The 55558-nt window shown below is 65.4% G+C and carries 54 protein-coding genes, 2 tRNA genes and 1 pseudogene (1 of these 57 only partly in view); 35 read left to right on the top strand and 22 right to left on the bottom strand.

From position 1 onward, the window contains the following. Nucleotides 1-277: 277 nt before the first annotated feature. From VOI27_RS07530 to VOI27_RS07520, 3 genes are all read right to left on the bottom strand, one after another. Entirely contained in the window at nucleotides 278-2242 is a 1965-nt protein-coding gene (locus VOI27_RS07530; protein WP_323764699.1) for a hypothetical protein, read from the bottom strand. Between the two features lie 131 nt (nucleotides 2243-2373). Further along, a tRNA-Asn gene (locus VOI27_RS07525) sits at nucleotides 2374-2448 on the bottom strand. Nucleotides 2449-2518: 70 nt separating this feature from the next. Then, complete coding sequence (locus tag VOI27_RS07520; RefSeq protein WP_323764698.1) at nucleotides 2519-3436, bottom strand: MBL fold metallo-hydrolase; 918 nt, start codon at nucleotides 3434-3436, stop codon at nucleotides 2519-2521. A gap of 46 nt (nucleotides 3437-3482) precedes the next feature. On the opposite strand from VOI27_RS07520, the gene VOI27_RS07515 reads away from it, so the two are divergent. Beyond that, the gene (locus tag VOI27_RS07515) at nucleotides 3483-4799 is read left to right on the top strand and encodes an ATP-binding protein (protein WP_323764697.1); all 1317 of its coding nucleotides are present in this window, start codon (nucleotides 3483-3485) and stop codon (nucleotides 4797-4799) included. Between the two features lie 193 nt (nucleotides 4800-4992). On the opposite strand, the gene VOI27_RS07510 is transcribed toward VOI27_RS07515, so the two are convergent. Further along, nucleotides 4993-5069 (bottom strand) — tRNA-Ile (locus tag VOI27_RS07510). A gap of 111 nt (nucleotides 5070-5180) precedes the next feature. On the opposite strand from VOI27_RS07510, the gene purM reads away from it, so the two are divergent. The 3 genes from purM (at nucleotide 5181) to rnd (ending at nucleotide 8052) form a co-directional block, all read left to right on the top strand. After that, nucleotides 5181-6233, top strand: coding sequence for a phosphoribosylformylglycinamidine cyclo-ligase (purM, locus tag VOI27_RS07505; RefSeq protein WP_323764696.1), 1053 nt, complete (start codon nucleotides 5181-5183; stop codon nucleotides 6231-6233). Continuing rightward, nucleotides 6230-6811, top strand: coding sequence for a phosphoribosylglycinamide formyltransferase (gene purN, locus VOI27_RS07500; RefSeq protein ID WP_323764695.1), 582 nt, complete (start codon nucleotides 6230-6232; stop codon nucleotides 6809-6811). Before purM ends, purN begins: the two co-directional genes overlap by 4 nt. An 83-nt stretch (nucleotides 6812-6894) precedes the next feature. Further along, the gene (gene rnd, locus VOI27_RS07495; RefSeq protein WP_323764694.1) at nucleotides 6895-8052 is read left to right on the top strand and encodes a ribonuclease D; all 1158 of its coding nucleotides are present in this window, start codon (nucleotides 6895-6897) and stop codon (nucleotides 8050-8052) included. A 7-nt stretch (nucleotides 8053-8059) separates the two neighbouring features. Here the strand turns inward: rnd and VOI27_RS07490 are convergent, their stop codons facing one another. Beyond that, nucleotides 8060-8566, bottom strand: coding sequence for a hypothetical protein (locus tag VOI27_RS07490; RefSeq protein ID WP_323764693.1), 507 nt, complete (start codon nucleotides 8564-8566; stop codon nucleotides 8060-8062). Nucleotides 8567-8684: 118 nt separating this feature from the next. Between VOI27_RS07490 and VOI27_RS07485 the strand changes: the two genes are divergently transcribed. After that, the gene (locus tag VOI27_RS07485) at nucleotides 8685-9095 is read left to right on the top strand and encodes a SufE family protein (protein WP_323764692.1); all 411 of its coding nucleotides are present in this window, start codon (nucleotides 8685-8687) and stop codon (nucleotides 9093-9095) included. A 261-nt stretch (nucleotides 9096-9356) separates the two neighbouring features. On the opposite strand, the gene VOI27_RS07480 is transcribed toward VOI27_RS07485, so the two are convergent. After that, nucleotides 9357-9884: a single-stranded DNA-binding protein gene (locus tag VOI27_RS07480; RefSeq protein ID WP_323764691.1), complete on the bottom strand. Its 528-nt coding sequence runs from the start codon at nucleotides 9882-9884 to the stop codon at nucleotides 9357-9359. A 169-nt stretch (nucleotides 9885-10053) separates the two neighbouring features. Here VOI27_RS07480 and VOI27_RS07475 point away from each other — a divergent pair, with 169 nt between their 5' ends. Next, nucleotides 10054-10653: a lytic transglycosylase domain-containing protein gene (locus VOI27_RS07475; protein ID WP_323764690.1), complete on the top strand. Its 600-nt coding sequence runs from the start codon at nucleotides 10054-10056 to the stop codon at nucleotides 10651-10653. 4 nt (nucleotides 10654-10657) lie between these two features. Here VOI27_RS07475 and thpR read toward each other — a convergent pair whose 3' ends face one another. From thpR to miaA, 3 genes are all read right to left on the bottom strand, one after another. After that, nucleotides 10658-11227 carry an RNA 2',3'-cyclic phosphodiesterase gene (gene thpR / locus VOI27_RS07470; protein WP_323764689.1) on the bottom strand — a complete coding sequence of 190 codons (570 nt, stop codon included), beginning with the start codon at nucleotides 11225-11227 and terminating at the stop codon, nucleotides 10658-10660. Nucleotides 11228-11231: 4 nt separating this feature from the next. Then, the gene (locus VOI27_RS07465) at nucleotides 11232-12140 is read right to left on the bottom strand and encodes an AraC family transcriptional regulator (RefSeq protein WP_323764688.1); all 909 of its coding nucleotides are present in this window, start codon (nucleotides 12138-12140) and stop codon (nucleotides 11232-11234) included. Nucleotides 12141-12265: 125 nt separating this feature from the next. Beyond that, the gene (gene miaA / locus VOI27_RS07460; RefSeq protein ID WP_416374653.1) at nucleotides 12266-13150 is read right to left on the bottom strand and encodes a tRNA (adenosine(37)-N6)-dimethylallyltransferase MiaA; all 885 of its coding nucleotides are present in this window, start codon (nucleotides 13148-13150) and stop codon (nucleotides 12266-12268) included. A 118-nt stretch (nucleotides 13151-13268) separates the two neighbouring features. On the opposite strand from miaA, the gene pyrH reads away from it, so the two are divergent. Further along, nucleotides 13269-14009, top strand: coding sequence for a UMP kinase (gene pyrH / locus VOI27_RS07455; RefSeq protein ID WP_323764686.1), 741 nt, complete (start codon nucleotides 13269-13271; stop codon nucleotides 14007-14009). 109 nt (nucleotides 14010-14118) lie between these two features. On the opposite strand, the gene VOI27_RS07450 is transcribed toward pyrH, so the two are convergent. The 4 genes and pseudogenes from VOI27_RS07450 to VOI27_RS07435 form a co-directional block, all read right to left on the bottom strand. Further along, complete coding sequence (locus tag VOI27_RS07450) at nucleotides 14119-15540, bottom strand: calcium-binding protein (protein ID WP_323764685.1); 1422 nt, start codon at nucleotides 15538-15540, stop codon at nucleotides 14119-14121. 308 nt (nucleotides 15541-15848) lie between these two features. Further along, nucleotides 15849-16220, bottom strand: a pseudogene (locus VOI27_RS07445) (calcium-binding protein); the annotation flags it as partial. A 12-nt stretch (nucleotides 16221-16232) separates the two neighbouring features. Beyond that, nucleotides 16233-17177: a calcium-binding protein gene (locus VOI27_RS07440; RefSeq protein ID WP_323764684.1), complete on the bottom strand. Its 945-nt coding sequence runs from the start codon at nucleotides 17175-17177 to the stop codon at nucleotides 16233-16235. Nucleotides 17178-17267: 90 nt separating this feature from the next. Continuing rightward, entirely contained in the window at nucleotides 17268-18350 is a 1083-nt protein-coding gene (locus tag VOI27_RS07435) for a calcium-binding protein (RefSeq protein ID WP_323764683.1), read from the bottom strand. Nucleotides 18351-18698: 348 nt separating this feature from the next. Here VOI27_RS07435 and frr point away from each other — a divergent pair, with 348 nt between their 5' ends. From frr to lpxB, 12 genes are all read left to right on the top strand, one after another. After that, the gene (frr, locus tag VOI27_RS07430; protein WP_323764682.1) at nucleotides 18699-19262 is read left to right on the top strand and encodes a ribosome recycling factor; all 564 of its coding nucleotides are present in this window, start codon (nucleotides 18699-18701) and stop codon (nucleotides 19260-19262) included. A 46-nt stretch (nucleotides 19263-19308) separates the two neighbouring features. Then, a complete protein-coding gene (locus VOI27_RS07425; RefSeq protein WP_323764681.1) occupies nucleotides 19309-20043 on the top strand; it encodes an isoprenyl transferase in 735 nt (244 codons plus the stop codon). Between the two features lie 4 nt (nucleotides 20044-20047). Continuing rightward, complete coding sequence (locus VOI27_RS07420; protein ID WP_323764680.1) at nucleotides 20048-20842, top strand: phosphatidate cytidylyltransferase; 795 nt, start codon at nucleotides 20048-20050, stop codon at nucleotides 20840-20842. Further along, nucleotides 20839-22011: a 1-deoxy-D-xylulose-5-phosphate reductoisomerase gene (dxr, locus tag VOI27_RS07415; RefSeq protein WP_323764679.1), complete on the top strand. Its 1173-nt coding sequence runs from the start codon at nucleotides 20839-20841 to the stop codon at nucleotides 22009-22011. Before VOI27_RS07420 ends, dxr begins: the two co-directional genes overlap by 4 nt. Nucleotides 22012-22025: 14 nt before the next feature. Next, nucleotides 22026-23375, top strand: coding sequence for an RIP metalloprotease RseP (gene rseP / locus VOI27_RS07410; RefSeq protein WP_323764678.1), 1350 nt, complete (start codon nucleotides 22026-22028; stop codon nucleotides 23373-23375). Between the two features lie 156 nt (nucleotides 23376-23531). Next, nucleotides 23532-23660, top strand: a complete 129-nt coding sequence (locus VOI27_RS07405; protein WP_323764677.1) for a hypothetical protein — start codon at nucleotides 23532-23534, stop codon at nucleotides 23658-23660. A gap of 119 nt (nucleotides 23661-23779) precedes the next feature. Then, nucleotides 23780-26137 (top strand): outer membrane protein assembly factor BamA, encoded by a 2358-nt coding sequence (bamA, locus tag VOI27_RS07400; RefSeq protein WP_323764676.1) that lies wholly within the window; start codon nucleotides 23780-23782, stop codon nucleotides 26135-26137. Next, the gene (locus tag VOI27_RS07395; protein WP_323764675.1) at nucleotides 26121-26789 is read left to right on the top strand and encodes an OmpH family outer membrane protein; all 669 of its coding nucleotides are present in this window, start codon (nucleotides 26121-26123) and stop codon (nucleotides 26787-26789) included. Before bamA ends, VOI27_RS07395 begins: the two co-directional genes overlap by 17 nt. Nucleotides 26790-26889: 100 nt before the next feature. Beyond that, nucleotides 26890-27345, top strand: coding sequence for a 3-hydroxyacyl-ACP dehydratase FabZ (fabZ, locus tag VOI27_RS07390; RefSeq protein WP_323764674.1), 456 nt, complete (start codon nucleotides 26890-26892; stop codon nucleotides 27343-27345). Continuing rightward, nucleotides 27345-28136, top strand: coding sequence for an acyl-ACP--UDP-N-acetylglucosamine O-acyltransferase (gene lpxA, locus VOI27_RS07385; protein ID WP_323764673.1), 792 nt, complete (start codon nucleotides 27345-27347; stop codon nucleotides 28134-28136). Before fabZ ends, lpxA begins: the two co-directional genes overlap by 1 nt. 6 nt (nucleotides 28137-28142) lie before the next feature. Beyond that, on the top strand, nucleotides 28143-28946 hold the full coding sequence (locus tag VOI27_RS07380) for an LpxI family protein (protein ID WP_323764672.1): 804 nt from the start codon (nucleotides 28143-28145) through the stop codon (nucleotides 28944-28946). After that, on the top strand, nucleotides 28946-30103 hold the full coding sequence (gene lpxB / locus VOI27_RS07375) for a lipid-A-disaccharide synthase (protein WP_323764671.1): 1158 nt from the start codon (nucleotides 28946-28948) through the stop codon (nucleotides 30101-30103). Before VOI27_RS07380 ends, lpxB begins: the two co-directional genes overlap by 1 nt. A 66-nt stretch (nucleotides 30104-30169) precedes the next feature. Here the strand turns inward: lpxB and VOI27_RS07370 are convergent, their stop codons facing one another. Continuing rightward, the gene (locus VOI27_RS07370) at nucleotides 30170-30862 is read right to left on the bottom strand and encodes an invasion associated locus B family protein (RefSeq protein ID WP_323764670.1); all 693 of its coding nucleotides are present in this window, start codon (nucleotides 30860-30862) and stop codon (nucleotides 30170-30172) included. Between the two features lie 523 nt (nucleotides 30863-31385). Here VOI27_RS07370 and VOI27_RS07365 point away from each other — a divergent pair. Continuing rightward, the gene (locus VOI27_RS07365) at nucleotides 31386-32924 is read left to right on the top strand and encodes a helicase HerA-like domain-containing protein (protein ID WP_323764669.1); all 1539 of its coding nucleotides are present in this window, start codon (nucleotides 31386-31388) and stop codon (nucleotides 32922-32924) included. Nucleotide 32925: 1 nt separating this feature from the next. Next, complete coding sequence (locus tag VOI27_RS07360; protein ID WP_323764668.1) at nucleotides 32926-33885, top strand: MrcB family domain-containing protein; 960 nt, start codon at nucleotides 32926-32928, stop codon at nucleotides 33883-33885. Here VOI27_RS07360 and VOI27_RS07355 read toward each other — a convergent pair whose 3' ends face one another. From VOI27_RS07355 to VOI27_RS07330, 6 genes are all read right to left on the bottom strand, one after another. Further along, the gene (locus tag VOI27_RS07355; RefSeq protein WP_323764667.1) at nucleotides 33886-35190 is read right to left on the bottom strand and encodes a branched-chain amino acid ABC transporter permease; all 1305 of its coding nucleotides are present in this window, start codon (nucleotides 35188-35190) and stop codon (nucleotides 33886-33888) included. Beyond that, nucleotides 35187-36197: a branched-chain amino acid ABC transporter permease gene (locus VOI27_RS07350; protein ID WP_323764666.1), complete on the bottom strand. Its 1011-nt coding sequence runs from the start codon at nucleotides 36195-36197 to the stop codon at nucleotides 35187-35189. The genes VOI27_RS07355 and VOI27_RS07350 overlap by 4 nt, the downstream gene beginning before the upstream one ends. A gap of 3 nt (nucleotides 36198-36200) precedes the next feature. Beyond that, complete coding sequence (locus tag VOI27_RS07345) at nucleotides 36201-36572, bottom strand: hypothetical protein (protein ID WP_323764665.1); 372 nt, start codon at nucleotides 36570-36572, stop codon at nucleotides 36201-36203. A gap of 1 nt (nucleotide 36573) precedes the next feature. Beyond that, complete coding sequence (locus VOI27_RS07340; RefSeq protein WP_323764664.1) at nucleotides 36574-37287, bottom strand: ABC transporter ATP-binding protein; 714 nt, start codon at nucleotides 37285-37287, stop codon at nucleotides 36574-36576. Between the two features lie 144 nt (nucleotides 37288-37431). Next, nucleotides 37432-38208, bottom strand: coding sequence for an ABC transporter ATP-binding protein (locus VOI27_RS07335; protein ID WP_323764663.1), 777 nt, complete (start codon nucleotides 38206-38208; stop codon nucleotides 37432-37434). Nucleotides 38209-38282: 74 nt separating this feature from the next. Further along, nucleotides 38283-39479: an ABC transporter substrate-binding protein gene (locus VOI27_RS07330; protein ID WP_323764662.1), complete on the bottom strand. Its 1197-nt coding sequence runs from the start codon at nucleotides 39477-39479 to the stop codon at nucleotides 38283-38285. Nucleotides 39480-39650: 171 nt separating this feature from the next. On the opposite strand from VOI27_RS07330, the gene VOI27_RS07325 reads away from it, so the two are divergent. Next, the gene (locus tag VOI27_RS07325) at nucleotides 39651-40742 is read left to right on the top strand and encodes a PQQ-dependent sugar dehydrogenase (RefSeq protein WP_323764661.1); all 1092 of its coding nucleotides are present in this window, start codon (nucleotides 39651-39653) and stop codon (nucleotides 40740-40742) included. Nucleotides 40743-40803: 61 nt separating this feature from the next. Beyond that, nucleotides 40804-41217: a hypothetical protein gene (locus VOI27_RS07320; protein WP_323764660.1), complete on the top strand. Its 414-nt coding sequence runs from the start codon at nucleotides 40804-40806 to the stop codon at nucleotides 41215-41217. Between the two features lie 7 nt (nucleotides 41218-41224). Here the strand turns inward: VOI27_RS07320 and VOI27_RS07315 are convergent, their stop codons facing one another. Then, entirely contained in the window at nucleotides 41225-42226 is a 1002-nt protein-coding gene (locus VOI27_RS07315; RefSeq protein ID WP_323764659.1) for a GlxA family transcriptional regulator, read from the bottom strand. 185 nt (nucleotides 42227-42411) lie between these two features. On the opposite strand from VOI27_RS07315, the gene VOI27_RS07310 reads away from it, so the two are divergent. Next, nucleotides 42412-43782, top strand: coding sequence for a class II 3-deoxy-7-phosphoheptulonate synthase (locus tag VOI27_RS07310; protein WP_323764658.1), 1371 nt, complete (start codon nucleotides 42412-42414; stop codon nucleotides 43780-43782). A gap of 255 nt (nucleotides 43783-44037) precedes the next feature. On the opposite strand, the gene VOI27_RS07305 is transcribed toward VOI27_RS07310, so the two are convergent. Next, nucleotides 44038-44742, bottom strand: coding sequence for a PAS domain-containing protein (locus VOI27_RS07305; protein WP_323764657.1), 705 nt, complete (start codon nucleotides 44740-44742; stop codon nucleotides 44038-44040). 265 nt (nucleotides 44743-45007) lie between these two features. Here VOI27_RS07305 and VOI27_RS07300 point away from each other — a divergent pair, with 265 nt between their 5' ends. From VOI27_RS07300 to phoB, 11 genes are all read left to right on the top strand, one after another. Next, the gene (locus VOI27_RS07300; protein ID WP_323764656.1) at nucleotides 45008-45898 is read left to right on the top strand and encodes a YicC/YloC family endoribonuclease; all 891 of its coding nucleotides are present in this window, start codon (nucleotides 45008-45010) and stop codon (nucleotides 45896-45898) included. A 5-nt stretch (nucleotides 45899-45903) separates the two neighbouring features. Beyond that, a complete protein-coding gene (gene gmk, locus VOI27_RS07295) occupies nucleotides 45904-46551 on the top strand; it encodes a guanylate kinase (protein ID WP_323764655.1) in 648 nt (215 codons plus the stop codon). Next, on the top strand, nucleotides 46548-47069 hold the full coding sequence (locus tag VOI27_RS07290; protein WP_323764654.1) for a gamma carbonic anhydrase family protein: 522 nt from the start codon (nucleotides 46548-46550) through the stop codon (nucleotides 47067-47069). The genes gmk and VOI27_RS07290 overlap by 4 nt, the downstream gene beginning before the upstream one ends. A 1-nt stretch (nucleotide 47070) precedes the next feature. Beyond that, the gene (locus tag VOI27_RS07285; RefSeq protein ID WP_323764653.1) at nucleotides 47071-48252 is read left to right on the top strand and encodes a trans-sulfuration enzyme family protein; all 1182 of its coding nucleotides are present in this window, start codon (nucleotides 47071-47073) and stop codon (nucleotides 48250-48252) included. 3 nt (nucleotides 48253-48255) lie between these two features. Then, entirely contained in the window at nucleotides 48256-49302 is a 1047-nt protein-coding gene (locus VOI27_RS07280; protein WP_323764652.1) for a sensor histidine kinase, read from the top strand. A gap of 326 nt (nucleotides 49303-49628) precedes the next feature. Continuing rightward, nucleotides 49629-50609, top strand: a complete 981-nt coding sequence (locus VOI27_RS07275; RefSeq protein ID WP_323764651.1) for a substrate-binding domain-containing protein — start codon at nucleotides 49629-49631, stop codon at nucleotides 50607-50609. A 116-nt stretch (nucleotides 50610-50725) separates the two neighbouring features. After that, entirely contained in the window at nucleotides 50726-52102 is a 1377-nt protein-coding gene (gene pstC, locus VOI27_RS07270; protein WP_323764650.1) for a phosphate ABC transporter permease subunit PstC, read from the top strand. Between the two features lie 14 nt (nucleotides 52103-52116). Continuing rightward, nucleotides 52117-53916, top strand: coding sequence for a phosphate ABC transporter permease PstA (gene pstA, locus VOI27_RS23155; protein ID WP_416374649.1), 1800 nt, complete (start codon nucleotides 52117-52119; stop codon nucleotides 53914-53916). 14 nt (nucleotides 53917-53930) lie between these two features. After that, a complete protein-coding gene (gene pstB, locus VOI27_RS07255; RefSeq protein WP_323764649.1) occupies nucleotides 53931-54728 on the top strand; it encodes a phosphate ABC transporter ATP-binding protein PstB in 798 nt (265 codons plus the stop codon). Nucleotides 54729-54738: 10 nt separating this feature from the next. Continuing rightward, nucleotides 54739-55458, top strand: a complete 720-nt coding sequence (gene phoU, locus VOI27_RS07250) for a phosphate signaling complex protein PhoU (protein ID WP_323764648.1) — start codon at nucleotides 54739-54741, stop codon at nucleotides 55456-55458. 3 nt (nucleotides 55459-55461) lie between these two features. Next, nucleotides 55462-55558, top strand: partial view of a phosphate regulon transcriptional regulator PhoB gene (phoB, locus tag VOI27_RS07245; protein ID WP_323764647.1) — the beginning only. 593 nt of this gene lie beyond the right edge of the window; the window shows 97 of its 690 coding nt (coding positions 1-97); its start codon is at nucleotides 55462-55464; its stop codon lies beyond the right edge, outside the window.

Raw genomic sequence — 55558 nt, 5'->3', positions numbered from 1 at the left:
GCAGTCCTGATGCTTCGTCCGACCGTATGGAGAACCCGGGCAACGGGCTTCGCACGCGCGAGGGGTCGAACCAGATTTTTTTCACGTGCTCGAAGAGGCTCGGAATACTAATCCCTTTCTGGGCGTAGGACCGTTCGCCTTCATCGAGCGGCTCGTGCCCCATCAGCTTGCGCCTGTGCGAGCCTGGACAGGACACGTCCAAAAGACGGTGGTGAAACGTGGTTCGCAGGGCGTGGAAATCAAGGCCGTGCCAGTAGACGTCGTTCGTTCGTCGGTATTAGCCGAAGGCCTTGGTGAAGTTCTCGGTGTATGTGCCCTTGTTCGCGCCACGGGTGAGAGAGGGGAACAGGCGGCGATCACCTCTCTTCCTGGCGCGCTCCACGAGCTCGAGGAATCCCAGTTCGATCAGGGCCGGATGCACCGGGAGCCTGCGAGAAGCATTGTCCGACTTGAGGGTGTCCCCCAGACCCTGGCGCACAATGACGTAGGCGATCCCCTGATCGCGCTGGACATCCATTGGACCGATTTGGGCAGCTTCTTCACTCCGGAAGCCCATGAGGAGGGCCATCAAGGGCATCCAGAAAAGAGGATCGGCCTCGTCCTCGGCCTTGCCTTGGAAGACCGGGGACGCCAGAAACTCTTCGAGCCGGTCATCCCACGGCTCCCGTTCCAGGGTTGCTTCCGTCGCCCTCAGGCTTTTCTCCTCCCTGGTCGTAAACGTGCACATGTCGAAAGGATTGGTGTCAACGACGCCGAGCTTCTTCAACATGGTGCCAACCCTGTTTGCCGAGCGAACGAGACGCAGGAATGAGGTGACGCGAAGCCGCGGCTCCGCCTTGGCCAGGCGCGCATCGCGTATTTGAGCTTCGTTGGTGCAGCCCTTCTGCCGAAACTCACGTTCGGCCGCATCCATGGCGATCGCCTCACGCTTTTCGACTTTCTCGACGAGCGCCCGGTAGCTGGATGCCGTGTTTCTTTTGCCCTTTCCGTGATGTTTTGGCAGTTTTCGGATCAATCCGATTGTTGCCTCAATGTCATCGGGAGACATACGCCCGAATTCTGTCAGTCCGCATTCTTCGCCCCAAATTTTACTCGCAACTTTCAACGCTGGGAGCGAAGAGCCTACCCATTTCGCTCCCGTTTTTTCGTCCGGTTTCTGGTGCTTCTGCCATTCCTCGCCGAAACCGGAGGACTTGAACGCACAATAGACCGTGAAGCCTTCAGCGACTGTCATGGCGTCGCGCTTCTCCAGGATCGCAAGAATCTCAGGGGAGCAGGATTGCAATACGCCCCGTGTCCTCAAAAGTTCGGGGATATCTTTATGCCTGGGGGGCGCGGAAGGAGCGGATGTCTCGACGGTTGCAGCGGGAAGCGTGGTTGTTGTCGTCCTCTGGGTGAACCAGGATGGAGGGAACAGTTTCATGGCTTCGTCCTGTTCGATAGGGGCCTCGACGCTCACCGTGGTAGCTGTTTGCGCGTCCATGCCGGGGTGTGTTCCCTCGGCCATCGCACGCGCGAAGTAAGGGCTGGGCCCACAGAACCCGCCCTGATCGCGACGGACCTTCTCCTGGCTGGCGTCCAGCAGCACGCGTGTGGCCTCATAGGCCAGAAGACGCGCCTGTTCGCTGCCGGCTTCGGGGAGGTCGATGCCCAGCTGATCGGCGACATGCCGGAGCGGCTCCTGCACGACCGAGTAGTCCCGCAGCAGGAAGGCCCGCCGCAGAACGGCTTGTCGGGCCACCTCACGTTCAAGGGCTGCCTGCGCGACATGGATGGACCGCGGGTCGGCCAATGCACGTTCGCGATCCGCCGCTTCGATTTCGAAGCGGGCGAGCGCGGTAAGCAGAGCTGTGATGGCGGCAGGCGGGTAGCACATGGAGGAAGCGGCATAGAGGAAAATTTGGTCACTGAGGGTGCTGAGCCTGCGGGCAAGCTCGGCAGCCACCGAAAAGCCATGTGTTTTCAGGGAAAGACATATGGGGATTTCCGCAAAGTGGGTTCGACTCGGCGAATTCTCCGCTTGCAGTTTCTGGATGAGGCCAGAACGCCCCGAGCCGTCGTGCAGATCCCGCGCCGAGCTCCCGGGATTGGCTCGTATCGAGGAGAAAACCGGTGTTCCCGGAGTCTTCGATTCCTGGCCGAGTCGCAGAACTGATCGGGGGAGGCGCCGCCGCCAGACATAGCCTTGGGCGCGCAGTTCAAGATGGGGAATTCGGGCGTGTCTGGGAACGGCCTGTGGCACCGGTTCTGACTCCTTGTGACTCCGGTGTGTCCGGAGTGTGTAAGGCGGTGTGTCAAAGCCTGTGTCCGAAACGCGAAAAGCGCCCCCAAGGGAGCGCTTTTTCGTTTGTTTCCAAAACCTTCAGGAGATTTTGGCTCCGGCGGTAGGGATCGAACCTACGACCAATTGATTAACAGTCAACTGCTCTACCGCTGAGCTACGCCGGAACACGAGGGGTGATATAGCGATGCCGGTTGGGGGCGTCCAGAGGGTTTTGGCAGAAAATTGCAGAAAAATTCATGACCCCGCGACAAGCGAAAATGTCTCGTCGATACCCAATACGGACAGCGGCGCGACGCGTCCCCGGCCGGTCAAATCGACGAGATGCGCAAAGACGTTGCGGCGCGCTGCCGGCAGCAGGGCGGGCGGAACGTCATGGTAGATTCGGGCCGCCAGGGCGGCGGCGGTCAAGGGCCCGGATGTCAGCCCGGCAAGGATCTCCGCTTCGCGCGACAACCGGTGCGAGATCAGCCAGTCGAGGCGCGCGCCGGGGGTCTCGATCGGCGCGCCGTGGCCGGGGTAGAAACGGTGCCAGGGGTGGGCCGCGAGGCGGGTGCAGGAGGCCATGAAATCGGTCAGGTCGCCATCGGGGGGCGAGACCAGCGACGAGGCCCAGCCCATCACGTGATCGCCGGAAAACAGCGCGTCGCCCCAGGCCAGGCAGATGTGGTTGCCCATGTGGCCGGGGGTGTGCAGCGCGGTGAGGCGCCAGTCGGCGGTCTCCAGGGTCGCGCCATCGGCCAAGAGGACATCGGGCGAGAAACCCCGGTCGACCCCTTTGCCGCCGCCGCCAAGGCCGCTCTTGGCGAGGGCGGTCATCACCGCGCTGCGCCCGGCGGTCGCGTCGCCGAAACCCAGCACCGGCGCGCCGGTGGCCCGGGCCAGCGGGCGGGCCAGCGGCGCATGATCGAGATGCGCATGGGTGACGATGATATGGCTGACGCGCGCGCCGGCGGGCAGGGCGGCCAGAATCGCCTCGAGATGCACCGGATCCTCGGGCCCGGGATCGATCACCGCAATATCGCGCGTGCCCAGCAGATAGGTGTTGGTGCCCCAGAACGTCATCGGCGAGGGATTGGGCGCGAGAATTCGGCGCAGCCCAGGGGCAAGGGTCTCTGCAAGCCCCGGAACGGGCGGGTTTTCCTCGGCGACCATGCGGGTTTTCCTTCTATGCGGCAGAGCGACCGGCTAAGCCTTACCCATGTCCTTCGAATGGCTCAAACGATATATGCCGCGCAGCCTTTACGGCCGGGCCGCCCTGATCCTGGTGCTGCCGGTGGTGACCCTGCAGCTGGTGGTGACGGTGATCTTTGTCCAACGCCACTTCGAGGGCGTGACCGAGCAACTCACCCGCTCGGTCCGCGATGAGGTGCGTCTGATCACTGCTCAGGTTGCTCCCGGTGATGACCGCGCGGCGGCGACGGCGGCGATGGCGCCGCTGGCCGAGGCGCTGGATTACACCCTGAGCTGGCAGAGCGTCGCGCCGCAGGGCGACACCCGGCGCTGGTTCGACCTCTCGGGGCTGGTGGTGATCCGGGAGCTGCGCAGCGATCTCGCTGGGATCGCCGCCATCGCGCTGCCCAATGACCGCGACACGCTGGTCTATCTCGACCTGCCGCAGGGGGTGTTGCAGCTGCGCTTCGATCGCAAGGGGGTCTCGGCATCGAACCCCCACCAGCTGATCCTCAACATGTTCCTGTTCAGCCTGATCATGACGCCGATCGCCTATATCTACCTGCGCAACCAGCTGCGGCCGATCACCCGGCTGGCGGATGCGGCCACCGCCTTTGGACGCGGGCGGGTGGTGCCCTATACGCCGTCCGGCGCGGTCGAGGTGCGGGCGGCGGGGCATGCGTTTCTTGACATGCGGGCGCGGATCGAGCGGCAGATCGAACAGCGCACGCTGCTGCTTTCGGGGGTGAGCCACGACCTGCGGACACCGCTGACCCGGCTCAAGCTCGGGCTGTCGATGCTGGACGACGACGAGGTCATCGACCTGCAGCGCGACGTGCGCGAGATGGAGCGGATGCTCGGCGAGTTTCTCGATTTCGTGCGCGGCAATGCCGAGGAGCAATCGCCAGACCTGGTGGACCCGATGGCGCTGGTTCGCCAGATCGTCGAGGATGCGCAGCGGGCGGAGCGGCCGGTCACGCTGCTCGACGTCGAGGGTGCAGGGATGATCGCCCTGCGGCCTCTGGCAATTCGCAGGGCTGTCGAAAATCTGATAGAGAATGCAACGCGCTACGGGACGAACTGCGAGCTGAGCGTGAAGTTGTCCGAGAGCTCGCTGCGGATCCGGGTCGAGGATGACGGGCCGGGCATTCCCGAAGAGATGCGCTCGACCGCGACCAAGGCCTTTGTTCGGCTCGACACCTCTCGCAACCAGAGCCGCACGCCCGGCGTGGGGCTGGGGCTGGCGATTGCCACCGATATTGCCAGGGCTCACGGCGGGGTGCTGCGATTGGGGCAGTCTGATCGGCTGGGCGGATTGCGGGCGGATATCGTTCTGGCCAAATAATGACCAGGTAGCAGTTGGTTGAACGCAGACTTCAAAGCACCGTATGAACACTATTGCGCGCCGTCGCGGGGGCGCGATGACGGATCAGATGCGGCGGAGAGCTGTTGCACGATCTTGCGCTGAGTTGCTGAGAACTCCCCGGCAATCGGCTTGGACAGAAGCGCCTGGCGGTGGCCGAATGGAAGCTGGCGGTTGGTAGGCCCGGCAGGACTTGAACCCGCAACCAAAGCGTTATGAGCGCTCTGCTCTAACCAATTGAGCTACAGGCCCGCCTGCCGCTTGGAGTAGCCAGACGCGCCGCCGGGGTCAAGGCTTTCAGATTGCGCCTCTCGGCGCGATGTTCTAACCGGTCTCAGACCAAACGACAGGACGGAGCGGGCGATGAGCGCTGAGACGGGCAAGAGCGGGCTGACCTACAGCCAGGCCGGTGTGGATATCGACGCGGGCAATGCCCTTGTCGAGCGGATCAAGCCGGCGGCCAAGCGCACGGCGCGCCCCGGGGTGATGTCGGGGCTGGGCGGCTTCGGCGCGCTCTTCGATCTCAAGGCCGCGGGCTACGAAGACCCGATCCTCGTGGGGGCCACCGATGGCGTCGGCACTAAGCTGCGCATCGCGATCGACACCGGCGAGGTGGACGGCGTGGGCATTGACCTCGTGGCGATGTGCGTCAACGACCTTGTCTGCCAGGGCGCCGAGCCGCTGTTCTTTCTCGACTACTTCGCCACCGGCAAGCTCGAGACCGAGACCGCCGCGCGGATCATCGAAGGCATTGCCGAGGGCTGCCACCGCTCCGGCTGTGCGCTGATCGGCGGCGAGACGGCAGAGATGCCCGGCATGTACCCAGAGGGCGATTTCGACCTGGCGGGCTTTGCCGTGGGCGCGATGGAGCGGGGCACGGCGCTGCCGAAGGGGGTGCAGGTCGGCGACGTGCTGCTGGGCCTTGCCAGCGACGGGGTGCATTCCAACGGCTATTCGCTGGTGCGCAGGATCGTCGAGCTCTCGGGCCTTGGCTGGGACGACGACTGCCCGTGGGAGGACGGCACTCTGGGTGCGGCGCTGCTGACGCCGACCCGGCTCTACGTGAAACAGGCCTTAGCGGCGGTGCGCGCCGGCGGCGTGCATGCGCTGGCTCATATCACCGGTGGCGGTCTGACCGAGAACCTGCCGCGGGTGCTGGGCGAGGAGCAGGGCGCCGAGATCGATCTCGATGCCTGGGAGCTGCCGCCGGTGTTCCGCTGGCTGGCCGAGACCGGCGAACTGGCCGAGGCCGAGATGCTCAAGACCTTCAACTCCGGCATCGGCATGGTGCTGGTGGTCGAGGCCGCGCGTGCCCGCGAGGTCATCCAGGTGCTGATCGAGGCCGGTGAAAAGGTCCACGCGCTCGGCCATGTGACCGAAGGTGACGGCGTCACCTATCGCGGGGCGCTTGCATGAGCCTGCGGGTCGCCATCCTGATTTCCGGTGGCGGATCGAACATGGTGACCCTCGCCGACAGCATGACGGGCGATCACCCGGGGCGCCCCTGCCTGGTGCTGTCGAACCGGCCAGAGGCCGGCGGGCTGGCCAAGGCCGAGGCCCGCGGCATTCCGACAGCCGTCGTCGATCATCGGAACTATGGCAAGGATCGCAAGGCCTTCGAGGGTGAAGTTCAGGCAGCGCTTGAAGGCGCGCGCGCCGATGTCATCTGTCTGGCCGGTTTCATGCGGGTGTTGACGGCGGAGTTCGTCACCCGCTGGCAGGGCCGGATGCTCAACATCCACCCCTCGCTTCTGCCCAAATACAAGGGCCTCGATACCCATGCGCGCGCGCTTGCCGCCGGTGACGCCGAGGGCGGCTGTTCGGTGCATCTGGTGACGCCAGAGCTTGATGACGGCCCGGTTCTGGGTCAGACACGGGTAGAGATCACCGCCGACGACACGCCCGAGAGCCTTGCGGCCCGGGTGCTTGTGGCGGAACATGAGCTGTACCCGGCGGTCCTGCGCCAATTCTGCATGGACTTTCGACACTTGTAAGTTGTAGCGCGCTCTTTTCATCCCGAAAGTACGCTCCTATGCTGCGGGAGAGCGAGCGCGAAAAGAACGTAAAAAGGGCGCCTATGCGTATCATCACGACGACAGCGGATCTGGCCGAATTCTGCGCAGCCGCACGTCAACATCCCTATGTCACCGTGGACACCGAGTTTCTGCGGGAACGGACCTATTACTCCAAGCTCTGCCTGGTGCAGATGGCCATGCCGGGCAAGGATGACAGCACCGCGGCGCTGATCGATCCGCTGGTCGAGGGGCTGTCGCTCGAGCCGATGTACGAGCTGTTTCGCGACGAGAGCGTGGTCAAGGTGTTCCACGCCGCGCGGCAGGATCTCGAGATCTTCTACGTCGATGCCGGGGTGATCCCGCATCCGCTGTTCGACACCCAGGTTGCCGCCATGGTCTGCGGCTTCGGCGAGCAGGTGGGCTACGAGAAGCTGGTGCGCTCGATCGCGCGGCAGGGGCTCGACAAGACCTCGCGCTTTACCGACTGGTCGCGCCGGCCGCTGACCGAGGCGCAGCAGAAATATGCGCTGGCCGACGTGACCCATCTGCGCACGATCTACGAATTCCTTGCTGCCAAGCTGGAAAAGACCGGCCGCGCGCCTTGGGTCGAAGAAGAAATGTCGATCCTCGAGGACCCGGAAACCTATATCATGCGCCCCGAGGAGGCCTGGCAGCGGGTGCGCACCCGCACCACCACGCCCAAGTTCCTTGCCATCGTGCGCGAGCTTGCCCAGTTCCGCGAATCCTATGCCCAGTCGAAGGACATTCCGCGCAACCGGGTCTACAAGGACGACGCCATGCTCGAGCTGGCCTCGACCAAGCCCGCCTCGGTGGCCGATCTCGGCCGGTCACGGCTTCTGCTGCGCGAGGCGCGGCGGGGCGAGATCGCCGAGGGTATCCTCGAGGCGGTCAAGGCCGGGGTGGCCTGCCCGCCCGAGAAGGCGCCCAAGATCGACCGCTCGCGCGACAAGCTGCAGGTCAACCCGGCGCTGGCCGATCTGTTGCGGGTGCTGCTCAAGGCCAAGACCGAGGCCAGCGACGTGGCCCCGCGGCTGGTGGCGCCTTCGGCTGATCTTGATGCCCTGGCGGCGGGTCTGCGCGACGTGCAGGCTCTGAGCGGCTGGCGCTACGAGGTCTTTGGCCGCGACGCGCTGCGGCTCTGCGACGGCCAGGTGGCGCTGACCGTGCGCGGCAATGACGTGATGATCGTCGAGCTTTGATCCCGGCCTAGCGGGCGGCGGTGCGGATGTTGCCCTGCGCCACCACCCGGATCGTGCGGACCCCGGCAAGCTCCTGGTCCGTCAGGCGGATCGCGGCGGTGACCGTGCGGGCGCGGGCCGGGCCGACACCGGCGCCATAGCGCGGCTGGATGGCGCGGAACTCATAGCTCAGGGTGGCGGGGTCGGCATCCTCGAGCGGCAGCAGCCGGACGTCGTAGCCCTCGATCGAGGTCAGCACGCCGGTGACCTCGACCAGCGCACCGCCGGCCAGTTGGCGGACGTGCATCTCGGTCACCTGTTCGACCAGACCGCCGGGGTAGGGCGGCGCATCGCGCTTGCCAAAGAAGGCCCGGCGTTCGGGGATCAGGGTGTTGACGTCGCTCTCGGCGGGGGCGACCGCGACCGATTGGCTCTGTCCGAACCAGTTGAACGGGTTCGCCCGGGAGTCGCGCACCGAGGCACAGCCCGCCAGCGACGTTGCCACCACCAGTGATGCCAGAACCAGTTTGCGCATGGGCCACTCCCTTTTTCGTTGCCTTGGGTTAGCGCATCGGCCCGGCGTTGAAAAGCGATTGCGGCTGGACCTTTGGCATTTGGCTGCCTAGGTGAGGGGCAGTTGCATCGGAGGGGTTATGGCCAGCGCTGCATTTGAAGAGATTGTCGAGGATTTCGAGTTCCTCGAGGACTGGGAAGACCGGTACCGCTATGTCATCGAGAAGGGCCGCGACATGGACCCGCTCGACGACGCGCTGAAGGTGCCGGCAACCAAGGTGGAGGGCTGTGCCAGCCAGGTCTGGCTGCATATCCGGCCGGATGGCGGGGCGTTCCATTTCGACGGCGACAGCGACGCGATGATCGTGCGCGGCCTGATCGCGGTGCTGCGGGCGCTCTACAACGGGCTGCCGGTGGCTGAGGTGCCAGGGGTCGATGCCGGCGGCGAACTGGCGCGTCTCGGGCTCAACGACCACCTGTCGGCGCAGCGCTCGAACGGGCTGCGGGCGATGGTCGAGCGGATTCGCGACCGGGCGGCCGAGGCGGCCTGACGCGGACTGACCGAAACTGCGCGGGCTTGGCGTTCCGGCCCGAAAAAAGCCGCGCGGCGCCGGGCCAGCGGTGGCCCGCCCCATTGGGCTGCCGCTTTGGCTGAGACTGGCGCTTCGGTCAGAGGGTCTACGGACATTGCGGGGATAAACTGCCCCACGGGCCGTCTCAGAGCGGCACCCCGCGGACCGCCACTGTCCCGGCGCGGCAAGACTGCGCGCGGGCCGGGACGTGAAAAGGGCCGGCGCTGGCCGGCCCTCTTGTCAGAACGGGATTTCGTCGTCGATGTCGCGGCTGGGCGGGTTTCCGCCGCCCTGGCCGCCGCCACCGCTGCCGCCGCCATAGCCCGGATCCTGCGGGCCGCTGTCATACCCGCCGCCATAGCCGCCCTGGCCGCCACCGGCGCCGCCGCCAAAGCCGCCACCACCACCGCCGCCCTCGCGACCGTCGAGCATGGTCAGCGTCGAGCCGAAGCCCTGCAGCACCACCTCGGTGGAATAGCGGTCATTGCCGGACTGGTCCTGCCATTTCCGGGTCTGCAGCTGGCCTTCGATGTAAACCTTTGATCCCTTGCGCAGATATTGCTCTGCCACCCGCACCAGCCCCTCGGTGAAGATCGCCACCGAATGCCATTCGGTGCGCTCGCGCCGCTCGCCGGTGTTGCGGTCCTTCCAGGTCTCGGAGGTGGCAATCCGCAGGTTGCAGACCTTGCCGCCGTTCTGGAACGACCGCACTTCCGGGTCGCGCCCGAGGTTACCGATAAGAATGACTTTGTTGACTGACCCGGCCATAGTGCCCCCAAGTTTCACGTTCTGTTTGCGCCGAATTCCCGAATCCGGCGGCGAAGTTCGGCGGAGACTACCTCACCTGATCAAGATTGAGAATTCGCAAACCGGCGCCGCTCTGGCCTAATCCGGAATTTTGGGTATATTGCGGAAAAACGACGTGGGGACAGTGTGTATGCGCAAGGTGCTGAGCGTAGCTTTGCTGGCAAGCCTTCTGCCAGCCGCCGGCCTGGCCGAGACGATCTCGACCAAGGGCCAGGCCAATCTCTTCAAGTCCAAGACCGGCGTGCTCGACCGCCGCGCCTCGCAGCAATACAACAGCTCGGTCAGGCTGCAGCCGCCCAAGGTGGTGACCCCCACCAAGTGGGATGACGCGCCCGGCGCCGCGAACCCGCGCTATACCGGCAGCTACAAGGGCGTCTACGCCGGCATGGCCCGCGCCGCCGCCCGCGCCCATGGCGTGCCGGAGGACCTGTTCCTGCGGCTGGTGCAGCAGGAAAGCGGTTGGAACCCCAAGGCGTTGAGCCACAAGGGCGCCTATGGTCTGGCGCAGCTGATGCCCGGCACCGCCAAGCGTCTGGGGGTGAACCGCGAGGACCCGGGCCAGAACCTTGCGGGCGGCGCGCGCTACCTCAAGCAGCAATATGACAAGTTCGGCTCCTGGAAGCTGGCGCTGGCGGCCTATAACGCGGGCCCCGGCGCTGTGCAGAAGTACGGCGGCGTGCCGCCCTACAAGGAAACCCGGAACTACGTGAAGGTGATCTGGGGCAGCTGAGCGGTCACGGCACGTCCCAGCCATCGGGCAGGGGCCGGAACGGATAGCGCGCCAGATCGTCATAGACCGGCGCCCCGCCGCCCAGCACCGAGCGGGTGAGGGTGATCGTCTGCGCGGTAAAGCCGGGGATCTCGGCCCGTGCATTTTCAGACAGGTAGCGCTGCACCTCCCCGGCCAGACTGGCGGGGGGCCGCGCGCCAAAACGCGCCAGCGTCACATGCGGTTTGAACTTCTGCCGCTCCGGCTGCAGCCCGGCCAGCCGCGCCGCGCCGTGCACCGCGCGGTGCACGGTGTCGAGCTCTGGCGAGGGCCGCACCATGGCGGCCAGCAGCCGGGGCCGCGCTCCGCCAAAGATGTCGACCCCGGTGAAGGCCACGTCAAAGGGCCAGGCGCGGATCTCCTCGAAGCCTGCGTCAAGTTCGGCGAGCGCCTGAGGCGGCACCTCGGGAAAGAACGCAAGGGTGATGTGGAACTGGTCGGAGGCCACCTGCCGCCCGACGCGCAGCCCGCTTTGCAGGTCGCTAAAGGCATCTCGGGCGGCCTCGGGCACTGGTACGGCCACGAAGAGCCGCATCGGCTCAGCCCCCGCCGCCGTGATGGCGGAACAGCGGGCCGGGGGCCGGGCGCGGCCGCGCCGGCCCGTCGCCAGAGGCCGCCCGGCGCAGCGCCGAGGGGGCATGCCCGGTGTGATGCTGGATGAAGCGCGAGAAATAGGCGGCCGAGCCGAACCCCAGGTGCCGCGCCACCTCCTGCACCGGCGGCTCTGGCCGCAACAACAGCTCTCGTGCCGCGTGCAGCACCCGCTGGGTGATCATCTCGGCGGCGGTCAGCCCGGCATTGTCGCGGCAGACCCGGGTCAGATGGGTCGGCGTCACCTCGAGCATCTCGGCGTAATCGGCCATGTTGCGGCCAGAGCGGTACTCGGCCTCGAGCAGATCGGCAAAGCGCCGCGACAGCCTCTGACCGGCGGTCTCGCGGCCCATGAGCGCCGGCGAGACCTTGTCGCCCGCCTCGAGCATCGCCAGCATCTGCCGCCGCAGCCAGACCGCGGCGAGGTTGAACCGCGCCACCAGCGCCTCGGCCTGAAGCGGCTGGGGGGCGCCGAGCTCGCGCTGCAACATTTCGAAGATGCCGGTGAGCTCGCCTTGGGCCACCACATCGCGCATCCGCAGGTGCTGCGGCTCGTCGGGCAGTAGCGGATAGTCGCCGGCCTCGATCACGATCGCCTGTCCGAAACACTGCGCTCCGGTCTCGAGCGCGAATTGCGTGCCGCGCGGCAGGTAGAGCACGTTGTTGGCGCCGATGCCGCGCCGGATGCCGCGGATCATCGCCCGGCCCTGACCGCGGGTGATCCAGACCAGCAGATGATCGTCGCGGCCATGCGGCAGGCTGGCCTGCCAGGCCCCGCGCGGCGCCAGTTGCGCCAGCGTTGCCACCTGCAGGGGCAGCACCGGAGGCTCCACGGGCTCTGATCCTTGCTTGGTCACGCCGCTCCGGTCCTTTCGGTCACAGGGGCTCTCACCGGGGTTTTCACCGAAATGGTCAGTGGGACTTTGCTCGTCCATCCAGTGATGCCGCGTCGCAGCGTCGTCCGCAAGGGGATTTCCGTCTTTCAGCACAGGGTCGCCGCCTCCACCGATTGCCAGGCTTTCATCCGCGAGCGTAGCCAGGTGCGCTGGCGTTTTGCAAACTGGCAGGTGGCGGTGGTGGCTTGTTCCCGCGCAGTCCCGAGCGGAATGTCGCCGCGCAGGTGTGCAATCAGCTCCGGCGCGCCGATCGCCTTGAAACTGAGCCGCGCCGGATCCCAGCGGCCGAGGTTGGCGCGCGCTTCCTCGAGCGCGCCTAGCGCCAGCATCTGGTCAAAGCGCCGGGCGATGCGGGCGTTGAGCCAGTCGCGCTCCACATCCACCCGCAGCGCATGGGCCCGCGCCAGCGGCAGCAGCGGCGGCGGCGTCGCATCCTGCCAACTGGCCAGACCGCGACCGGTGGCGCGCTGCACCTCCCAGGCGCGCTGCACCCGCATCGGGTTCCGCACGTCGATCCGCGCGCGGGTCTCGGCGTCGATCTCAGGCAACAGGCTGTCATGGCCAGTCTCGCGCCGGCGGGCATCGGCCTCGGTGCGCACCTCTGGCGGGGTGGCGGGGATCTCGGCCAGACCCTCGGTGAGCGCGGCGAAATAGAGCCCGGTGCCGCCGACGATGATCGGCCGCTCGGGGCCCGCGAGCAGCGGCGCCACCTCGCGCAGCCAGTGGCCGACGGAATACTCGGCATTCCAGGCGACATGGCCATAGAGCGCATGCGGCGCGCGGACCAGATCCTCCGGGCCGGGGCGGGCGGTCAGCACCCGCCAGTTGCCGAACACCTGGATCGCGTCGGCATTGACGACCACGCCGCCCTGACGCTCGGCGATCTCCAGCGCCAGGGCGGATTTGCCGCTGGCGGTGGGGCCGGCAATCAGGACCGGCCGCTCCGGCGAGAGATCGCCGAGCGCAAACATCATGCCACGGCCCCCGTGGTGCAGGGGATCTGCCTTTCGCCCGAATGCTGCATTGAACTGCCCCGCGTTTTCCGACATTTTGCCGGCAATTTAGCCAGCCGCCTCACCGGAGTACACCATGTCTGCTGCCACCGACACCGATGCCCGCGCCACCAAGTACAAGCGCGTCCTTCTGAAAATCTCCGGCGAGGCGCTGATGGGCGACCAGGGCTATGGCCTGCACCCGCCGACCGTCGAACGCATCGCCCGCGAGGTGCAGTCGGTCCATGCGCTCGGCGTCGAGATCTGCATGGTGATCGGCGGCGGCAACGTGTTTCGCGGGCTGCAGGGCTCGGCCCAGGGGATGGAGCGGACCACGGCCGACTACATGGGCATGCTGGCCACGGTGATGAACGCGCTGGCGATGCAATCGGCGCTCGAGGGGCTCGGCGTCTTCACCCGCGTGATCAGCGCCATCCCGATGGACCAGGTCTGCGAGCCCTACATCCGCCGCCGCGCCGTGCGCCACCTTGAGAAAAAGCGGGTCTGCATCTTTGCCGCCGGCACCGGCAATCCCTATTTCACCACCGACACCGCCGCCACCCTGCGCGCCAACGAGATGTCCTGCGAGGCGATCTTCAAGGGCACCAAGGTCGATGGCGTCTACGACAAGGATCCGGTCAAACACGCCGACGCGGTGCGCTATACCGAGGTCAGCTATGACGAGGTGCTGCAGAAACATCTCGGCGTGATGGACGCCTCGGCAATTGCGCTGGCGCGCGACAATTCGCTGCCGATCATCGTGTTCTCGCTCGACGAGCCGGGTGGCTTCCGCGGCATCCTGGCGGGAGAGGGCACTTATACCAAGGTCGGACCCTGAGGCGGGCAGGGGGGCTGCAAGCCCCCCGACCAACCTCTATTCCAAATGTTGAGGTCGGTTTCCGAAGGCAGGTCCCGGATTGGAGAGTCTCTCGCGGCATTCGAGGATGTTACCCCGGAAAAATGTCATCGGGATAACAAATGCCGAACAGTCCCTCCGTCGGCAGGTCCTCGAGGAGAAAGTCTTCAAAAATGAATGTCATGGTTTCTATTTCCGGTGGTTCGGGGGAGTACGTGAGTTCCCACCACGGCGCTGAAATGACAACATCGTCGCCAACCTGAGCGAAGTTCGGAGTACCGCGGTCGATGGTGTAGTGAGTACACAGGATAATCTGGTCTTCGTCAGGATCGAAATCGGTGATGACAAACGAGTGGCTGGAGATATCAAAGTGAAACTCGTCTGCCCCGTCGCCGCCTGACAACGTGGAATCGCCTCTGAAGTGCGCATTGAGGACATCGTCGCCGTCCCCCCCGCTGAGGTAGTCATCGCCGTAGCCGGAGTGGAGCGTGTCATTCCCGCTGCCGCCATAAAGCGAGTCGTTGCCGAAGTCGCCCTCCAGAACGTCGTCGCCGTCGCCGCCGTCAATGAAATCGTCGCCGCTCCCGCCCTCCACAGAATCGTTCTGTTCGCCTGCGCTGATCGTGTCATTGCCGACACCGCCAAAGATCGTGTCGTTGCCGGTATGACCGCTGACAAAGTCGTCGCCCGCACCGGCTTCGATCAAGTCGTGGCCGGAGTTGCCGTAGATCGTGTCATCCCCCTCGTTGCCAAATATGAAATCATCGTCGAGCCCGCCCGACATCCAGTCTTCGCCAAGCCCGCCCGAAAGCACATCGTCGCCATCGTCGCCATACAGATGATCGTCGTCTTCCTGACCGTTCAGGGTATCGTTCCCGGTGTCGCCATGCAGTTCGTCATTGCCCGAACCGCCCAGAACAGAGTCGTCATTGGTGCCGCCATTGACGAAATCGTTCAGGCTGCCGGCGTTGATCGTGTCATTACCTGCGTTGCCGTAAATCGTGTCGTGGCCACGCCCACCCAGGATCTCGTCGTCGCCGCTGTGGCCGAACAGGAGATCATGCCCGTAATGGCCGCTGATAAAGTCGTCGCCAGCGCCGCCGCCGATGGTGTCGCGCCCGGTGTTGCCGTAGATCGTGTCATGGCCGAAGGAGCCGAAGATATCGTCATTCTCGGCCCCGCCCGAGAGCCAGTCGTTGCCCGACCCGCCGTCGAGCGTATCGCGGGCATCGCCGCCAAGCAGGGAATCGTCACCGGTATATCCGCTCAGGTAGTCATTGCCATCACCGCCTAGAAGCGTGTCATGCCCGGAATTGCCGTAGAGAAAATCATTGCCGGCCAGCCCGCTCAGGCTGTCGTTGCCGAGACCGCCGTGATGGGTGTCGTTGCCGACACCGCCGCTCCAGACATCATCGCCAGGACTTCTGCCAAGGATGCCGGCGATGGTGGCGGTCGGGGTGTAAAAGGGCGCTGCGCTGCGATCGGAAAACAGCGGGGTAGTGAAAATTTTCATTCTTGAACTCCTTACTAATAACTACGTGCACGACAAGGCGGCAGGCACAGCAAAGCCTCGGGCGGGCGGCTTCCGCGGCATCCTAGCGGGAGAGGGCACTTATACCAAGGTCGGAACCCTGAGGCGGGCAGGGGGCCGGAGACCGGCCCCGCCTGTCGATGCGTAGCCTATACAATCAAAAAGTGATCGTCGGTTAGGTCGGCGAGCGTTTGATCTTCCAGAATGACGGTCTGGATGTAAATCTGCTCCGGCCTGTCCTCAAGGGCAACGACCCATTCGGCAGTAATCACGACGTCGTCGCCAACCTGTTAGGCGCTGTCGAACGGGTCACCGGCAAAGTAATCGAACTGGCCAGAATCAAAGTAATCGAACTGGCCAGAATAGAAATACACCTGATCTTCGTCTGGATCAAAATCGGTGATCGTATCGGTGCCGTTGGCAATGAGAAAGTGGAACTCATCCGCGCCGGTCCCGCCAGAAAGCGTATCGTTGCCGGTGTCACCATATAGCGTGTCGTTGCCTTCTTCGCCGTCGACCCTGTCGTCTCCGTTCCCGCCGTAAACGTAGTCGTCCCCCGAACCCCCGTTGACGCGATCGTCCCCGGCGTCGCCGTGGACCGAGTCATTGCCATCGCCGCCGGACATAAGGTCATTGCCTTCGTCGCCAATCACACGGTCATTGCCGTCGTCGCCTTAAAGTTCGTCGTCGCCTTCGAATCCCCTCACAAAATCATCGCCGTCTCCGCCGCTGATGAAATCGTTGCCAAGGTGGTCCGGGTAAAAATGGGCGCCGCCGAGAATACTGTCATTGCCGTTGCCGCCGTACAGCATGTCACTGCCCATCCAGCCCGTGATTACGTCGTTACCGTCACCGCCGTAGACCGTGTCATCTCCGAAGCCGCTATCCACGACATCTCTCCCGGCGCCGGCATCGATCCAATCCGCGCCGGTATGACCGCTTATGTAGTCGTGGCCGTCGTTGCCCCAGAGCGTGTCATCACCGGAATTGCCGTAAACGGAATCGTCGTCGGCACCGCCAAAGATCTCGTCATTGTCGCGCCCGCCAGAGAGCCAGTCGTCGCCGGCATCGCCATGCAGCACGTCTGCGCCATCGCTGCCTTCGAGTGTATCGTCGCCGTCCTCGCCGTGGATCTCGTCGTTGCCTGTATAACCGCTCAGGGAGTCGTCGCCTTCGCCGCCCCAGAGCGTGTCATTGCCGGAATTGCCATAAAGCGAGTCACTGTCGGCACCGCCGAACATCAGGTCATCGTCGAGACCGCCGGACATCCAGTCGGTGCCCTCGCCGCCATAGAGCTGATCCGCCCCGCGGTCGCCCAGCAGAGTGTCGTCACCGGCATCGCCATGGATCTCGTCCATGCCGGTATAGCCGCTCAGATAATCATTGCCGTCGCCGCCCAAAAGCGTGTCATCGCCGGAATTTCCGTAGAGAAAATCATGGCCGGCAAGGCCGGACAGGCTGTCGTTGCCGAGCCCGCCGTGATGGGTGTTGTTGCCGACACCACCAGTCCAGACATCATCACCAGGACTTCTGCCAAGGATGCCGGCGATGGTGGCGGTCGGGGTGTAAAAGGGCGCTGCGCTGCGATCGGAAAACAGCGGGGCAGTGAAAATTTTCATTCTTGAACTCCGTACTAATAACTACGTGCACGACAAGGCGGCAGGCACAGCAAAGCCACGGGCGGACTGCCACGGCCCCTGCCACCGGTCTCAGACCCAGAGATCGCCGAAGATATCGCTGCTCAGGTCCTCGAGCTGAGTATCGGCCAGGATGATCGTGTGCGTAAACACTTGTCCCGGCTGGAACACGTCCTGCCAGGTCAGTAAGAAGACCACGTCGTCGCCAACCTGCGCCGCCTGGTCCATCGGATCACCGGTATAGGCGGTTTCCTCGTTGTACTTCAGATAAAGCCGGTCCTCGTCAGGATCGAAATCGGTAATCGTCTGGGTGCCGGTGTTGAAATCGAAGAAAAACTCATCGGCACCGGTGCCCCCCGATACGGTGTCATGGCCCGCCGGATAGGTCCCGAGATAGAAATCATCATCGCCGGAAAAGCCGCTGAGATAATCGTTGCCGCCGCCGCCCAACAGCGTGTCATTGCCGCTGTTGCCATAGAGGGAATCATCCCCGAAATCGCCGTGCACCAGATCATCTCCGCGGCCGCCGAGGATAAAATCGTCGCCATGGCCGCCGTTGATCCGGTCATTCTGATCGCCGGCGTTGATCCAGTCATTGCCGGCGTGACCAAAGATGACGTCAAGACCGCTCGCGCCGAGGATGGTGTCGTTGCCGCTGTGCCCCAGCAGCCGGTCGTTGCCGGAGAACCCGCTGATGTAGTCATCGCCAGCGCCGCCTTCGATGGTATCGCGGCCGGAATTGCCATACAGGCTGTCGTTGCCGAAACCGCCGAGCAGCAGGTCATTGTCGCGCCCGCCGGAAAGCCAGTCATTGCCGTCGCCGCCCTCGAGACTGTCAGCGCCGTCAAAACCCAGAAGCGTGTCGTTGCCCGCCTCGCCAAGCAGGCTGTCTTGGCCGGTATAGCCGCTGAGATGATCGTCGCCCGCGCCGCCGAGCAGGGTGTCATCGCCGCGGTTGCCGTAAAGGTGGTCATTGCCGGCCAGCCCGTTCAGGCTGTCGTCGCCGTCTCCGCCGGAATAGGTGTTGTCATAGCCATTGCCGACCCAGATATCGTCGCCGGGAGTGCCCAGAACGGTGGGCGCCGTGGCCGAAAGGGTGGCGAAAGGAATGCGCGCACTGTGACCTGCAAAGGTCTGGCTGAAGGAAAAGAGCATGTCTGAAACCTCTTTGAAAAAAGGAGCACGGCAAAATAAGCAGCAGGGCTCTAATGACGGTCGAAGGATCGCGGATCTGAGGCCCGACCTCGCCCCAAGGCCAGACTGCCCTCTTCGGTGCTAAACCGGAAGCAGAAATCGCGGTATCGCCATACGAGCAGTAACGGCAGCACCCGGCAGCCAAATTCGGGTGCTGGCGTCATCCCGCTCCTGCCGATGAGTCCGGCGGTCCCGCGGCGGCTGGCCGGTGCCGAGGCCTGCGCGCGGCGAGCCAAGAGCGCTATACATCGGCGGTCCAATGTCTTATGACGCGGGAAATATCGCCTGAACCCAAGGGGAATGATCAGAATGTCCGACGATTTCATTCTTGATACCGACGATCTCGAGCGCCGCATGCAGGGCGCGATGGCCAGCCTGAGGACGGAGTTTGCCTCGCTGCGCACCGGCCGGGCCTCGGCCTCGATGCTGGAGCCGGTGATGGTCGATGCCTATGGCAGCCCGACCCCGATCAACCAGGTCGGCACCGTCAACGTGCCCGAACCGCGCATGGTCACCATCAACGTCTGGGACAAGGGCCTTGTGGGCAAGGTCGAAAAGGCGATCCGCGAAAGCGGCCTCGGCATCAACCCGCAGCTCAACGGCACCATCATCATGCTGCCGATCCCCGAACTCAACGAAGAGCGCCGCCGCGACCTCACCAAGGTCGCCGGTCAATATGCCGAACACGCCCGCGTCTCGGTCCGCAATATCCGCCGCGACGGCATGGAGCAGATCAAGAAGGCCAAGGCCGACGGGCTGGGCGAGGACGACCAGAAGTTCTGGGAAGCCGCGGTGCAGGAGCTGACCGACACCTACGTCAAGAAGGTGGACGAAGCGCTCGAGACCAAGCAAGCCGAGATCATGCAGGTCTGAGCGACCCCGGAGGCCGCTTGCCGGTTTCCGCAGTCAGGGAGGTTCCATGGCGCGCGACGTAAACGATCCGCTGGCTCACCGCGGCCCGCGCCATGTGGCGATCATCATGGATGGCAACGGCCGCTGGGCGCAGCTGCGCCACCGGCCGCGGCTGTTCGGCCACCAGGCCGGCGCCCGGCGGGTGCGCGAGATCGTCGAGGCCTGTCCCGAGTTCGGGGTGAAATACGTCACCATCTTTGCCTTCTCGACCGAGAACTGGAAACGCACCCAGTCCGAGGTGGCCGGCCTGATGAGCCTGTTTCGGCGTTACATCCACAAGGAGATGGAGGCGTTCCGGCGCGAGAACGTGCAGGTCCGCTTCATCGGCGATCGGGTCAAGCTTGATGCCAAACTGCGCGCGCTGATGGACGAGGCCGAGGCGCTGACCTCGGGCTGCACCGGCACCAATCTGACCATCGCGCTGAACTACGGCGGACGCGACGAGGTGGCCCGTGCCACCAAGCGGCTGGCCCGCGACGTGCGCGACGGCAAGCTCGATCCCGAGAGCGTCGACGAGGAAACCCTGCCGAAATACCTTGATACCTGCGTGCTGCCGGACCCGGATCTGGTGATCCGCACCAGTGGCGAGGCGCGGGTGTCGAATTTCCTGCTCTGGCAGTCGGCCTATGCAGAATACGAATTCATCGATACCCTGTGGCCGGATTTCACCCGGGAAGAGTTCGGCCGGCTGGTCGGCTCCTACGGCAAACGAGAGCGCCGCTTCGGCGCGGTCAGGGTCTGAACCGATGGCAGTAAACAGTGGCAAATGGGATGATCTCACCGTCCGGCTGGTGTCGGCGGTGGTGATGGTCGGCGTCGGGCTGGTGGCGATCTGGATCGGCGGCTGGGTCTTTGCCGGGCTGGTGGCGCTGATCGGCGGCGCGATGATCTGGGAACTGGTGCGGCTGATCGGCGGCGGCCCGAACCAGGCGCTGATGCTGGCCGGGCTGGCCGGGGTCTGCCTCGCGCTCGGCGCGGTGATCCCGCCGGGTTTTGCCCTGCCGCTGATGATGGCGCCGGCCTTTGTGGGCCTGGGCCAGCTCAAGGCGCATCGCACCGTCTTCATGACCTTCTCGGCCGCGATCCTGCTGGCCTCCTTCGGCATGGTGGCGTTACGACAGGACTACGGCATGGCCTGGCTGATGTGGCTGGTGCTGGTGGTGGTTGTGACGGATGTGGCCGGCTATTTCGCCGGGCGGATGATCGGCGGGCCCAAGTTCTGGCCGCGGGTCAGCCCCAAGAAGACCTGGTCGGGCACCGTCGCCGGCTGGCTCGGGGCCGCGGTGGTCGGCGCGCTCTACTGGCAGGCCGGGGCGTCGGGGGCCAATGTCATCGGCGTCAGCATCGCGGTCTCGATGGCCTCGCAGATGGGCGACATCGCCGAAAGCGCGATCAAGCGGCGGGTCGGCGTCAAGGACGCCTCGACGCTGATCCCGGGCCATGGCGGGCTGCTCGACCGGTTCGACGGCATGCTGGGCGCGGCGCTCTTCCTCCTGCTGGTGGCGCAGTTCCTCGTCTTCCCGGCCGGGGGGGCGCCATGACCCGACGCGTCTCGATCCTTGGCGCGACCGGTTCCATCGGACAGAATACCATCGACCTGATTGCCCGCGATCCGCAGGGCTATCAGGTCGAAGCATTGACCGGCGGTCACAACATCGCGCAACTGGCGGTCGACGCCCGGCGGCTGGGCGCGAAACTGGCGGTCACGGCGCATGACGACCGGCTTGGCGATCTGCGCGATGCACTGGCGGGCTCTGGCGTCGCGGCGGCGGCGGGCGAGACCGCGCTGATCGAGGCGGCAGCACGGCCCGCGGACTGGGTGATGTCGGCGATCGTCGGCGCCGCCGGCCTGGCGCCGGGGCTCAGAGCGCTGGAGCATGGCGCCACGCTGGCGCTGGCCAACAAGGAAAGCATGGTCTGCGCTGGCGCGCTGGTCAGCGCCACGGCAAAGGCCCATGGTGGCCGGGTGCTGCCGGTCGACAGCGAGCATTCGGCGGTGTTTCAGGCGCTGATCGGCGAGGATATCGACGCGGTCGAACGGGTGATCCTCACCGCCTCGGGCGGCGCCTTCCGCGACTGGCCACTGGAGCGGCTGCGCGAGGCCACGCCGGAGCAGGCCGCCACCCATCCCAACTGGGACATGGGCCAGCGGATCACCATCGACAGCGCTTCGATGTTCAACAAGGCTCTGGAAGTCATTGAAACCCGGGAGTTCTTTGGATTGTCACCTGACAAGATCGAGGTGCTGGTGCATCCCGAGAGCCTGGTGCATGCCCTCGTGGGCTTCTGCGATGGCGGGCTGATGGCGCATGTGGGTCCGGCCGACATGCGCCACGCCATCGGATTTGCGCTGCATTACCCCGAGCGCGGCGATGTGCCGGTCGAGCGGCTCGACCTGGCGCAGGTCGCCACGCTGAGCTTTCGCGCGCCGGACGAGCAGCGCTGGCCGGCACTGCGGCTGGCGCGCGAGGTGATGGCGGCGGGCGGGCTGGCGGGCGCGGCCTTCAACGCCGCCAAGGAGCGCAGCCTCGACCGCTTCCTCGCGCATGACATCGGCTTTACCGAGATGGCCGAGGTGGTCGAGGAGGTGCTCACCAGATTGTCAGGGCAGGCGGGTCTCATTGACGCCGCAATGACCCTTGATAACGTCGCCCGCGTGGACCATGTGGCACGCAAAGAAGCAGACCGGGTCATCCGGGACAGAACATAAAAAGGTAGGGCGGCTTGGATATCTCGCAGTTGATTCCGCAGTTTGGCGGCACGTTGTTCACATTGGCGGCCTTCGTGCTGGCGCTGTCGATCATCGTCGCCATCCACGAATACGGCCATTACATCGTGGGCCGGTGGTCGGGGATCAAGGCGGATGTCTTCTCGCTGGGCTTCGGCCCGGTGCTGTTCAAGCGCACCGACAAGCATGGCACCGTCTGGCAGGTGGCCGCGTTGCCGCTGGGTGGCTACGTCAAGTTCCGCGGCGATGCCGATGCGGCCTCGGCCGGCAAGGACGCGGCGGCGATCAGCGCGCTGTCCGACGAGGAGAAACGCACCACCATGGCCGGTGCCCCGCTCTGGGCGCGCACCGCCACCGTGGCGGCCGGGCCGATCTTCAACTTCGTGCTGGCCTTCGTGCTGTTCTCGGCGCTGTTCCTGACCCGCGGGGTGATCTCAGAGCCGCTGACCGTGGGCGAGCTGCGGCCGATGCCCAGCGTGCAGGAGCTGCAGCAGGGCGACGTGCTGCTTTCGGTCGCCGGGCAGGACGTGCCGGATTTCAGCGACAGCGCGGGCTTCGCCGCCTTTGCCGAGGCGCTGCCGCCCGAGAACGGCCTCGACTACCGCATCCTGCGCGACGGGGCCGAGCTGACCGTCACTGGCCCCTATCCCTATCCGCCCAACATCACCCGGCTGGTGCCGCGCTCGGCCGCCTATGACGTCGGGCTCGCGCCCGGTGACGTGATCCTGCGGGTCGACGGCGAAGAGATCGCCACCTTCGAGCAGATCAAGGCGGCGGTCGAGGGCTCTGACGGCCGGGCGCTGCTGCTTGACGTCTGGCGCGATGGCGAGGTTCTGGAGTTCGCGCTGGCGCCGCGCCGGGTGGACGAGCCGGGCCCCGAGGGCGGCTTCGTCACCCATTGGCGCGTCGGCGTGGTTGGCGGGCTGTTCTTCGAGCCGGCCACCTCGGCGCCGGGCGTCGGTGCGGCGCTGCAGGGCGGGGTGCGCCAGACCTGGGCGATCATGGAAGGCTCGGTCTCGGGCTTGTGGCATATCATCACCGGCCAGATCTCGAGCTGCAACCTCTCTGGCCCGGTGGGCATCGCCGAGACCTCGGGGCAGATGGCGGCGCAGGGCACTTCGAACTTCCTGTGGTTCGTGGCAGTGCTCTCGGCAGCCGTGGGCCTGCTCAACCTGTTCCCGATCCCGGTGCTCGATGGCGGCCACCTGGTGTTCTATGCCTATGAGGCCGTGGTCGGCCGCCCGCCGCATGACAAGGTGCTCGGCGTGCTGATGACGCTTGGGCTGGGCATCGTGCTCGCGGTGATGGTGTTCTCGCTCTCCAACGACCTGATCCTCTGCCCCTGATCCCTTGACCGGGTTCCTTTGCCCCTGAGCAGAGGTTCGCCGATCCGCCCGGCCGCGGTTTCGGGCCGGGCAGGGCGGGGCTGCGCGAGGCCGCCCCATTGTTGCCCCATTCCCCTGATAGCCTTGTCTGCGTAACGCCCGAGAAAGAGCGAGAAAATGCAGACATTGACCCATGGATACCGCGGATTGCGCCTGATCGCGCACCTCAACACCGACCGGATTCTGTTTGTCGGCACGATGGCGGGTGCCTTGGTGCTGAGCGGATATCTGGCGACTTTTCTCTGATCCCATCCATATTTTGTGGCAACACAGCGTGATTTCCTGCTGCGGCGGGGCCGCTTGCTTTTGACAACCCGGCATGATCCCGATACTCACCAAGACGTGGGAAGTTAACGGATTGGCTCATGAAAACTCGAGTGGGAACGCGCGCCAACGAACGCGCGGTAGCGAAAACGGTCAAATCTGTCCTCTTCGCCGGCGCGGCGGTACTGGCCGGCGGGACGATGCTGATGCCGCAGCCGGCAGTGGCGCAGAATTACACCTTTACCGAGGTCTCGATCGAGGGCGCCGGGCGGATCGAGCCGGCGACGATCCTGAGCTATGCCGGCATCGCCCGTGGCCAGACGGTCTCCGCGGCCGAGTTGAACGACGCCTATCAGCGTATCCTGGCCTCCGGTCTGTTCGAGACAGTCGAGATCGTGCCGGTGGGCAACAAGCTGGTGATCCGGGTTGCGGAATACCCGACGATCAACCGCGTGGTCTTTGAAGGCAACCGCCGGATCAACGACGACGACCTGGCCAACCTGGTGACTTCGGAATCGCGCCGGGTGTTCAATGCCGCCACCGCCGAGCGTGACGCCCAGACCATCGTCCAGGCTTATGCCGAGCAGGGCCGTGTCGCGGCGCGGGTGACCCCCAAGCTGATCCGTCGCTCCGACAACCGCGTCGATCTGGCGTTCGAGATCCTCGAGGGCGGGGTGGTCGAGGTCGAGCGGATTTCGATCGTCGGCAACGATGTCTATTCAGACCGTCGGCTGCGCCGGGTGCTGGGCACAAAGCAGGCCGGCCTGTTCCGCGCCATCATCCGCCGCGACAGTTTCGTCGAGGACCGGATCGAGTTTGACAAGCAGGTGCTGACCGATTTCTACCAGTCGCGCGGCTATGTCGATTTCCGTGTCAACGCGGTCAATGCCGAGATCGCCGAGGAGCGTGACGGCTATTTCGTCACCTTCAACGTGCAGGAAGGCCAGCAGTTCACCTTTGGCCAGGTGAGTGCCTCCTCCGATCTGCCCGATGTCGACCCCGCCGCCTTCAACGAGATCCTGCGGGTCCGCCCCGGCGTGGTCTATTCGCCGGCACTGGTCGAGAACGAGATCGCCCGCATGGAGCGGCTGGCCAACCGCATGGGGCTGAACTTCATCCGCGTCGACCCGCGGATCACCCGCAACGACCGCACGCTCGAGCTTGACGTCGATTTCGTGCTGTCGCGCGGGCCGCGGATCTTCATCGAGCGGATCGACATCGAGGGCAACACCACCACGCTCGACCGCGTCGTGCGGCGGCAGTTCAAGGTGGTCGAGGGCGACCCGTTCAACCCGCGCGAGATCCGCGAGAGCGCCGACCGCATTCGCGCGCTGGGGTTCTTCGGCAATGCCGATGTCAACGCCCGCGAAGGCTCGACCCCGCAGCAGGTGGTGATCGACGTCGATGTCGAGGAGGCACCCACCGGCTCGATCGGTTTCGGCGGCACCTATTCCACCGATGGCGGCTTTGGCGTCAACCTGTCGTTCAACGAGCGCAACTTCCTCGGCCGCGGCCAGGCGCTCGGGGTCGAGGTCTCGACCGCGTCGGGCACCACCAGCTATGGCTTCAACTTCGCCGAGCCGGCGTTTCTCAACCGCGACCTGCGCTTTGGCATCGGGCTGCGCTATTCCGAGACCGACAACCAGTACGACGACAGCTATGACACCGCGATCGGCCAGTTCAGCACCAGCCTGACCTTCCCGGTGGCGGAATACAGCACCTTCCAGACCCGCTATACCGCGCGCTATTCCGAGATGTTGAACGCCGGCACCGACCTCGGCGATATCCTCACCTCCGAAGTGGAGCAGGGGGCGCTGTTCTCGAGCGGGCTGGGCTATACCTACACCTTCGACACGATCGACACCGGACTCGATCCGACCGCCGGCGTTCGGCTGCAGTTCAGCCAGGATTTCAACGGGTTGGGCGGCGATGTCACCTCGGTATCCACGGTGGCGCGGGCGATCGGCCAGAAGAAGGTGCGCAACGAGGACGTGACCCTGCGGGCGGTGTTCGAGGGCGGCGCGCTCTGGACCGGCAACAACGACAGCCGGGTGATCGACCGCTTCAGCCTCGGCTCTTCGCGGATGCGCGGCTTCGAGCCCGGCGGCATCGGCCCGCGCGAGATCGGCGCCGGCGATGTCAATGACGCGCTCGGCGGCAACTACTACGCAGTGGCGCGGCTCGAGGCCGAGTTCCCGCTGGGCCTGCCCGAGGAATACGGTCTGAGCGGCGGCGTCTTCTATGACGTGGGCTCGCTCTGGGGTCTCGACAACACGTCGACCACCACCGCCGGCAACTCCGTGGTGCACGACGAACCGGCGGCGCGTCACGTGATCGGCGCCTCGCTGTTCTGGACCACGGCGATCGGGCCGCTGCGCTTCAACTTCACCAAGACGTTGAAGAAAGAAGAGTATGACGAAGACCGCTTCTTCGAATTCACGCTTGCGACGGATTTCTGATCCGCTTGTCTGGCTGCTGACGCGCGGGGCGCTGGCCCTTCTGCTGGCGCTGCCTGCCATGCTGGCGGCGCAGGAGGCGCCGCGCAGCCCGGTGCTGGTGGTCGATTTCGACGAGGTCTTTCGCCTGTCAGAGCGCGGCCAGGAGATCTTGCAGGAGCTTGACAGCCGCAGCCGTGAGCTGGCCGACGAGATCGCCCGCATCGATATCGAGATGGCGGCCGAGGAAAAGGAACTGACCGAGCGGCGTGCCGGCCTGTCGGCCATCGAGTTCCGCAAGCTGGCCGATGCCTTCGACGCCAAGGTGCAGGCAATGCGCGCCGCACAGGACGCCCGCGCCGAGGCGCTGAGCCGCGATCAGGCCAGCGCGCGGTTCGAGTTCCGCCAGACCGCCTTTCCGATCCTCGGCCAGCTGATGCTCGACGCCGGCGCGGTGCTGGTGGTGGAAAAGCGCAACGTGCTGGTGTTCAACGACGCCATCGACGTCAGCGAGATCACCGCTCGGCGGCTCGACGCCGCCTATGCCGGGCGCCAGCCCGCCGAAGAAGCGCAACCCGCCGAGGCCGCACCTGAGACAGCACCCGAGACCGACCCCGAGGGTGCCGCTCCGGTGGCCGGTGGCGCGCTGGTCGAAGACCCCGACGCGGCCGAGTGATCGCCCCGGAACGCTTGCCGCGACGCGCGCCGGTTGCTAGGGACAAGACAGGAGCCGCGCGCCCTCGGGCACCGCACGGGACGGAACAAGGACAAGACCAATGACCGAGACACTGAAAACCGCGGATATCCAGCTGATTCAGCGTATTCTGCCGCACCGCTATCCGTTCCTGCTGGTCGACAAGGTGGTCGATATCGACGGCTACACCTCGGCCAAGGGCATCAAGAACGTTTCCATGAACGAGCCGCATTTTCAGGGCCATTTCCCCGGCACCCCGATCATGCCCGGCGTCACCATCGTCGAGGCGATGGCGCAGACCTCTGGCGTGATGATCGGCGTGGCGATGGATCTGGCCGACAAGGACCTGCTGATCTATTTCATGGCGATCGACAAGTGCAAGTTCCGCCGCAAGGTGATCCCCGGCGACGTGCTCGAGATGAACGTCAAGACCACCCGCGGCAAGCCCGGCGGCAAGGTCTGGAAGTTCTCGGGCGTGGCCACCGTCGAGGGCGAGATGGCCGCGGAATGCGAGTTCACCGCGATGATGGACATCTGATGACCGAGAGCTTCATCCATCCCAGCGCCGTGATCGAGGATGGCGCCGAGATCGGCATCGGCTGTCGCATCGGCCCGTTCTGCCATGTCGGCCCCAAGGTGGTGCTGGGCCCGCGGGTCGAGCTGAAAAGCCACGTGGTGGTGACCGGCCAGACCGAGATCGGCGAGGAGACGGTGATCTTTCCCTTCGCGGTGATCGGCGAGATCCCGCAGGACTTGAAGTTCGCCGGCGAAGAGACCCGTCTGGTGATCGGCAAACGCAACCGGATCCGCGAGCATGTGACGATGAACACCGGCACCGCCGGTGGTGGCGGGGTGACCCGGGTGGGCGATGACGGTCTGTTCATGGCCGGCTGTCACGTCGCCCATGACGTGCAGGTCGGCAACAAGGTGATCGTGGTCAATTCCGCCGCGCTGGCCGGCCATTGCATCATCGAGGACGAAGTGATCATCGGCGGGCTGTCGGGCGTGCACCAGTTCGTGCGTATCGGCCATGGCGCAATCATCGGCGCGGTGACCATGGTGACCAACGACGTGATCCCGCATGGGCTGGTACAGGCGCCGCGCGGCAAGCTCGACGGGCTCAACCTCGTCGGTCTCAAGCGCCGCGGCGTGGCCCGCAGCGACATCACCGCGCTGCGCGCCGCGTTTCAGATGCTGGCGCAGGGCGAGGGCGCCTTTGTCGAACGCGCCCGCCGGCTGGGTGCCGAAACCCAGAGCGACTACGTGCGCGAGATCGTCGATTTCATCCTCGGCGACAGCGACCGTCACTACCTGACCCCCGGGGCTTGAGGCCGCATGACCGGCTCTCTGGCGATTCTGGCCGGGCGCGGCGCGATGCCCAGCGCGCTGGCCGAGGCCTACCCGCAGGCGACCTGCGTCACCTTCGAGGGCGTCGAGACCCCGGTGCCGCGGGTCGATGCCCATCACCGGTTCGAGGCCTTCGGCGCATTGCTTGCCGACCTCAAGGCGCGGGGCGTCGCGCGTCTGGTGCTGGCCGGCGGTGTCGGCCGTCCGCCGCTCGATCCCGGCCGTTTCGATCCCTTCATGCAGGCGCTGGCGCCGCGGCTGCTCTCGGCGCTGCAGGGCGGCGACGACGCGCTGGTGCGGCTGGTGATCTCGGTCTTCGAAGAGGCCGGTTTCGCGGTGGTGGGGGCGCATGAGCTGCTGCCCGAGCTGACCGCCACACCCGGCCTGCTGGCCGGCAGCGCGCCGGACGAGGCGGCGCAGGCCGACATCGCCCGGGCCCGCGCCATCCTCGCCGCGCTCTCGCCGCTCGACGTCGGCCAGGCAGCGGTGGTCGACACCGGCATCGCGCTCGGGATCGAGACCCAACAGGGCACCGACGCCATGCTGCGCTTTGTCGCCGGGGCCTCTGACACCCTGCGCGGCACCGGCGGCGTGCTGGTCAAACGCCCCAAGCTGGGTCAGGACCTGCGCGTCGACATGCCCGCCATCGGCCCCGAGACCGTGCGCGGCGCGGCGCGGGCGGGCCTTAAGGGCATTGCCATCGCGGCCGGTCAGGTGGTGCTGATCGAACGCCAAGCGCTGATTTCCGCGGCGGAAGAGGCCGGGCTGTTCCTGCTGGCCGAGGCCGGCTGATGCGGGTCTTCCTCATCGCCGGCGAGCCCTCGGGCGACAAGCTCGGCGCGGCGCTGATGGCGGGGTTTCGCAGCCTGATGCCTGACACCGAGGTCGAATTCATCGGTGTCGGCGGGCCGCGGATGGAGGAGGCGGGGCTCTCCAGCCTCTTTCCGATGGACGATATCAGCATCATGGGGCTGACCGAGATCCTGTCGCAATACCCGGCGCTGAAACGCCGGGTGAACGAGGCCGCCGAGGCGGCGATCGCGGCGCAGCCTGATGTGCTGATCACCATCGACTTGCCGGAGTTCTGCCTGCGGGTGGCCAAGATCGTCAAGGCGCGCAGCACCATCCGCACGGTGCATTACGTCGCGCCCACGGTCTGGGCCTGGCGGCCGGGGCGTGCGGCCAAGATGGCGAAACACATCGATCAGGTGCTGGCGCTGCTGCCCTTCGAGCCGCCCTACATGGAGGCCGCCGGCATGCGCTGCGATTTCGTCGGCCACCCGGTGGTGACCGATCCGCTGGCCAGCGCCACTGAGGCAGAGGCGTTCCGCGACCGTCACGGGCTGGGCGCGGCGCCGCTGCTCTTGGTGCTGCCGGGCTCGCGGCGCAGCGAGGTGACGCGCATGGGGCCGGTCTTTGGCGCGGTGCTGGCCGAGGTCTGCGCCCGAAGGCCCGAGATGCGCATCGTGGTGCCCGCCGCCGGCCCGGTGGTGGACATGGTGCAGGCAGCGGTCGCGGGCTGGCCCGGCGCGCCGCTGGTCCTCGACGGCAAGGCCCCGGATGCGCAGGCCGAAAAGCGCGCCGCCTTCCGCGCCGGCGATCTGGCGCTGGCGGCTTCGGGGACGGTGTCGCTGGAGCTGGCGGCGGCGGGCACGCCGATGGTGATCGCCTATGACATGAACTGGCTGTCGCGGCAGATCATCGGCCGGATGCTGCGGATCGACACAGTGACACTGGTCAATCTGGTGTCAGAGACCCGGGCGGTTCCGGAGTTCGTGGGCGCTGCCTGCGTGCCCTCCGACATCGCCGCGGCGGTGCTGGCGCTGGCCGAAGCGCCGCAGAGCCAGCAGGAGGCCATGGCGCTGACCATGGCGCGGCTGGGGCAGGGGCAGGAGCCGCCCGGCATCCGCGCCGCCCGCGCCGTGCTCGACGGTCTGGGCCGTCTCTGAACCTTGTCCGAAACGACAAACGCCGCCCCTCGGGGCGGCGTTCACCGTTTGGGAACCGGTCGTGGTTTACTGGTTGATCACGCTGGCCTTGTCATAGCCGGCGGTAAAGCCGGCCAGCGACATGGTCGAGGTCACCACCTGGTCGGGGGCGGCGAAGGGGCGGATCATCACCTTGGCCTCGGCACCGCGTTTGAACGACGCGATGTCCTCGGCGGTCAGGCCGATCCGCGCATAGCAGCCCTGACGGTTGCAAAAGGAGAACGGATAGCTCTTGGGCTGGCTGCCATCGACCGAAATGCCGAGCTGGCCGGTGAGCAGGGTCTCGAGCGGCACGATGATCGTCGCGCCGGCCGGCAGCTTGGACTCCTCGGGCAGCCGGAACAGCGAGATCTCGGCCAGCGGGTTTCCATCGCCTTCCTTGAGCAGCTGGTAGAGCTGGCAGGGGTCGTCTCCCGGCGTCTCGGTGCGGATGCAGCGCAGCTCCCAGTCGCCCACCGGCTCCTTGATGTAGGTCTGGCCCAGCACCGGCTCGCCATCAGCGGCCTCTGCCACAACCCCATCGGCAGGCTCCGCGGCAGGCGCCTCGGTCTCATCGGCCTCGTCAGCCATGTCCTCGGCCGGGGTCTCGGTTTCGGTTTCGGTTGCGGTCTCTTCACTTGCGGCGGGTGCTGCATCGTCTTCTGCGGCGTCCTGCGCCGTGACCGGCGCGGCGAGCGCCAGCAGCGCGATCAAAGGCACGAAGGAAAGAATTCTGGGCATCTTGCCCCCCTCTGGTTGAGATGTCGTCGGTTGGATGGGTCAGCTTAATCCTGGGTGCAGCGCTTAGCATGGCCGCGCCCGCCTGTCAGGCGGTCTTGGCCACGCGCTTGGCCGCAATGGTGCATATATCCGTGAACAGATGTCAACGCACCGGCTGCAAGCCTTTGCTCCAAAAAGAAAAGAGGCCGTTGAACCGGCCTCTTTCCCAATTTTTTGCTCCCCGTCGGACTGGCCGACTTAGTCATTGCCGGGACGCTACGAAGTATTTTGCCATCGGTCAACAGGCAAGTTTTCACTTTTTTCGCAGCCTCTCTCCAAGCGGTTTGGTTTCCTGCCGTCGCGGGGCCTGAAAAAAAGGCCGTACCTTCGCAGGCACGGCCAGTCTGACAGGGAGGAAGTCAATCCGGCACTTGGCCTGAGCCGCATGCCGGACATTGCCGAGACTGACACGGAGAGGTTAAGTTAAGGTTGCCCGGGCGTTTTTTCGCACCCCGGGCGGAATTTTGTCAGGAGAATGCAGCGTATGTCGGAGATCTTCATTGGCGGCGGCGGGCCGGAGTACGGTGCGCCACAGGAGCTCAAGCTGGGCTATGCCAACCGCCACGGGCTGATCGCCGGCGCCACCGGCACCGGCAAGACGGTGACGCTGCAGATCCTCGCCGAGGGGTTTTCCGCCGCCGGGGTGCCGGTGTTCCTGTCGGACGTGAAAGGCGACCTCTCGGGGCTGGCGGTGGCCGGGCGCGACGATTTCAAGCTGCATCAGGCCTTCACCGAACGGGCGGCAAAGATCGGCTTTGACGACTACCGCTATGAAAACTTCCCGGTCACCTTCTGGGACCTCTTCGGCGATCAGGGCCACCCGGTGCGCACCACCGTGTCTGAGATGGGCCCACTGCTGCTGGCGCGCCTGCTCGAGCTGTCGGAGGCACAGGAGGGTATCCTCAACATCGCCTTTCGCCTGGCCGACGAGCAGGGCCTGCCGCTGCTCGACCTCAAGGACCTGCAGGCGCTGCTGGTCTGGGTCGGCGAGAATCGCAAGGACCTGTCGCTGCGCTACGGCAATGTCTCCACCGCCTCGATCGGCGCGATCCAGCGCCGGCTTCTGGTGCTCGAGAACCAGGGCGGTGCGCGGCTGTTCGGCGAGCCGGCGCTGGCGCTCGGCGACCTGATGACCTGCGACAGCGACGGCCGGGGGCGGATCAACATCCTCGCCGCCGACAGGCTGATGGCCGCGCCGCGGCTTTATGCGACCTTCCTGCTCTGGCTCCTGTCAGAGCTTTTCGAAGAGCTGCCCGAGGTCGGCGACCCCGAGAAGCCGCGGCTGGTGTTCTTCTTCGACGAGGCGCATCTGCTGTTCGACGGTGCGCCGCCGGCGCTGGTCGACAAGGTCGAGCAGGTGGCGCGGCTGATCCGCTCCAAGGGGGTGGGCGTGTTCTTCATCACCCAGAACCCCGACGACGTGCCGGAGGACATTCTCGGCCAGCTCGGCAACCGCATCCAGCACGCCCTGCGCGCCTTTACCGCCCGCGACCGCAAGGCGCTGCGGCTGGCGGCCGAGACCTATCGCGACAACCCGCGCTTCGACATCGAAGCGGCGATCCGCGAGGTCGGCGTCGGCGAGGCGGTGACCTCTCTGCTGGAGAAGAAGGGCGTGCCGGGGATGGCCGAGCGGACGCTGATCCGGCCGCCGTCGTCGCAACTGGGCCCGATCGATGCCGGCACGCGGGCGCAACTGATCGCCGGATCGCCGCTGGCCGGGAAGTACGAGACTTTGCAGGACCGGCATTCGGCCTATGAGATCCTCGCCAAACGGGCCGAGGCGGCGGCGCAGGCGGCCGAGGAGGCGGAGCGGCAGGAGGAAGAGGCGGAGGTGGCCGAGCGCGAGTACCGCGCGGGGCGGCGCTATTCGGGGACGCGGGTGACCCGCTCGACTTCGCGACGGGTGTCGCGTGGTGGCGGGATCGGCGAGGCAATGACCCAGGCAGTGATCAAGGAGCTCAAGGGCACCACCGGCCGCCGCATCGTTCGCGGCATTCTTGGCGGGTTGTTCAAAGGGCGGTAAAATGTTGTCAGAGAAGTTAGTTCGTTTAGCGAAGAGCTACGTTTATGAACGCGGAAAGCCGTTTGCTGGCAGCGCTTTCGGTGCATTTGTACGCCATGATCTTGCAAAAGAAGCAAAGAAAGCACTTATTTTCTCGCCATTCGATCTTACAGTTAAGGCGAGCGTCGGCGCGGGAAACTGGGCAGCCGTCCCTTGGCTGGCTTTTTATGACCCTCTTATCACCGAGTCTGCAACCCGAGGGTTCTACGTCGTTTACCTCATTAATCCGCAGACGGAAGAAATCACTATTTCAATGAACCAAGGCACCACTGCAGTGTACCAAGAATTTGGTATCAGCCGTGGCCGAGAGGTATTAAGGCGACGTGCGCGCGATATTTTCGACCGGGTTTCTGATTACGTAGGGGATTTCTCTGATCGCCCAATAGATTTGGGGTCGAATGACAACCTGCCGTTGGGATACGTCGCAGGCCACGCCTTTGGCCGCACGTATAAAGCAGACGAACTAACAGACGAATTACTATCTAAAGACCTAGAAAAAATGCTTTATGCGTATGAGGCTTTAATTAACCGAGGTGGCACCACGCCGACCGATACGATGCTTGAAGAGTCCGGTATTGCTGATATCAAAGAGACAAGACGGTACCTGTTGTCACGTCGGATTGAACGCTCCCCTAAAGTTCGCAAAGCCGTTCTCGAACGCCGAACTCCGGTCTGCGAAGGGTGCGATTTAGACCCTTTTGTTGATTATGCGTACAATGGTCCAATCCTTAAAGTGCCGCTGGATGTTCATCATATAGCGCCTTTGCGTTCGTTGTCTGAGGGAGAAAGTCGTCGCTACAAAGTGCCGGACGACTTTCTCGTGCTTTGCCCGACTTGTCACCGCGTAATCCACTCTGAAGGCCACGGCGGTGACCTTCAAAGTCTCAAAAACGCGATCAAGTTCACACGGAAGCATGTGTAATCACCGCTCCGGCAACAACCCCCGCGGCGCGAACCGCAGGACCAGAAGCAGGATCACCCCCATGGTCAGCAGCCGCATGTGCTGCACCGAGTCGCGCAGATGCGCCTTGAGCCAGGAGCCGTCCGCCATCCCCGAGGTCACCAGATCGATCACCGCCGCGCCGATCGGCTCGACCTGCACCCAGAGGAACCAGATCAGGAAACCGCCCAGCACCGCCCCGAAATTGTTGCCCGAGCCGCCGACGATCACCATCACCCAGATCAGGAAGGTGTAGCGCAGCGGCTGGTAGGAGGCCGGCGTCAACTGGCCGTCCAGGGTGGTCATCATCGCGCCGGCCACGCCGCAGATTGCCGAGCCCAGCACGAAGACCTGCAGATGCCGCGCGGTCACGTCCTTGCCCATCGCGCGCGCCGCCACCTCGTTGTCGCGAATGGCGCGCATCATCCGGCCCCAGGGCGAATTCAGCGCCAGTTGCGCCAGCACCAGCACCAAAATCAGGACCGCGGCAAACATCAGCCCGTAGCCGAGCTTGACGTAAAGCGTCGAGGCAGTGGTGGCATCGATCCCAAGCCCCGCCGCGCGCTCGACGAAGGCCGGATCGTTCTGCAGGTCGATCTCGTTCGGCATCGGCCGCGGCAGGCCGATCACGTTCTTGACGCCGCGCGCCAGCCAGTCCTCGTTCTTGAGCACCGCGATGATGATTTCGGCGATGCCCAGCGTCGCGATGGCCAGGTAATCCGAGCGCAGCCCCAGCGCCGTCTTGCCGATCACCCAGGCCGCTCCGGCCGCCAGAAGCCCGCCCACCGGCCAGGCCAGCACGATCGGCAGGCCGAGCCCGCCGAGATAGCCGGTCAGCGCCGGGTTGATGCTCTCGATCGCGTCCACCCCCGGATCAAACAGCGCGCGATAGGCCACGAAGCCCGCCACCAGCACCGCCAGCGTGACCAGCGCCCTGAGCCAGCCCTTGGCCATCCGGCGCGTCACCCAGACTGCCAGCGCCAGGGTCAGCGCGCCCACGGCCAGCGCCGCCAGCACGCCGGTGGCGCCGGCCTGCCAGGCCTCTTTCACCGGCGGCATGGCGATCACCACCGTGGCCAGCCCACCCAGCGCCACGAAGCCCATGACACCGACGTTGAAGAGCCCGGCAAACCCCCATTGCAGGTTCACCCCCAGCGCCATCAGCGCCGAGACCAGCCCCATGTTGAGGATGAGCAGCGCCGAGTTCCAGCTCTGGACAAACCCGGTGCCGATGATCAGCAGCGCCACGAAGGCAAAGAGCGCTGCGGTTTTCACGGGTTGGCTCATACCGATTTCCCCTTGAAGAGCCCGGTGGGCCGGATCAGCAGCACGATCACCAGGATGACGAAACTCACCGCGAACTTGTAATCGGTGCCCAGCAACTGCAGCAGGCTGTCGGGCTGCCAGGCCTCGGGCATCAGGTATTCCGCCACCTTCTTCCAGGCATAGGTGATCCCGACCTCGGAGAAGGCGATGACAAAGCCACCGGCAATCGCGCCGATCGGAGACCCCAGCCCGCCGACGATGGCGCTGGCAAAGACCGGCAGCAGCAGCTGGAAATAGGTGAAGGGCTTGAAGGTCTTGTCGAGCCCGTAGAGCGTGCCGGCAATGGTCGCCAATGCCGCCACCAAGAGCCAGGTGATCATCACCACCCGCTCGGGGTTGATGCCGGACAGAAGCGCTAGGTCCTCGTTGTCGGAATAGGCCCGCATCGACTTGCCGGTGCGGGTGCGGTTGAGAAACCAGAACAGCGCCGCCACGGTGATCACCGCCGTTACCAGCGTCAGGCCTTGGGTGGTGCGGATGCCGAGGCCTTCTTCCAGACCGGTCAATTCCTTGAAATCGCGCACCGAGATGATGAAGCGTTCGCCATCGGCAAAGCGCTGGTCATCGGCGCCGATGATGAAACGCACCACGCCGTTATAGACGAACATCACCCCCATCGAGACGATCACCAGGATCACCGGCTTGACCCGCTGCGCCCGGTAGAAGCGATAGACCATGCGGTCGGTCAGCAGCACCAGCGCCATGCAGCCAAGGATGCCGAAGGGCAGGGCGAGCAGGGCGGTGGGCAGCGGCCCGAGGCTTACACCCCAGCCCTGCAGCAGCCAGGTCACCAGGATCGTCACCATGGCGCCAAAGGCCATTGTGTCGCCATGGGCAAAGTTGGAAAACCGCAGGATGCCATAGATCAACGTCACCCCGAGCGCGCCGAGCGCCAGCTGCGCACCATAGGCCACCGCCGGGATCAGCACGAAATTGGCGAGCGCCACGAATGCGTTCAACAGGTCCATCGGCTACCTCTTGCGGTTCGGGCCGCAACTGCCCGCATAGGCCATTGTCTTGCCGTCGTTGAAATTTATCTGCCAAAGCGTTTCGCCGCCCGGCCCGATTGTCATCGTTTCGCGAGAGACGCCCGTGCTAAATACGAGGACCATCGCTCCGGCCGCGCTGGTCTGGATGCTGGCCGGATATCGCGCCCCGGTGCCGATCAGAACCTCGCCCCGGCCTCCGCTGCTGTCGACGATCACCGGCAGATCGACGACCCGGCTGACCCCGTCAAGTATTTGCCGCTCGAAGCGGCACAACCGCTCCAGGGCCGCCGAGGCCGCGACCGAAGGCATCACTGCGAATGCGGCCATTGCCAGTGTCGATGGAACCTGTCTCATCTCAGCCCCCCAGAAAACTGCGCCGGACCTCTGGGTCGGCCAGCAGGTCCTTGCCGGTGCCGGTATGGGCATTGCGCCCCTGCACCAGCACATAGCCCTTGTCGGCGATCTCCAGCGCCTGGCGGGCGTTCTGCTCCACCATCAGGATGGAAATCCCGGTGCGCGCCACCTCGATGATGCGGTCGAACAACTCGTCCATCACGATGGGCGAGACCCCGGCGGTCGGCTCGTCGAGCATCAGCACCTGCGGCTGGGTCATCAGCGCGCGTCCCACCGCCACCTGCTGGCGCTGCCCGCCAGAGAGCTCGCCCGCCGGCTGGTTGCGCTTCTCGCGCAGGATCGGGAACAGCTCGTAGACCTGTTCCATGGTGCCGCGAATGTCGTCGCGCCGGATGAAGGCCCCCATCTCGAGGTTTTCCGCGACCGTCATCGAGCCGAAGATATTGCTGGTCTGCGGCACAAAGCCCATGCCGCGCGCCACCCGGTCCTGCGGGCTGAGCGATGTGATCTCGTCGCCATCCAGCCGCACCGCGCCGGAGCGCACGTCGAGCATGCCAAAGACCGCCTTCATCGCCGTCGACTTGCCGGCGCCGTTGGGCCCGACGATCACCGCGATCTCGCCCTTCTCGACAGCGATGGTGCAGTCATGCAGGATATCCGGCCCCTTGCCATAGCCCCCGGTCATGCTCTCACCGATCAGAAACGGCTCACCCACGCCCCGCTCCTTCATCTTGCCAAGTAAACTCCGGGGAGCGCGAGGGGCTGGCCCCTCGTATGTGGGAGAAGCGCGAGGGGCTGGCCCCTCGCATGTGGGAGAAGCGCAATGGGCTGGCCCCTCGCTTGCGCACCGCTGCCGCCATCACGCCGTTTCCTTGTTCTTCAGACCGGTGCCGAGATAGGCTTCGATCACCTGCTCATCGGCCTTGATCTCGTCGATCGTGCCCTGTGCCAGCTTCTTGCCTTCGGCCATGACGATCACCGGATCGCAGAGCCGGGCGATGAAATCCATGTCGTGCTCGATCACGCAGAAGGTATAGCCGCGCTCCTTGTTGAGCCGCAGGATGGCGTCGGCGATGGTGTTCAGAAGCGTCCGGTTCACCCCGGCGCCGACTTCGTCGAGAAACACGATCCGGGCATCGACCATCATCGTCCGGCCGAGCTCCAAAAGCTTCTTCTGACCGCCGGAAATCGCGCCGGCCGGGTGATCGGCCAGATGCGAGATGGTCAGGAATTCCAGCACCTCATCGGCCAGGGCGCGCAGGGCGCGCTCCTCCTCGGCGATGCGCTTGCGGCCAAACCAGGTGTTCCACAGCCGCTCGCCGGACTGTGCGCCGGGCACCATCATCAGGTTCTCGCGGCAGGACATCGATCCGAATTCATGTGCCACCTGAAAGGTGCGCAGCAACCCCTTGGAAAACAACACATGTGGCGCCATGCCGGTGATGTCCTCGCCGTCCATGAACACCTTGCCGGAGGTTGGTGGAAGAACCCCGGCGATCACGTTGAAAAGCGTGGTTTTTCCCGCGCCATTCGGCCCCACCAACGCGGTGACCGAGCCTGTCTCGATCTCCAGCGTCGCGCCGTCCACGGCGTGGAAGCCGCCGAAATGTCTGTGCAGGTTCTCGACCCGGATCACGCCATCTGCCCCCCTTGTGGCAAAACAGCCCGGACGGACCGGGCTGTTTCAAACTCATGATAACAAGGCTTTTATCAGCGGTAGCCGATCTCTTCCAGCTTGCCGTCCTTCATTTCCATTTCGACGTAGCCACCCGAGGCTTCGCCCGGCTCGATCAGCTCGACCGAGGAGGCGCCGACGTAATCGATGTCGGTGCCCGCCGCGATCAGCTCGATCGCCTTGGCCAGCTCGCCGGCATAGATCTTCTCGCCGGGCGCATTGGCCAGTTCCATCACCTTGGCCGCAGCCTCGGCGCCGTTGGTCGAACCGGCCGCCGCCATCGACAGCAGGATCAGCGCCATCGAATCATAGCCTTCCTTGGCATAGACCGCGGTGCCGTCGAAACCGGCTTCCTCCGCCATCGCGAGGAACTCGTCGCCGCGTTCGTTCTGGACACTGGGGTTCTGGCCGAAGGAGCCATCGATATCGCCGCCGAAGTTGTCCTCGAGCGCCTTGCCGATCATGCCGTCGGGCAGCACGAAGGTCTCGAAGGCGCCGGTGTCGAGCGCCGCCTGGATCACGCCGGAGCCGCCCTGGTCGACATAACCGATCACCACCAGCGCATCACCGCCGGCCGAGGCCAGCGAGCCGACTTCTGCGGAATAGTCCGCCTTGCCGTCCTCGTGGCTGGCCGAAAGGGTGACCGAGCCGCCGGCGGCTTCGAATGCCTCCTGGAACGAGGCCGCGAGGCCCGAGCCGTAGTCGTTGTTGGTGTAGGTCACGGCGACCTCGTCGATGCCGCGGCCTTTGATGATCTCGGCCATCACCACGCCCTGGCGCGCATCCGAGGGCGCCATGCGGAAGAACAACCCGTTGTCCTCGATCGACGACAGGCCCGGCGAGGTGGCCGAGGGCGAGATCTGCAGCACGCCGTTGGGAACCGAGACATTGGTCAGCACTGCGCCGGTGGCGCCAGAGCACATCGCGCCCATGATCGCCGCCACACCGTCTGAGGTGACAAGGCGTTCGGCTGCCGCGGTGGCCGCCGCCGCATCGGCGCAGGTGCCGTCGCCGCGCACCACTTCGGCCATCATGCCGTCGAGGATGCCACCGGCCTCGTTGACCTCGGCCAGCGCCAGTTCACCGCCGGCGGCGATGTCGGGGGCGAGGGTTTCGAGCGGGCCGGTAAAGCCCAGGATGATGCCCACCTTGAGGGCCTCGGAATGGCTTGCCGCCTGTGCCGTCACTGCGGACAGGCCGGTCAAAACTGTGGCCAGCAAAAACTTCTTCATCGTGATGTCTCCCTGATTGGATAACACTATCCGGCGGCCAGCCTATGCGCGGTCTTGCACAAAGAAAAGACCGATTGCCGCCGGGTCACGGCGCGATCTTCACAAAATTCTCATGCCCGTGGTCGGCCTGCCCTGAGGCACTATCCTTCTGGTAGATCAAAGGAGATTCCCATGTTGCGCCTCGTCCTGACATTCCTGCTCGCCGGCACCGCGGCAAGCTCAGAGCCGCTCGACACCTCGGCCGGGACCGTAGAGATCACGGCCGTGGTGCGCGGTCTCGACGAGCCCTGGTCGGTGGGCTTCCTGCCCGGCGGCGGCCTTCTGATCACCGAGCGCGACGGCAAGCTGCTGCATGTCGGCCGGGGCGGCGCTTATGGCACGGTCTCTGGCCTGCCACCGATCGCCGCCGTCGGTCAGGGCGGGTTGCTCGACGTGCTGGTGCCGCGGGACTTTGCCCAGCGGCGCGAGATCTTCATCTCCTACGCCAAGCCCGAGGGCTATCGCGCCGGCACTGCCATCCTGCGTGGCCGGCTCAGCGAGGACGGGCGGCAGCTCACCGAGGTGAAGACGATCTTTTCCATGACCGCGCCCACCAGCGCCGGCCAGCATTTCGGTTCGCGGCTGGTCGAGGCGCGCGACGGCACGCTGTTCCTGACCATCGGCGACCGCGGTGACCGGCCAGCGGCGCAAGACCTCAGCCGCCACAACGGCTCGGTCCTGCATCTCACGCGCGACGGCGCGCCGGCATCGGGCAACCCCGATCTCGGACCGAACGCGCAGCCCGAGATCTGGTCCTACGGCCATCGCAACCCGCAGGGCGCGGCGCTCGACCTGCAGGGCAACCTCTGGGTCAACGAACATGGCGCGCGCGGTGGCGACGAGGTCAACCGCATCCGCAAGGGCGCCAACTATGGCTGGCCGGTGATCGCCTATGGGCGGCATTATTCCGGCGGGCAGATCGGCGAGGGCACCGCAAAGCCCGGCATGGAGCAACCGGTGCACTACTGGGATCCCTCGATCGCGCCCTCGGGGATGATGTTTTATTCCGGCAAGCTCTGGCCGGCGTGGGAAGGCGATCTCTTTGTCGGTTCCCTGAAGTTCGACTACATTGCCCGGCTCGACGGCGCCCCGATGCGCGAACGCGAGCAGATAAAATCAGCGGCCACCGAGCGGGTGCGCGACATCCGCGAAGGCCCGGACGGTGCGATCTGGTTTCTCAGCGTCGGGCAGGGCGCGCTCTACCGGATGACGCCCGGGGGCTGAAACACTGGACGCAGACCATGCCAGCCGCCACACTCCCGGCATGTCATGGGGAGTTTCCGAGATGATCCTGCGCCACCTGATTTTGTGCTTCGTCCTGCTGCTGCCGCTTCCGGCCACGGCGCAGGACGCCCGGGCCATGTTTGACAATTACCTCGCCTTGCGCGCCCGGCTCGACACGCTGGTGATGAACCGCGACATCGCCGAGGTCATGCCGGCCTTCGGCGACGAGACCGATCCGGCCGAGCTCGAGGCGCTCGAACTGCGGGTGCGTGAGATCTATCCGCGCGACTTCGAGAATGTGGCCCTGATCCGCCGGCAGGACATGGAACACGGGTTCCGACAAGAGCTGATCGCCTATTGGGTCGACACCCAGTACATATATATCCACATGCTGCTGCATGACCGCGACGACGGCCTCATGGCGCTGGGGTTCAATTTCAACAGCGACTTCGGCGCGTTGCACGACAAGTTCTAGGTGGTCCTCAGACGGCGGGCCGCGAGCTGTGGGTGCCACGCTCGCGATAGGGCGTGGTGTCGTAATGCGCCCGGTAGCATTTCGAGAAATGCGACGGCGAGGCAAAGCCGCAGGCCAGCGCCACGTTGATCACGCTCATGTCGGTCTGCATCAGCAGGTTGCGCGCCTTCTCCAGCCGCAGCTCCATGTAATAGCGCTTGGGGCTGCGGTTGAGGTAGCGCCGGAACAGCCGCTCGAGCTGGCGGGTCGACATGCCGACATCGCGGGCCAGGATCGAGGGGCTGATCGGCTCTTCGATATTGGCCTCCATCTTCTGGATCACCATGCTCAGCTTGGGGTGGCGCACGCCGATCCGGGTCGGCACCGAGAGCCGCTGGCTGTCCTGATCGGTGCGGATCGAGGAATAGATCATCTGGTCGGCCACCGCATTGGCCAGCTCCGGGCCGTGATCGTCGGCCAGCACCTTGAGCATCATGTCGAGCGAGGAGGTGCCGCCGGCGGTGGTGATGCGCGGGCCGTCGATGGCAAAGATCATCTTCGACAGGCCGACGTCCTCGAATTCCTCGGAGAAGCTGTCGTAATTCTCCCAGTGGATCGTCGCCCGGCGACCATCGAGCAGACCGGCGCGGGCCAGGGCATAGCTGCCGGTGCAGAGCCCGCCGATCACCGGCCCCTTGCGGGCCTCGCGGCGCAGCCAGTTGAGCAGGCGTTTGGTTGTGGCATGCTGGATCTCGACGCCGCCGCAGACCAGGATCACGTCGTCGCGCTGAAGCTCTTCGAGATCGCCCTGCAGCTGGAAGGTGGTGCCGGCCGAACAGCTCTGGCTCTCGCCGCCTTCGCCGAGGATGCGCCAGGAATAGAGCGTCTTGCCGGACATCCGGTTGGCCAGCCGCAGGCATTCCAGCGCCGCCGAGAAGGGCAAGAGCGAAAAGTTCTCGAGCAGGACAAAGACGAAGCGGCGCGGCTTGGTCGCGGCGGGAACGGAGGCGTCTTCGGCTTTGGGTGTCATGCGCGGCGGACCTTTGGAATGGAGGTCTCTTTTCGACGGTTTCTGTGTCGCAAAAGGACAGGTTGCGCCAGTTGGACCGAAGCCCCGGGCGAGGTCAAGCCCCGCCGCAATTCGCATATGGTCACTCTGGCCCCGAGTTTGTATAAGCGGGCCGTTCCGATATCGCTAACCACCGGAGAGAGACGATGAGCGAGTGGCAAAAATCTGACTGGCGCAACAAGCCGCGGGTTCAGATGCCCGAGTATACCGACGCGGAGGCCCTGCAAGCCGTAGAGGCGCAGCTGGCCAAATATCCGCCGCTCGTCTTTGCCGGTGAGGCCCGGACGCTGAAAGCACGGCTGGCCGATGCCTCGCGCGGCGAGGCCTTCCTGTTGCAGGGTGGCGACTGCGCCGAGAGCTTCCAGCAGTTCTCGGCCGATGGCATCCGCGACACCTTCAAGGTGATGCTGCAGATGGCGATGGTGCTGACCTTCGGCGCCAAGGTGCCGGTGGTCAAGGTCGGCCGCATGGCAGGCCAGTTCGCCAAGCCGCGCTCGGCCCCGACCGAGGTCAAGGATGGCCAGGAGCTGCCCAGCTACCGCGGCGACATCATCAACGAGCTCGACTTCAGCCCCGAAAGCCGCATCCCCGACCCGTCGAAGATGCTGCAGGCCTACACCCAGGCCGCCGCGACGCTGAACCTGCTGCGCGCCTTTTCCACCGGCGGCTATGCCGACGTGCACAAGGTGCACCAGTGGACGCTCGGCTTTACCGACCGCGAGGAGAGCGAGAAGTACCGCGACATGGCGAACCGCATCTCCGATGCGCTCGACTTCATGATCGCCGCCGGCGTCACCAGCGACAACAACCACGCGCTGCAGACGGTTGATTTCTACACCAGCCACGAGAGCCTACTGCTGGAGTACGAAGAAGCGCTGACCCGTCAGGACAGCACCTCCGGCAAATGGCTGGCGGGCTCGGGCCACATGCTGTGGATCGGCGACCGCACGCGCCAGCCCGACGGCGCACATGTGGAGTTTGCCCGCGGCGTGCTGAACCCGATCGGCCTCAAATGCGGCCCGACCACCACGGCCGACGACCTCAAGGTGCTGATGGCCAAGCTGAACCCCGACAATGAGGCCGGCAAGCTGACCCTGATTGCGCGCTTTGGCGCCGGGTCGGTGGGCGAGCACCTGCCGCGGCTGGTCAAGGCGGTGCAGGAAGAGGGCGCCAACGTGGTCTGGTCCTGCGACCCGATGCACGGCAACACCATCAAGTCGGCCACCGGCTACAAGACCCGGCCGTTCGACTCCGTGCTGCGCGAGGTCCGGGAGTTCTTTGCCGTGCACAAGGCCGAAGGCACGATCCCCGGCGGCGTGCATTTCGAGATGACCGGCCAGGATGTGACCGAATGCACCGGTGGCGTGCGCGCGGTGACCGAAGAGGACCTGTCGGACCGCTACCACACCGCCTGCGATCCGCGGCTCAACGCCTCGCAGTCGCTGGAACTGGCCTTCCTCGTCGCCGAGGAACTGGTTGCGCGGCGCGATGCCAGCGCCTCGAGCCTGGCCGGCTGATCGCCGCAGCTATGTCAAGCTCCAACGCCCTCGCGATACGTCGCGGGGGCGTTTTTGTTTTCAACGCCGGGACCACGCCCGAAGCCGGCAGGTCTCTCGGCGTGTGCAGGGCAACCGCCGGCGTGACGGGCTGCCGCTTTGGTCCGGCAAGCGCATCAGTCAGAGGTCACCCGGGCTTTGCCGGGATAGAATCGACCATTCTACTGTCCCAGCGGCATTCCACCGGCCGCCGCTGCCCCGGCTCGGCCCGTGATCTCAGCTGTCGCTTTTCACCACCCGCAGATAGGGCGTCTTGTCCCGCACCAATCCCGACTGCGCCTCGGCAAACCCCGGCACCGGCTGTCGGACGATCGACCGCGGCGGCTGCACCGCCCGGCCCGAAAGCGCCGAGATATCCGACTTGACGACCTCAAACCGCCGCGGCGCGCGGCCCACCGGCCCGTCGGTCACGAAACAGCCCAGCGCCCGGTTCACGTCGCCGAAATCATCCATCAGCGGCAAGAGCAACAGACGCCCGGTCAGCTCAGGCTTGCCGAGCCGTTTTTCGGCAATCAGCGAAAGCTCGGCCCGCGCGGGCGCCTCGAACACCTGCGACAGCGCATGCGCCAGCCGCTCGCGAGAGACCGGAACGATCATCGCCGAAAGCGGCATGCCGCGCACCTCCATCCCCATCAGATTGCAAAGATGGGTGCCACCGAGCCGCAGCCGCGCATGGGTTGGCGCGACCTGCTCGGCGATGAAGGCAAATTCCAGCGCAGTCTCGATGCCGCGCGGGTCAATCTCAGACCGGGGCGGCACATTGCGGCCACCGCGCATCGCGTCCCAATAGGCCTCGACCTGTTGCAGCGGGCGGCACCACTTGGCGCGCAGCTTGTCACTCAGCGGCAGAACATCCGCCGGTTCGCCGATCACCGGCGCTGCCGCCTGCGAGACCCCGGTTTTGCTGTCGTGTGAAGACATGGTTACTTCCTCAATATCCGCCCTCCCATTGTCGCCCGAAAGGTTATGCCTCTCACTTAACGCGGCAATGGTTACCCAATTCCTAATATGCCACGATTATCTTTAATTGGGGCGTCTTTCGGCCCGTATGGTTAACCCCCGCACCAACCGCCGGCGGGGTTTCGGCTTGCCCAGAGACCGGGGATTGCCTATTCGGAACGCCAAATCATGCAGAGAGTGGCCGTTTCACCGCGAGATCACGGGGCGTTCGGACCGGGGAGTTGTGATGCTGCAATCGATGACAGGGTTCGCGGCTGGCCAGGGCGCCAGCGGTGACTTCAGCTGGACCTGGGAGATCCGCGGCGTCAATGCCAAGGGGCTCGACCTGAGGATCCGCGTGCCGGACTGGGTCGAGGGGCTCGAGGCGGCGCTGCGCAAGCAGATCACCGGGGCGCTGAAGCGCGGCAACGTGACAGTCAATCTGCGGCTGTCGCGGGTTGAGGCCGGCGGCAGCCAGCGTCTCAACCACCAGCAGCTCGATCAGGTGCTGACGGCGCTGGCCGAAATCGAGCAGCAGGCGATCACCCGCCACGTCTCTCTTGCGCCCTCGACCGCGGCCGAGATCATCGCCCTGCGCGGCATGATGGAACAGGACGAAGAGGCCACCGACACCGCCGCCCTGCAATCCGCACTTGTCGAAGATTTTCAGACGGTTCTGGCGTCTTTCTGCGAGATGAGATCAGGTGAGGGCGCAGCCCTGCAGGCGGTGCTGAACCGACATCTGGACGAGATCGAGGGGCTGGTCACCGCTGCCGGGGCCGCCGCCGAAGCCCGCCGCCCCAAGGCTCGCGAGACCCTGAAGACCGCGCTGGCCGCGGTGATGGAGGGCGCCGCCGAAATGGACGAAGACCGCATCGTCCAAGAGTTGGCCTTACTGGCGGTGAAGTCAGATATAACAGAGGAAATCAACCGCTTGAACGCGCATGTAAAGGCAGCACGTGAACTTGTCTCGGCGCCGGGAAGCGTCGGTCGTAAGCTCGACTTCCTGATGCAGGAGTTCAACCGCGAGGCCAATACGCTGTGCGCAAAATCTGGCGACAGCGCTTTGACCGCCGTGGGGCTCGACCTCAAGGCGGTGATCGACCAGATGCGCGAACAGGTTCAGAACGTGGAGTGAGGACGATGACCGACAGCAAGCGACGCGGCCTTTTGATCATCCTGTCCTCGCCCTCGGGCGCCGGCAAGTCGACCCTGGCGAAACGCCTGCGGGCCTGGGACAATTCGATCGTCTTCTCGGTTTCGGCAACGACCCGGAAACCGCGCCCGGGCGAGGTGAACGGTGTCGACTATCACTTTGTATCGGAAGCAGAATTCAAGAAGACCGTGTCCGAGGGCGGGATGCTGGAACACGCCCATGTCTTCGGCAATTTCTACGGCTCACCCAAGGCCGCGGTGGAAGAGGCGATCAATGCCGGCAAGGACGTGCTCTTCGATATCGACTGGCAGGGCGCGCAATTGATCGAGAATTCCGATCTCGGTCGCCACACGCTCTCGGTCTTCCTGCTGCCGCCCTCGATCACCGAGTTGCGCCGCCGGCTCGAGACCCGGGCGCAGGACAGCGCAGAGGTGATCGGCAAGCGGATGCAGAAGAGCTGGGACGAGATAAGCCATTGGGGCAGCTATGATTTCGTTCTGGTCAACGATGATCTTGACGTCACCGAAGAGAAGCTCAAGACCATCGTCACCGCCACCCGCCTGCGCCGCCTGCAACAACCGGACCTGACCGAGCACGTGCGCAAACTGCAATCGGAATTCGAGGATTTGCCATGACGCTCTATGCGCTTGACGGGGTGCGCCCCGAGATCGCCGAAGACAGCTGGATCGCCCCCGACGCCAACCTGATCGGACGCGTGGTGATCGAGGCCGGAGGTTCGGTCTGGTTCGGCTGCACCCTACGCGGCGATAATGAGGAAATCCGCGTCGGCGCCGGAAGTAACGTTCAAGAAAACGTTGTATGTCATACAGATATGGGATTTCCTTTACGTATCGGATCAGGTTGCACCATCGGCCATAAGGCGATGCTTCACGGCTGCGTGATTGGCGAAAACAGCCTGATCGGCATGGGCGCCACGGTGCTCAACGGCGCCCGCATTGGCCGCAACTGCCTGATCGGCGCCGGCGCGCTGATCACCGAGGGCAAGGAGATCCCTGATGGCAGCCTGGTGATGGGCGCCCCGGGCAAGGTGGTGCGGCAGCTCGACGCTGCGGCGATCGAAGGCCTGCGCAAATCGGCGCAACACTACCAGGACAACATGCGCCGGTTCCGCGCCGGGCTGAAGGCACTCTGACATGCGCAACGACAAGGGCACATTGATCCGGCCGGAGATCCTGACGGAGGGCATCAGCCGGCCGGTGGTAACACCTCTTTCACCTTCTGTGGTCTATGCTTCGGACACGCCGGATACGCTCGATTCGCAATACGAGGGGCGGGCGCAGGGCTATACCTATGCGCGCGAGGGGCACCCCAATGCGGATTTGCTGGCGCGGCGGATCGCGGCGATGGAGGGCTGCGAGAGCGGCTTGATGCTGGGCTCTGGCATGGCAGCGGTGACGGCGGTGCTGCTCGGGCTGTGCAAGAGCGGCGACCATGTGGTGGGCGGCGACCAGCTCTACGGGCGCTCGCTCAGGATGATGCGGGAGGATCTGCCGCGGCTGGGGATTGCCACCAGCCTGGCCGATCCGACCGACCCGGAGGCGTTTCGCAAGGCGCTGCGGCCCGAGACCCGGCTGATCCTGCTGGAGGTGGTGTCGAACCCGACGCTGCGGGTGGCCGATGTCGCCGGCATCGCGACGGTGGCGAAAGAGGCGGGCGTGCTGCTGGTGGTGGACAACACCTTCACCACCCCGCGCGGCCTCCGGCCATTCGAGCTTGGCGCCGACGTGGTGCTGCATTCGGTGACCAAGCTGCTGGCGGGCCATTCCGACGTGACCCTGGGCTGGGTTGCGGCGCGGGATCCGGCGTTGCAAAAGGCGATGTATGATTTCGCCGTCACCACCGGCATGACGCCGAGCCCGTTCGACTGTTGGCTGGCAGAACGCGGGCTGATGACCTTTGACCTGCGGTTCGAGCGGGCACAGGCGACGGCGGAGGCGCTGGCCGAGGCGCTCTCGGGTCTCGAAGGCGTCCGGCGCGTGCTTTATCCGACGCGCGCCGACCACCCGGACCGGGGGCTGGCAAAGACGCTGCTGAGCGGCGGCTGCAACATGGTCTCCTTCGAGATCGAGGGCGGCCGGGCGCAGGCCAATGCGCTGACCGAGGCGGCCCGCGGCGTGGCCTTTGCGCCGACGCTGGGCGATGTCGGCACCACGCTGTCACATCCGGCTTCTTCCTCGCACCGGGGGCTGAGCGAAGCGGGCCGCGCGGCGCTGGGGATCACCGAGGGGTTCTTCCGGGTGTCGGTCGGGCTCGAGGAGCCGGCGGCGCTGATCGCTGAATTCACCCGCGCGGTGGCCGCGGCGCGGGCGGTCTGAGCCATGCCGGAGGCCCGCGAGCTTCTGCAGTCGGTGGTCGATGCGCTGCCGCAGCCGATGGTGGTGATCGGCGATGACGAGCGCATCGAGCACGTCAACACCCCGGCGCTGCGGCTGGTGGGCGCAACACCGGTGGGGCGGCATTTCATCACCGTGCTGCGCCAGCCCGCGCTGCTTGATACGGTCGAGGCCACGCTGCGCGACCACGCGCCGCGCCAGACCAGTTTCCTCACCCGCGAGGACGGCCAGGACGTGACCTATATGGTGCGCTGCGCTGCGCTGCATCGCGGCGAACGGCACGGGGTCCTGCTCAGCTTCGAGGATGTCACCGAGGTCGAGGCGGCGAGCCAGATGCGGCGCGATTTCGTCGCCAATGTCAGCCACGAGCTGAAGACGCCGCTGACCGCGCTTTTGGGCTTTATCGAGACCATCCTGCACGGCCCCGCGCGCGAGGATGCGGCGGCGCGCGAGCGGTTTCTCGGCATCATGGAGGCCGAGGCCGAGCGGATGAACCGGCTGGTGGGCGACCTGCTGTCGCTCAACCGCGTCGAGGCGACCGAGCGGATGCGGCCGACGGTGCGCATTGACCTGGCGGTGCTGCTGAACTCGGTGGTCAAAAGCCTGAGCGGGATAGCCGAGGACGCCGGTCTGACCATTGTCGCCGATGTGCCGGAGCCGCCGGTCTCGGTGCCGGGCGACGAGGACCAGCTGCGCCAGGTGCTGACCAACCTGATCGAGAATGCGATCAAATACGGCGCCGAGGGCAAGCGCATTGATGTCAGCCTGACCACGCCGGCCTATCACCCGCGGATGCGCTGCGACACGGTCGAGCTGGTGGTGCGCGATCATGGGCCGGGCTTCGACCCGGTGCATATCCCGCGGCTGACCGAACGGTTCTACCGGGTCGACAGCCATCGCTCGCGCGAGCGGGGCGGCACCGGGCTGGGGCTGGCGATCGTCAAGCACATCGTCGGCCGCCATCGCGGCCGCATCCAGATCGAATCCGAACCGGGGCAGGGCGCCACGTTCCGGGTGCTGCTGCCCGCCTGAGCGGCGAAATGTGACAGTGCCGCTGGAGGGCCTGTCACATTTGCCGGGCAGACCCCTCCGCCAACGCCATCGCAGATGTTTTTCCTTGGCGCATAGCCGCCAGTCACCCAGCGCATGGCTTTTGAAAATATTTGTAATACCAGTGACTTGCGCAACTCAACTTTCAGCACCCGGCAAATTCTTGCATCCCGGCGGCGGAACCTTTTCGACTGTCATAAAAGCGTTACGCATCTGTCACAAAAGCATTGCCGACGATCAATAGCAGTGCCGCAGCGGACGCCACGACGAACCCCGGCGTCCCGATACGAGACAACAGGAGCTCTTCCATGAACTTTGTGAAACTGACCGCCTCGACCTTGGCGATCGCTGCCGTTTCCGCCACTGCCGCCTCGGCGCGCGACCAGATCCGCATCGTCGGCTCGTCGACCGTGTTCCCGTTCTCCACCGCCGTGGCAGAGCAGTTCGGCAAATCGACCGACTTCGCCACCCCGGTGGTGGAATCGACCGGTTCGGGCGGCGGCGTCAAGCTGTTCTGCGCCGGCGTCGGCGAAGAGCACCCCGACATCACCAATGCCTCGCGCCGCATCAAGCAGTCCGAAGTCGAGCAGTGCATCGAGAACGGCGTCAACCTGACCGAAGTGGTTGCCGGCTATGATGGCATTGTCATCGCCAACGCCAAGTCCGGCCCCGACTTCGAACTGACCCTCGGCCAGGTCTGGCAGGCGCTGGCGGCCCACGGCCCGATGCCCACCACCTGGGACGAGATCGACCCGGCGCTGCCCGCCGTGGAAATCGAAGTGCTGGGCCCGCCGCCGACCTCCGGCACCCGCGACGCCTTCGAAGAGCTGGCGATGGCCGCTGGCTGTGAAGAAGCCGGTGGCACCGACTGTGAAGGCGAAGGCCTGCACATCCGCGACGACGGCAAGTTCATCGAATCCGGCGAGAACGACAACCTGATCGTCTCCAAGCTGGAAGCCAACGACCGCGCGCTGGGCATCTTCGGCTTCTCCTTCCTCGACCAGAACGCCGACGCCCTCAAGGGTGCCGTGGTCGACGGTGTCGAGCCGACCTTCGACGCCATCGCCGACGGTGACTACCCGGTGTCGCGCTCGATGTACTTCTACATCAAGCACGCCCATGTCGGCGTGATCCCCGGCGTGATCGAATATGCCAGCGAGTTCGTCAACGCCAATGGTGAAGACGGCTACCTGATCGATCTCGGCCTGATCCCGGTCAGCGAAGATCTGATGGCGCAGAACCAGGACGCCGTGGCCAACCTGCCTGAGCTGACCGCCGAAAACTACTGATCGCAATGCGCGACTGACGACACACCGGGGGCGGATCACCGCCCTCGGTTCATTTTTCCGGGCAGCGGTTTCCCCGTCAGGCCCGGAGCGACCCGCCGTACTCCGGAGCCTGATTGATGGTATTCACTCTGACACTGGCCATTCTAGCGCTGGCAATCGCGGCATATCTGCTGTCGAGCCGCCGCGCCGCAGTGGTGGCCGCGACCGATGACGTGCATCTGCATTCCCGTCCCTCCTACCATGGCCTGCACAGCTTTCTCTGGGTGCTGATCACCGGCTGGGGCATCCTGATCTTCCTCGTCATCTTCGGCAACTGGTGGGTGACCTCCAGCCTGATGGCGCAAATCTCCGAGGCCGCGCCGGACGCGGCGATGATCGAACGCCAGCTGATCCTGTCGGACGCCCGCGCCATTGCCGAGGGCCGGATTTCCTCGGAAAGCGGCGACCTGCGGCAGGCGCTGTCGACCCGGTTTGCCCGGCTCGACGCCATCCATTCCTGGGCGCTGATCGTGCTGGGCCTTGGCGGCGCGTTCCTTGCCGGGCTTTATTCCTATTCCCGCGTGGCGCCGGAATGGCGCGCCCGCAACCACAGCGAAAAGGTGATCCGTGCGGTGCTTCTGGTGATGGCGGGCATCGCCATCCTGACCACCATCGGCATCGTGCTGTCGCTGATCTTCGAGACCATGCGGTTTTTCAGCGCCATCGACTGGCAGATTCACAAGTACCTCTTCGGCACCACCTGGAGCCCGCTGTCGGGCGTCTTCGAGGGCAAGATGGACGCCGACAAGGTGGGCGCGCTGCCGCTGTTTGCCGGCACGCTGCTGATCACCCTGATCGCGATGATCGTGGCGGTGCCGGTGGGGCTGTTCGCTGCCATCTACCTGTCGGATTTCGCCTCGGCGCGGGTGCGCGCCTTTGCCAAGCCGATGCTGGAAATTCTCGCCGGCATCCCGACCGTGGTCTACGGCTTTTTCGCCGCGATCACCCTCGCCCCGATGCTGCGCGACGGGGGCGAGGCAATCGGCATCCGCGTCGCCTCTGAATCGGCGCTGGCGGCGGGGATCGTGATGGGGGTGATGATCATCCCCTTCATCTCGTCGCTGTCGGATGACGTGATCAACTCGGTGCCGCAATCGCTGCGCGACGCCTCGCTGGGGCTCGGCGCCACCAAGGCCGAGACCATGCAGCAGGTGGTTCTGCCGGCGGCGCTGCCGGGGATCGTCTCGGCGGTGCTGCTCGCGGTCAGCCGCGCCATCGGCGAGACGATGATCGTGGTGATGGCGGCCGGGCAGGGCGCCAACCTGACGGCCAACCCGCTCGAGGCCGTGACCACCGTGACGGTGCAGATCGTGGCGCTGATCACCGGCGACACCGAGGCCGAGACCGCGGCCGGGCCGGCCTTTACCCTGGGCTTCACGCTCTTCGTGCTGACCCTGATCATGAACATTGCGGCGCAGCGGCTTGTCGCGAAGTACCGTGAAAAGTACGACTGAGGAAAGATCGAGACATGTCTGACATCACCTCCCAACCCGAAGGCAGCCGCGGTTTCGATCACGGCAGCATCGCCACCGGCTCGCTGCGCCTCAAGCGCCGCCGCTGGGCCGAGATGCGGCTCAAGGCCTATGGCATTGCCGCCATCGCGGTGGCGGGCTTCGCGCTCGTCGCCCTTCTCAGCTCGGTCGTGGGCCAGGCCTCCAAGGCGCTGACCGAACATTACATCACCGCCGAGGTGACGCTCGACCCGGAGGTGCTCGGCATCGCCGAGGGCGCCACCGGCAGCGAACTGTTGCGCGCGGATTTCGACGCGCTGACCACACAGGCGATGCGCGATCTCTTTCCCGCCGCCACCGGCCGGACCGAGCGCCGGGCGCTGGGCAATCTGGTCTCCGGCGGCGCGCCGTTCGAGCTGGCCGACAAGATCACCGCCGAACCGGCACTGCTGGGCCAGACCATCACCTATGATTTCCTGGCCTCTGACGTGACCGACCTCTATCTCAAGGACGAATACGGCACGCTGAACGAGGAGGCCGTGAGTGGCACCCTGAGTGTGACCGAGGGCGCCGATGGCGACCTGATCCTGACCAGCACGGCGGATGATTTCGCCGGCGCGCTGATGGCGGTGAAGGGCCAGCTCTTTACCGATGTCGAGGACCTGCGCCGCAAGGCTGCGCGCCAGGCCAATGCCGTCAGCGTCTATACCGAACGCGCCGCGGCGGCGGAGACCGAAGAGGCCCGCGCGGCCCAGCTGGCCAAGCTGGAACAGGCCCGCGAGGCCGAGCAGGCGCTGCTTGACGAGGCGCTGGCGCTCGAGGCGCGGGCGCGCGGGGCAGGCGGCTCGGAAGAGGTCGACGACGAGAACATCTCGCTTCTGGTCAAGGCCGGCGGCGGCTGGATCCGGCTGACCGAGGTCGGCGACAGTGAGGCCCGCGGCGAGCTGATGACGCAGCTCGACCTGCCGGTCGAGGGCAGCACCGACTGGGGGTTCTATACCACCAGCCAGCCGGAGGATTCGCGCAAGGTCTCTGACCACCAGATCGTCTGGATCGAGACCCTGAAAGACCGCGGCCAGGTCAAGGAGACCTTCAACTGGCGCTTCTTTACCGCCGCCGACAGCCGGGCGCCGGAACTGGCCGGCATCCGCGGCGCGCTGGTGGGCTCGCTCTTGACCATGGCGGTGACCTTTGGTCTGGCCTTCCCGATCGGCGTGCTGGGCGCGATCTACCTCGAGGAATTCGCTCCGAAAAACCGCTTCACCAACTTCCTCGAGGTCAATATCAACAACCTCGCGGCGGTGCCCTCAATCGTCTTCGGTCTGCTGGGGCTTGCAGTGTTCCTCAATGTCTTCGGCGTGCCGCGCTCGGCGCCGCTGGCGGGCGGGATCGTGCTGGCGCTGATGACCCTGCCGACGATCATCATCGCCGCCCGCGCCGCGATCCAGGCGGTGCCGCCCTCGATCCGCGAAGCGGCCCTCGGCGTCGGCGCCTCGAACGTGCAGGCCAGCTTTCACCACGTGCTGCCGCTGGCGATGCCCGGCATCCTGACCGGCACCATCATCGGCATGGCGCAGGCGCTGGGTGAAACCGCGCCGCTGATCATGATCGGCATGGTGGCCTTCATCGTCGACGTGCCGACCTCGATCACCGACAGCGCCACGGTTCTGCCGGTGCAGGTCTACCGCTGGTCCGACTTCCCCGAACGTGCCTTCGAGGCGCGGACGGCGGCAGCGATCTGCGTGCTGCTTCTCTTCCTTGTTGTAATGAACCTTCTGGCCATCGTGTTGCGCCGCCGGTTCGAGCGCCGCTGGTAACGAAAGGACACCCCATGTACGATACCCCGAAAGCGGAGATCGCCGTGACCACCAACGAGATCAAGTTCTCGGCCAACAATGTCGACGTCTTCTATGGCGACACCCATGCCATCAAGGGCATCGACATCCAGATCGAGGCCAATACCGTGACCGCCTTCATCGGCCCCTCGGGCTGTGGCAAGTCGACCTTTCTGCGCTGTCTCAACCGGATGAACGACACCATCGAGATCTGCCGCGTCGAAGGCGACATCCGGCTCGACGGCGAGGACATCTATGACAAGAAGGTCGACCCGGTGCAGCTGCGCGCCAAGGTCGGCATGGTGTTCCAGAAGCCGAACCCCTTTCCCAAGTCGATCTACGACAACATTGCCTATGGCCCGCGTATTCACGGGTTGGCCAGAACCAAGGCCGATCTCGACGTCATCGTCGAGAAATCGCTGCGCCGCGGTGCGATCTGGGACGAGGTCAAGGACCGGCTGCACGCCCCCGGCACCGGCCTTTCCGGCGGTCAGCAGCAGCGGCTCTGCATCGCACGCGCGATTGCGACGGAACCGGAAGTGCTTTTGATGGACGAGCCCTGTTCGGCGCTCGACCCGATCGCCACGGCGCAGGTCGAAGAACTGATCGACGAGCTGCGCTCGCAGTACTCGGTGGTGATCGTCACCCACTCGATGCAGCAGGCCGCCCGCGTCAGCCAGAAAACCGCCTTCTTTCACCTCGGCAACCTGGTGGAATTCGGCGACACCTCGAAGATCTTCACCAAACCGGAAGACCCCCGCACCGAAAGCTATATCACCGGTCGGATCGGGTAAGGAGCACATCATGCAAGAGCACATTGTCAGTTCCTTCGACCGCGACCTCGAAGGCATCCAGGCGCGGATCATGAAAATGGGCGGGCTGGTCGAACAGGCCATTCTCGACGCCGCTCAGGCGCTCGAGAGCCGCGACGAGGAGTTGAGCGAAAAGGTCCGCCGCGGCGACAAGGCGATCGACGCGCTCGACGAGATGATCCACGAAGAGGCCGCCCGGGTGATTGCCCTGCGCGCGCCGACGGCGGTCGACCTGCGGATCATCCTGTCGGTGATGAAGACCTCGAACGACCTCGAGCGGATCGGCGACCTTGCCAAGAACATGGCGAAGCGCAACTCGGTCCTGATGCAGCTGACCCAGATCGACGGCGCCACCGCCGCCCTGCGCCGCATGGCGCGCGCGGTCGAGGTGATGCTGAAGGATGCGCTGGACGCCTATATCCAGCGCGACGCGGCGCTGGCGCGCGACGTCATCCTGCGCGACACCGACGTCGACCAGATGTACAATGCCACCTTCCGCGAATTCCTGACCTTCATGATGGAAGACCCGCGCAACATCACCGCCTGCATGCACCTGCATTTCATCGCCAAGAACCTTGAGCGGATGGGCGACCATGTCACCTCGGTGGCCGAACAGGTGGTCTTTCTGGTCGAAGGTGCCATGCCGGCCGAGCGCGAGAAGAGCGACCGCACCTCGCTCGACAAATCGCTCTCGCCCGAGCCGGGAGCCTAGGCCATGTCAGTCGATCAACCCACCGTTCTGGTGGTCGAGGACGAGCCGGCGCAGCGCGAGGTGCTGTCCTACAACCTCGAGGCCGAGGGCTTTCGCGTCA

The sequence above is a fragment of the Marinovum sp. genome (genome assembly GCF_034669705.1).
In the GTDB taxonomy this organism is placed as follows: domain Bacteria; phylum Pseudomonadota; class Alphaproteobacteria; order Rhodobacterales; family Rhodobacteraceae; genus Marinovum.
The sequence above is the reverse complement of the archived record's forward strand: the minus strand, read 5'-3'. Positions and strand labels throughout refer to the sequence as shown.

What these genes read in the sequence shown, in the direction of transcription:
- pstC (WP_323764650.1), top strand. Translation starts at nt 50,726, where the DNA reads ATGGTATTCACTCTGACACTGGCCATTCTAGCGCTGGCAATCGCGGCA.
- pstB (WP_323764649.1), top strand. Translation starts at nt 53,931, where the DNA reads ATGTACGATACCCCGAAAGCGGAGATCGCCGTGACCACCAACGAGATC.
- VOI27_RS07440 (WP_323764684.1), bottom strand. Translation starts at nt 17,177, where the DNA reads ATGAAAATTTTCACTGCCCCGCTGTTTTCCGATCGCAGCGCAGCGCCC.
- VOI27_RS07350 (WP_323764666.1), bottom strand. Translation starts at nt 36,197, where the DNA reads ATGGACCTGTTGAACGCATTCGTGGCGCTCGCCAATTTCGTGCTGATC.
- rnd (WP_323764694.1), top strand. Translation starts at nt 6,895, where the DNA reads ATGCGTATCATCACGACGACAGCGGATCTGGCCGAATTCTGCGCAGCC.
- pyrH (WP_323764686.1), top strand. Translation starts at nt 13,269, where the DNA reads ATGTCTGCTGCCACCGACACCGATGCCCGCGCCACCAAGTACAAGCGC.
- lpxA (WP_323764673.1), top strand. Translation starts at nt 27,345, where the DNA reads ATGACCGAGAGCTTCATCCATCCCAGCGCCGTGATCGAGGATGGCGCC.
- lpxB (WP_323764671.1), top strand. Translation starts at nt 28,946, where the DNA reads ATGCGGGTCTTCCTCATCGCCGGCGAGCCCTCGGGCGACAAGCTCGGC.
- thpR (WP_323764689.1), bottom strand. Translation starts at nt 11,227, where the DNA reads ATGCGGCTCTTCGTGGCCGTACCAGTGCCCGAGGCCGCCCGAGATGCC.
- VOI27_RS07425 (WP_323764681.1), top strand. Translation starts at nt 19,309, where the DNA reads ATGGCGCGCGACGTAAACGATCCGCTGGCTCACCGCGGCCCGCGCCAT.
- VOI27_RS07520 (WP_323764698.1), bottom strand. Translation starts at nt 3,436, where the DNA reads ATGGTCGCCGAGGAAAACCCGCCCGTTCCGGGGCTTGCAGAGACCCTT.
- dxr (WP_323764679.1), top strand. Translation starts at nt 20,839, where the DNA reads ATGACCCGACGCGTCTCGATCCTTGGCGCGACCGGTTCCATCGGACAG.
- VOI27_RS07450 (WP_323764685.1), bottom strand. Translation starts at nt 15,540, where the DNA reads ATGAAAATTTTCACTACCCCGCTGTTTTCCGATCGCAGCGCAGCGCCC.
- VOI27_RS07355 (WP_323764667.1), bottom strand. Translation starts at nt 35,190, where the DNA reads ATGAGCCAACCCGTGAAAACCGCAGCGCTCTTTGCCTTCGTGGCGCTG.
- purN (WP_323764695.1), top strand. Translation starts at nt 6,230, where the DNA reads ATGAGCCTGCGGGTCGCCATCCTGATTTCCGGTGGCGGATCGAACATG.
- VOI27_RS07320 (WP_323764660.1), top strand. Translation starts at nt 40,804, where the DNA reads ATGATCCTGCGCCACCTGATTTTGTGCTTCGTCCTGCTGCTGCCGCTT.
- VOI27_RS07475 (WP_323764690.1), top strand. Translation starts at nt 10,054, where the DNA reads ATGCGCAAGGTGCTGAGCGTAGCTTTGCTGGCAAGCCTTCTGCCAGCC.
- VOI27_RS07365 (WP_323764669.1), top strand. Translation starts at nt 31,386, where the DNA reads ATGTCGGAGATCTTCATTGGCGGCGGCGGGCCGGAGTACGGTGCGCCA.
- pstA (WP_416374649.1), top strand. Translation starts at nt 52,117, where the DNA reads ATGTCTGACATCACCTCCCAACCCGAAGGCAGCCGCGGTTTCGATCAC.
- VOI27_RS07315 (WP_323764659.1), bottom strand. Translation starts at nt 42,226, where the DNA reads ATGACACCCAAAGCCGAAGACGCCTCCGTTCCCGCCGCGACCAAGCCG.
- phoU (WP_323764648.1), top strand. Translation starts at nt 54,739, where the DNA reads ATGCAAGAGCACATTGTCAGTTCCTTCGACCGCGACCTCGAAGGCATC.
- fabZ (WP_323764674.1), top strand. Translation starts at nt 26,890, where the DNA reads ATGACCGAGACACTGAAAACCGCGGATATCCAGCTGATTCAGCGTATT.
- VOI27_RS07300 (WP_323764656.1), top strand. Translation starts at nt 45,008, where the DNA reads ATGCTGCAATCGATGACAGGGTTCGCGGCTGGCCAGGGCGCCAGCGGT.
- VOI27_RS07370 (WP_323764670.1), bottom strand. Translation starts at nt 30,862, where the DNA reads ATGCCCAGAATTCTTTCCTTCGTGCCTTTGATCGCGCTGCTGGCGCTC.
- VOI27_RS07330 (WP_323764662.1), bottom strand. Translation starts at nt 39,479, where the DNA reads ATGAAGAAGTTTTTGCTGGCCACAGTTTTGACCGGCCTGTCCGCAGTG.
- VOI27_RS07490 (WP_323764693.1), bottom strand. Translation starts at nt 8,566, where the DNA reads ATGCGCAAACTGGTTCTGGCATCACTGGTGGTGGCAACGTCGCTGGCG.
- VOI27_RS07275 (WP_323764651.1), top strand. Translation starts at nt 49,629, where the DNA reads ATGAACTTTGTGAAACTGACCGCCTCGACCTTGGCGATCGCTGCCGTT.
- purM (WP_323764696.1), top strand. Translation starts at nt 5,181, where the DNA reads ATGAGCGCTGAGACGGGCAAGAGCGGGCTGACCTACAGCCAGGCCGGT.
- VOI27_RS07420 (WP_323764680.1), top strand. Translation starts at nt 20,048, where the DNA reads ATGGCAGTAAACAGTGGCAAATGGGATGATCTCACCGTCCGGCTGGTG.
- bamA (WP_323764676.1), top strand. Translation starts at nt 23,780, where the DNA reads ATGAAAACTCGAGTGGGAACGCGCGCCAACGAACGCGCGGTAGCGAAA.
- miaA (WP_416374653.1), bottom strand. Translation starts at nt 13,150, where the DNA reads ATGTTTGCGCTCGGCGATCTCTCGCCGGAGCGGCCGGTCCTGATTGCC.
- VOI27_RS07485 (WP_323764692.1), top strand. Translation starts at nt 8,685, where the DNA reads ATGGCCAGCGCTGCATTTGAAGAGATTGTCGAGGATTTCGAGTTCCTC.
- VOI27_RS07435 (WP_323764683.1), bottom strand. Translation starts at nt 18,350, where the DNA reads ATGCTCTTTTCCTTCAGCCAGACCTTTGCAGGTCACAGTGCGCGCATT.
- VOI27_RS07480 (WP_323764691.1), bottom strand. Translation starts at nt 9,884, where the DNA reads ATGGCCGGGTCAGTCAACAAAGTCATTCTTATCGGTAACCTCGGGCGC.
- VOI27_RS07380 (WP_323764672.1), top strand. Translation starts at nt 28,143, where the DNA reads ATGACCGGCTCTCTGGCGATTCTGGCCGGGCGCGGCGCGATGCCCAGC.
- VOI27_RS07405 (WP_323764677.1), top strand. Translation starts at nt 23,532, where the DNA reads ATGCAGACATTGACCCATGGATACCGCGGATTGCGCCTGATCGCGCAC.
- VOI27_RS07285 (WP_323764653.1), top strand. Translation starts at nt 47,071, where the DNA reads ATGCGCAACGACAAGGGCACATTGATCCGGCCGGAGATCCTGACGGAG.
- VOI27_RS07310 (WP_323764658.1), top strand. Translation starts at nt 42,412, where the DNA reads ATGAGCGAGTGGCAAAAATCTGACTGGCGCAACAAGCCGCGGGTTCAG.
- VOI27_RS07305 (WP_323764657.1), bottom strand. Translation starts at nt 44,742, where the DNA reads ATGTCTTCACACGACAGCAAAACCGGGGTCTCGCAGGCGGCAGCGCCG.
- VOI27_RS07345 (WP_323764665.1), bottom strand. Translation starts at nt 36,572, where the DNA reads ATGAGACAGGTTCCATCGACACTGGCAATGGCCGCATTCGCAGTGATG.
- gmk (WP_323764655.1), top strand. Translation starts at nt 45,904, where the DNA reads ATGACCGACAGCAAGCGACGCGGCCTTTTGATCATCCTGTCCTCGCCC.
- frr (WP_323764682.1), top strand. Translation starts at nt 18,699, where the DNA reads ATGTCCGACGATTTCATTCTTGATACCGACGATCTCGAGCGCCGCATG.
- VOI27_RS07325 (WP_323764661.1), top strand. Translation starts at nt 39,651, where the DNA reads ATGTTGCGCCTCGTCCTGACATTCCTGCTCGCCGGCACCGCGGCAAGC.
- VOI27_RS07360 (WP_323764668.1), top strand. Translation starts at nt 32,926, where the DNA reads ATGTTGTCAGAGAAGTTAGTTCGTTTAGCGAAGAGCTACGTTTATGAA.
- VOI27_RS07290 (WP_323764654.1), top strand. Translation starts at nt 46,548, where the DNA reads ATGACGCTCTATGCGCTTGACGGGGTGCGCCCCGAGATCGCCGAAGAC.
- VOI27_RS07515 (WP_323764697.1), top strand. Translation starts at nt 3,483, where the DNA reads ATGTCCTTCGAATGGCTCAAACGATATATGCCGCGCAGCCTTTACGGC.
- VOI27_RS07280 (WP_323764652.1), top strand. Translation starts at nt 48,256, where the DNA reads ATGCCGGAGGCCCGCGAGCTTCTGCAGTCGGTGGTCGATGCGCTGCCG.